Source organism: Stenotrophomonas sp. STEN035 (assembly GCF_056759935.1).
Map to the genome: position 1 here is coordinate 1 of NZ_JBRRDY010000012.1, position 56,541 is coordinate 56,541.

At 63.2% G+C, this 56,541-nt stretch carries 52 protein-coding genes (1 of these 52 only partly in view); 24 read left to right on the forward strand and 28 right to left on the reverse strand.

From position 1 onward, the window contains the following. Window positions 1–270: 270 nt before the first annotated feature. From ACVOLL_RS08140 to ACVOLL_RS08155, 4 genes are all read right to left on the reverse strand, one after another. Window positions 271–600, reverse strand: a complete 330-nt coding sequence (locus tag ACVOLL_RS08140) for a DUF3325 domain-containing protein (RefSeq protein ID WP_481512441.1) — start codon at window positions 598–600, stop codon at window positions 271–273. Further along, window positions 597–2,219, reverse strand: a complete 1,623-nt coding sequence (locus tag ACVOLL_RS08145; protein WP_481512442.1) for a PepSY-associated TM helix domain-containing protein — start codon at window positions 2,217–2,219, stop codon at window positions 597–599. Before ACVOLL_RS08145 ends, ACVOLL_RS08140 begins: the two co-directional genes overlap by 4 nt. After that, on the reverse strand, window positions 2,216–2,542 hold the full coding sequence (locus ACVOLL_RS08150; protein WP_481512443.1) for a DUF3649 domain-containing protein: 327 nt from the start codon (window positions 2,540–2,542) through the stop codon (window positions 2,216–2,218). The genes ACVOLL_RS08145 and ACVOLL_RS08150 overlap by 4 nt, the downstream gene beginning before the upstream one ends. A gap of 109 nt (window positions 2,543–2,651) precedes the next feature. Then, entirely contained in the window at window positions 2,652–4,874 is a 2,223-nt protein-coding gene (locus ACVOLL_RS08155) for a TonB-dependent siderophore receptor (RefSeq protein ID WP_481512444.1), read from the reverse strand. Window positions 4,875–5,399: 525 nt separating this feature from the next. On the opposite strand from ACVOLL_RS08155, the gene ACVOLL_RS08160 reads away from it, so the two are divergent. Further along, window positions 5,400–7,787, forward strand: a complete 2,388-nt coding sequence (locus ACVOLL_RS08160) for a TonB-dependent receptor plug domain-containing protein (RefSeq protein ID WP_481512445.1) — start codon at window positions 5,400–5,402, stop codon at window positions 7,785–7,787. Further along, the gene (locus ACVOLL_RS08165; protein WP_481512446.1) at window positions 7,787–9,088 is read left to right on the forward strand and encodes an aminotransferase class V-fold PLP-dependent enzyme; all 1,302 of its coding nucleotides are present in this window, start codon (window positions 7,787–7,789) and stop codon (window positions 9,086–9,088) included. Before ACVOLL_RS08160 ends, ACVOLL_RS08165 begins: the two co-directional genes overlap by 1 nt. 312 nt (window positions 9,089–9,400) lie before the next feature. On the opposite strand, the gene ACVOLL_RS08170 is transcribed toward ACVOLL_RS08165, so the two are convergent. Genes ACVOLL_RS08170 through ACVOLL_RS08185 form a run of 4 tightly spaced genes read right to left on the reverse strand, consistent with a single transcriptional unit; the run spans window position 9,401 to window position 12,693 of the window. Beyond that, complete coding sequence (locus ACVOLL_RS08170; RefSeq protein ID WP_481512447.1) at window positions 9,401–10,687, reverse strand: DUF445 domain-containing protein; 1,287 nt, start codon at window positions 10,685–10,687, stop codon at window positions 9,401–9,403. Between the two features lie 3 nt (window positions 10,688–10,690). Continuing rightward, a complete protein-coding gene (locus ACVOLL_RS08175; protein WP_481512448.1) occupies window positions 10,691–11,119 on the reverse strand; it encodes a hypothetical protein in 429 nt (142 codons plus the stop codon). After that, on the reverse strand, window positions 11,116–11,760 hold the full coding sequence (locus tag ACVOLL_RS08180) for a DUF5671 domain-containing protein (protein ID WP_481512449.1): 645 nt from the start codon (window positions 11,758–11,760) through the stop codon (window positions 11,116–11,118). Before ACVOLL_RS08180 ends, ACVOLL_RS08175 begins: the two co-directional genes overlap by 4 nt. A 51-nt stretch (window positions 11,761–11,811) precedes the next feature. Further along, complete coding sequence (locus tag ACVOLL_RS08185) at window positions 11,812–12,693, reverse strand: ParB N-terminal domain-containing protein (protein WP_481512450.1); 882 nt, start codon at window positions 12,691–12,693, stop codon at window positions 11,812–11,814. 155 nt (window positions 12,694–12,848) lie between these two features. Here ACVOLL_RS08185 and ACVOLL_RS08190 point away from each other — a divergent pair, with 155 nt between their 5' ends. Continuing rightward, on the forward strand, window positions 12,849–14,351 hold the full coding sequence (locus ACVOLL_RS08190) for an aldehyde dehydrogenase (RefSeq protein WP_481512451.1): 1,503 nt from the start codon (window positions 12,849–12,851) through the stop codon (window positions 14,349–14,351). Window positions 14,352–14,552: 201 nt separating this feature from the next. Here ACVOLL_RS08190 and ACVOLL_RS08195 read toward each other — a convergent pair whose 3' ends face one another. The 3 genes from ACVOLL_RS08195 to ACVOLL_RS08205 all read right to left on the reverse strand — a co-directional run bounded on the left by ACVOLL_RS08195 (window position 14,553) and on the right by ACVOLL_RS08205 (window position 18,154). Then, window positions 14,553–14,987: a PepSY domain-containing protein gene (locus ACVOLL_RS08195; protein WP_481512452.1), complete on the reverse strand. Its 435-nt coding sequence runs from the start codon at window positions 14,985–14,987 to the stop codon at window positions 14,553–14,555. Window positions 14,988–15,417: 430 nt separating this feature from the next. After that, complete coding sequence (locus ACVOLL_RS08200) at window positions 15,418–17,385, reverse strand: oleate hydratase (protein ID WP_481512453.1); 1,968 nt, start codon at window positions 17,383–17,385, stop codon at window positions 15,418–15,420. A gap of 133 nt (window positions 17,386–17,518) precedes the next feature. Then, on the reverse strand, window positions 17,519–18,154 hold the full coding sequence (locus ACVOLL_RS08205) for a hypothetical protein (protein WP_481512454.1): 636 nt from the start codon (window positions 18,152–18,154) through the stop codon (window positions 17,519–17,521). A 172-nt stretch (window positions 18,155–18,326) separates the two neighbouring features. Here ACVOLL_RS08205 and ACVOLL_RS08210 point away from each other — a divergent pair, with 172 nt between their 5' ends. Then, the gene (locus ACVOLL_RS08210) at window positions 18,327–19,625 is read left to right on the forward strand and encodes an MFS transporter (protein ID WP_481512455.1); all 1,299 of its coding nucleotides are present in this window, start codon (window positions 18,327–18,329) and stop codon (window positions 19,623–19,625) included. Window positions 19,626–19,762: 137 nt separating this feature from the next. On the opposite strand, the gene ACVOLL_RS08215 is transcribed toward ACVOLL_RS08210, so the two are convergent. From ACVOLL_RS08215 to ACVOLL_RS08225, 3 genes are all read right to left on the reverse strand, one after another. After that, window positions 19,763–20,224 (reverse strand): bacteriohemerythrin, encoded by a 462-nt coding sequence (locus ACVOLL_RS08215; protein ID WP_313169472.1) that lies wholly within the window; start codon window positions 20,222–20,224, stop codon window positions 19,763–19,765. A 120-nt stretch (window positions 20,225–20,344) separates the two neighbouring features. Continuing rightward, window positions 20,345–21,673 carry a GGDEF domain-containing response regulator gene (locus ACVOLL_RS08220; RefSeq protein ID WP_481512456.1) on the reverse strand — a complete coding sequence of 443 codons (1,329 nt, stop codon included), beginning with the start codon at window positions 21,671–21,673 and terminating at the stop codon, window positions 20,345–20,347. A 148-nt stretch (window positions 21,674–21,821) separates the two neighbouring features. Continuing rightward, on the reverse strand, window positions 21,822–23,114 hold the full coding sequence (locus ACVOLL_RS08225; protein WP_481512457.1) for an NAD(P)/FAD-dependent oxidoreductase: 1,293 nt from the start codon (window positions 23,112–23,114) through the stop codon (window positions 21,822–21,824). A 168-nt stretch (window positions 23,115–23,282) separates the two neighbouring features. On the opposite strand from ACVOLL_RS08225, the gene ACVOLL_RS08230 reads away from it, so the two are divergent. The 7 genes from ACVOLL_RS08230 to ACVOLL_RS08260 all read left to right on the forward strand — a co-directional run bounded on the left by ACVOLL_RS08230 (window position 23,283) and on the right by ACVOLL_RS08260 (window position 31,871). Continuing rightward, entirely contained in the window at window positions 23,283–24,047 is a 765-nt protein-coding gene (locus tag ACVOLL_RS08230) for a gamma-glutamyl-gamma-aminobutyrate hydrolase family protein (RefSeq protein WP_481512458.1), read from the forward strand. Then, a complete protein-coding gene (locus ACVOLL_RS08235) occupies window positions 24,044–25,438 on the forward strand; it encodes a glutamine synthetase family protein (protein WP_481512459.1) in 1,395 nt (464 codons plus the stop codon). The genes ACVOLL_RS08230 and ACVOLL_RS08235 overlap by 4 nt, the downstream gene beginning before the upstream one ends. Window positions 25,439–25,708: 270 nt before the next feature. After that, complete coding sequence (locus tag ACVOLL_RS08240; protein WP_481512460.1) at window positions 25,709–26,833, forward strand: polyamine ABC transporter substrate-binding protein; 1,125 nt, start codon at window positions 25,709–25,711, stop codon at window positions 26,831–26,833. A 480-nt stretch (window positions 26,834–27,313) separates the two neighbouring features. Then, the gene (locus ACVOLL_RS08245) at window positions 27,314–28,444 is read left to right on the forward strand and encodes an ABC transporter ATP-binding protein (RefSeq protein WP_282272468.1); all 1,131 of its coding nucleotides are present in this window, start codon (window positions 27,314–27,316) and stop codon (window positions 28,442–28,444) included. Continuing rightward, window positions 28,441–29,367, forward strand: coding sequence for an ABC transporter permease subunit (locus tag ACVOLL_RS08250; protein ID WP_481512461.1), 927 nt, complete (start codon window positions 28,441–28,443; stop codon window positions 29,365–29,367). Before ACVOLL_RS08245 ends, ACVOLL_RS08250 begins: the two co-directional genes overlap by 4 nt. Beyond that, window positions 29,364–30,209, forward strand: coding sequence for an ABC transporter permease subunit (locus ACVOLL_RS08255; protein WP_296253173.1), 846 nt, complete (start codon window positions 29,364–29,366; stop codon window positions 30,207–30,209). The genes ACVOLL_RS08250 and ACVOLL_RS08255 overlap by 4 nt, the downstream gene beginning before the upstream one ends. A gap of 294 nt (window positions 30,210–30,503) precedes the next feature. Then, on the forward strand, window positions 30,504–31,871 hold the full coding sequence (locus ACVOLL_RS08260) for an NAD-dependent succinate-semialdehyde dehydrogenase (protein WP_481512462.1): 1,368 nt from the start codon (window positions 30,504–30,506) through the stop codon (window positions 31,869–31,871). Between the two features lie 308 nt (window positions 31,872–32,179). Here ACVOLL_RS08260 and ACVOLL_RS08265 read toward each other — a convergent pair whose 3' ends face one another. The 9 genes from ACVOLL_RS08265 to miaB all read right to left on the reverse strand — a co-directional run bounded on the left by ACVOLL_RS08265 (window position 32,180) and on the right by miaB (window position 42,069). After that, on the reverse strand, window positions 32,180–33,472 hold the full coding sequence (locus tag ACVOLL_RS08265) for a M24 family metallopeptidase (protein WP_481512463.1): 1,293 nt from the start codon (window positions 33,470–33,472) through the stop codon (window positions 32,180–32,182). Between the two features lie 30 nt (window positions 33,473–33,502). Further along, window positions 33,503–34,516, reverse strand: a complete 1,014-nt coding sequence (locus ACVOLL_RS08270) for a magnesium and cobalt transport protein CorA (protein ID WP_481512464.1) — start codon at window positions 34,514–34,516, stop codon at window positions 33,503–33,505. Between the two features lie 14 nt (window positions 34,517–34,530). After that, window positions 34,531–35,760 carry a lipoprotein N-acyltransferase Lnb domain-containing protein gene (locus tag ACVOLL_RS08275; RefSeq protein ID WP_481512560.1) on the reverse strand — a complete coding sequence of 410 codons (1,230 nt, stop codon included), beginning with the start codon at window positions 35,758–35,760 and terminating at the stop codon, window positions 34,531–34,533. Window positions 35,761–35,765: 5 nt separating this feature from the next. After that, complete coding sequence (locus ACVOLL_RS08280) at window positions 35,766–36,644, reverse strand: HlyC/CorC family transporter (RefSeq protein WP_282272562.1); 879 nt, start codon at window positions 36,642–36,644, stop codon at window positions 35,766–35,768. A gap of 71 nt (window positions 36,645–36,715) precedes the next feature. Beyond that, window positions 36,716–37,336, reverse strand: coding sequence for a hypothetical protein (locus ACVOLL_RS08285; protein WP_481512465.1), 621 nt, complete (start codon window positions 37,334–37,336; stop codon window positions 36,716–36,718). A gap of 248 nt (window positions 37,337–37,584) precedes the next feature. Beyond that, window positions 37,585–38,070, reverse strand: coding sequence for an rRNA maturation RNase YbeY (ybeY, locus tag ACVOLL_RS08290; RefSeq protein WP_313493664.1), 486 nt, complete (start codon window positions 38,068–38,070; stop codon window positions 37,585–37,587). Between the two features lie 55 nt (window positions 38,071–38,125). After that, the gene (locus ACVOLL_RS08295) at window positions 38,126–38,986 is read right to left on the reverse strand and encodes a hypothetical protein (RefSeq protein ID WP_481512466.1); all 861 of its coding nucleotides are present in this window, start codon (window positions 38,984–38,986) and stop codon (window positions 38,126–38,128) included. Window positions 38,987–39,024: 38 nt separating this feature from the next. Beyond that, window positions 39,025–40,008 carry a PhoH family protein gene (locus ACVOLL_RS08300; RefSeq protein ID WP_481512561.1) on the reverse strand — a complete coding sequence of 328 codons (984 nt, stop codon included), beginning with the start codon at window positions 40,006–40,008 and terminating at the stop codon, window positions 39,025–39,027. A gap of 609 nt (window positions 40,009–40,617) precedes the next feature. Continuing rightward, complete coding sequence (miaB, locus tag ACVOLL_RS08305) at window positions 40,618–42,069, reverse strand: tRNA (N6-isopentenyl adenosine(37)-C2)-methylthiotransferase MiaB (RefSeq protein WP_481512467.1); 1,452 nt, start codon at window positions 42,067–42,069, stop codon at window positions 40,618–40,620. Between the two features lie 145 nt (window positions 42,070–42,214). Between miaB and ACVOLL_RS08310 the strand changes: the two genes are divergently transcribed. The 6 genes from ACVOLL_RS08310 (at window position 42,215) to ACVOLL_RS08335 (ending at window position 47,229) form a co-directional block, all read left to right on the forward strand. Next, a complete protein-coding gene (locus tag ACVOLL_RS08310; protein WP_481512468.1) occupies window positions 42,215–43,135 on the forward strand; it encodes a lytic transglycosylase domain-containing protein in 921 nt (306 codons plus the stop codon). Between the two features lie 178 nt (window positions 43,136–43,313). Beyond that, a complete protein-coding gene (gene petA / locus ACVOLL_RS08315; protein ID WP_481512469.1) occupies window positions 43,314–43,934 on the forward strand; it encodes a ubiquinol-cytochrome c reductase iron-sulfur subunit in 621 nt (206 codons plus the stop codon). Window positions 43,935–43,936: 2 nt separating this feature from the next. Next, window positions 43,937–45,199 carry a cytochrome b gene (locus tag ACVOLL_RS08320; RefSeq protein ID WP_481512470.1) on the forward strand — a complete coding sequence of 421 codons (1,263 nt, stop codon included), beginning with the start codon at window positions 43,937–43,939 and terminating at the stop codon, window positions 45,197–45,199. Next, complete coding sequence (locus tag ACVOLL_RS08325) at window positions 45,192–45,935, forward strand: cytochrome c1 (RefSeq protein WP_481512471.1); 744 nt, start codon at window positions 45,192–45,194, stop codon at window positions 45,933–45,935. The genes ACVOLL_RS08320 and ACVOLL_RS08325 overlap by 8 nt, the downstream gene beginning before the upstream one ends. Before the next feature lie 143 nt (window positions 45,936–46,078). Continuing rightward, the gene (locus ACVOLL_RS08330) at window positions 46,079–46,714 is read left to right on the forward strand and encodes a glutathione S-transferase N-terminal domain-containing protein (RefSeq protein ID WP_296253894.1); all 636 of its coding nucleotides are present in this window, start codon (window positions 46,079–46,081) and stop codon (window positions 46,712–46,714) included. A gap of 80 nt (window positions 46,715–46,794) precedes the next feature. Next, complete coding sequence (locus ACVOLL_RS08335; RefSeq protein WP_481512472.1) at window positions 46,795–47,229, forward strand: ClpXP protease specificity-enhancing factor; 435 nt, start codon at window positions 46,795–46,797, stop codon at window positions 47,227–47,229. A 360-nt stretch (window positions 47,230–47,589) separates the two neighbouring features. Here the strand turns inward: ACVOLL_RS08335 and ACVOLL_RS08340 are convergent, their stop codons facing one another. From ACVOLL_RS08340 to ACVOLL_RS08355, 4 genes are all read right to left on the reverse strand, one after another. Continuing rightward, window positions 47,590–47,940 carry a DUF3301 domain-containing protein gene (locus ACVOLL_RS08340; RefSeq protein ID WP_062166374.1) on the reverse strand — a complete coding sequence of 117 codons (351 nt, stop codon included), beginning with the start codon at window positions 47,938–47,940 and terminating at the stop codon, window positions 47,590–47,592. 74 nt (window positions 47,941–48,014) lie between these two features. After that, window positions 48,015–48,932 carry a DUF2272 domain-containing protein gene (locus ACVOLL_RS08345; RefSeq protein WP_481512562.1) on the reverse strand — a complete coding sequence of 306 codons (918 nt, stop codon included), beginning with the start codon at window positions 48,930–48,932 and terminating at the stop codon, window positions 48,015–48,017. A 118-nt stretch (window positions 48,933–49,050) separates the two neighbouring features. Further along, window positions 49,051–49,908, reverse strand: coding sequence for a carboxylating nicotinate-nucleotide diphosphorylase (gene nadC / locus ACVOLL_RS08350; RefSeq protein WP_481512473.1), 858 nt, complete (start codon window positions 49,906–49,908; stop codon window positions 49,051–49,053). Continuing rightward, on the reverse strand, window positions 49,908–50,177 hold the full coding sequence (locus tag ACVOLL_RS08355) for a Trm112 family protein (RefSeq protein WP_481512474.1): 270 nt from the start codon (window positions 50,175–50,177) through the stop codon (window positions 49,908–49,910). Before ACVOLL_RS08355 ends, nadC begins: the two co-directional genes overlap by 1 nt. A 59-nt stretch (window positions 50,178–50,236) precedes the next feature. On the opposite strand from ACVOLL_RS08355, the gene purE reads away from it, so the two are divergent. From purE to ACVOLL_RS08370, 3 genes are read left to right on the forward strand one after another with little or no spacing between them, the layout of a single operon-like run. After that, window positions 50,237–50,740, forward strand: a complete 504-nt coding sequence (purE, locus tag ACVOLL_RS08360; protein ID WP_282267797.1) for a 5-(carboxyamino)imidazole ribonucleotide mutase — start codon at window positions 50,237–50,239, stop codon at window positions 50,738–50,740. Next, on the forward strand, window positions 50,737–51,897 hold the full coding sequence (locus ACVOLL_RS08365; protein ID WP_481512475.1) for a 5-(carboxyamino)imidazole ribonucleotide synthase: 1,161 nt from the start codon (window positions 50,737–50,739) through the stop codon (window positions 51,895–51,897). The genes purE and ACVOLL_RS08365 overlap by 4 nt, the downstream gene beginning before the upstream one ends. Before the next feature lie 45 nt (window positions 51,898–51,942). Beyond that, a complete protein-coding gene (locus ACVOLL_RS08370; RefSeq protein ID WP_481512476.1) occupies window positions 51,943–52,278 on the forward strand; it encodes a carboxymuconolactone decarboxylase family protein in 336 nt (111 codons plus the stop codon). Window positions 52,279–52,448: 170 nt separating this feature from the next. On the opposite strand, the gene ACVOLL_RS08375 is transcribed toward ACVOLL_RS08370, so the two are convergent. Beyond that, entirely contained in the window at window positions 52,449–53,027 is a 579-nt protein-coding gene (locus ACVOLL_RS08375; protein ID WP_481512477.1) for a superoxide dismutase, read from the reverse strand. A gap of 117 nt (window positions 53,028–53,144) precedes the next feature. Here ACVOLL_RS08375 and grxD point away from each other — a divergent pair, with 117 nt between their 5' ends. The 4 genes from grxD to ACVOLL_RS08395 all read left to right on the forward strand — a co-directional run. Continuing rightward, window positions 53,145–53,465, forward strand: a complete 321-nt coding sequence (grxD, locus tag ACVOLL_RS08380) for a Grx4 family monothiol glutaredoxin (protein WP_481512478.1) — start codon at window positions 53,145–53,147, stop codon at window positions 53,463–53,465. After that, window positions 53,462–54,205, forward strand: a complete 744-nt coding sequence (locus tag ACVOLL_RS08385; protein ID WP_481512479.1) for an SDR family NAD(P)-dependent oxidoreductase — start codon at window positions 53,462–53,464, stop codon at window positions 54,203–54,205. Before grxD ends, ACVOLL_RS08385 begins: the two co-directional genes overlap by 4 nt. After that, on the forward strand, window positions 54,202–54,795 hold the full coding sequence (locus tag ACVOLL_RS08390) for a YhgN family NAAT transporter (protein WP_481512480.1): 594 nt from the start codon (window positions 54,202–54,204) through the stop codon (window positions 54,793–54,795). The genes ACVOLL_RS08385 and ACVOLL_RS08390 overlap by 4 nt, the downstream gene beginning before the upstream one ends. Before the next feature lie 240 nt (window positions 54,796–55,035). Beyond that, on the forward strand, window positions 55,036–56,541 hold the 5' end (the start) of the coding sequence (locus ACVOLL_RS08395; protein ID WP_481512563.1) for a TonB-dependent receptor. It continues 1,725 nt past the right edge of the window; only the first 1,506 of its 3,231 coding nucleotides appear in the window; it begins with the start codon at window positions 55,036–55,038; its stop codon lies off the right edge, out of view.

The following is a 56,541-nucleotide window of genomic DNA, read 5'->3' on the forward strand; positions in this document are numbered from 1 at the left end:
CGCCCCACCCGCCTGCCGCCGCCCCCCCCGCGGCCGCCCCCCCGCGCCCGCACCCCGCGCCCCCCCCCGCGCACCCACCCCGCCCCCCCCCCCCCCGCCGCCCCCCCGCCCCCCCCCCCCCCCCCCCCCCCCCCCCACTACAGGTAACGCCCCAGCCGAGCATGGCTCGGCTCTACCTGCGCCCTCCCTTTGGCCGCAGGCCAAGGGGAGGGTTGGGGAGGGGTGTTTTTTGCTTTGGCTGGTAAAGCCCCAGCCGAGCATGGCTCAGCTCTACAGGCTTGCCGCCGCCATTCCTATGACCGGCAACGCCCACGCCAATGGCGCTATCCAGCGCGGGCGATACGGATATAGCCCGAAGGCCAGCAGCAGGCCGGCGACGGTCATCGCGCCCAGCCACCACACCGGCCCCATTGCCCAGCCGTTGCGCCAGACGCACAGCACGAACGCAGCAGTGAGCAGACCCCAGCCCAGCCAGCGCCATAGCCGCATGCGCGCGGCATTGGCACCGGCCTTGCCGTGCAGCTCCAACTGATGCTTCTCCATCGCCAACGACAAGGCCGCAAACGCAGCGAACGACAAACCCAATGCAAGCAGCATCATGCGCTTGCCTCCGCAACCACAGTTGCCTGTTGCCGGCGCTTTTTCTCGGCAGCACTCAACGGCGGCTGCCAGTGCTGCATGCGCCAGCCGCAGTAGGCCAGCATCGCGCCGAAGGCGATCATGCACAGGTCGAAGCTGGCCAATACCCAGTCACCTGCGGCAATGGTCGCGCCAAGATGCGCGGTCGTGGTGAAGGCATTGAGCACGGGAATCAGCGCGAACAAGGCCGCGCCGACATACAGCTGCCAGGCCCACATCATCCGCTTCGGCCAGATGAAGGCCGCCAACAGTGATGCCGCCCATGCGTAGAAGAACACGCTGACCTCGGCATCACTGCGTTCGGCCAGCTGCACAGGCAACAACCTGTTTCCCCAGAAGTAGGCGGCGAAGGCAATCGGCAGGCCGGCAACGGCACCAATGTTCAAGGCATCGACCAGACGCAGGCCGAAGCCGGTCTTGCCGGACTTGGCATGCTTGGGCCGTTCCTTCACCGCCCACAGCACCACGCCACTGGCCACCATCAGACAGCCGATCAGGCCAGACAGGAAGAACAGGGCGCGCAGGCCCCAGTCAGCGAAGCGTGCCAGGTGCAGCCCGTACATCACGCCACGGGTCTGCGTTGCACCACCCGCATTCGGGCTGGCTTCCAGCAGTTCGCCACTGACTGCGTCATAGCGTAGCGACGGTGTATCGACCGACAGACGCTTGCCATCGCGCTGCTGGATGTCCACCACGGCATTGGCGGCGCCGGGCCGGTACACGGTGAAGCCGCCGATTTCGGCACCGTTCCACTGCTTGCGTGCGCTGTCCATCAGTTGCTGGATCGGCACCGGTGCTGCTGTTCCCTGCCCTGGAGATTCGATATCCGCCATGCGCGCGAAGGCTTCACTGAAGAACGCGTCCTCGTCCTTGGGATAGGCCGTACTCACGCCCCACGGTAGGTACATGAACATCAAGGTGACGATGCCGGTGTAGGTGATCATGGCGTGGTACGGCAAGGCCATCACTGCGCTGACGTTGTGGAAGTCCAACCACGAACGCAGGCCTTTCTGTGGGCGGAAGGTGAAGAAGTCCTTGAAGATCTTCTTGTGGGTGATGACGCCGGTAATGATCGCCACCAGCATGAACATCGCGCAGAAACCCACGATGTAGCGCGCCCACACGACCGGGATGTAGTGCAGGTCGAAATGCAGGCGATAGAAAAAGTCACCACCGCGGGTTTCACGTGCGGTGACTTCGTTGCCGGTATTTGGATCGACGGTGGCGTCCCCGAAGCGACCACCACCACGGCGTCGGCGCTTTTCACCTTCGACTGGCGGTTTGACCATCGATTCCGGGTTGCGCCAGAACATGCGCAGCGCGGGATTGCGGGCGTCGGGCAGGGTGACGCTCCAACTCTCGGCCTGTGGTGCCTTGTGCTGCAGGAAGCTGAGCGCGCGGCTGGCGGCATCGTCAGCACTGACCGTGCTGCGTGGCAGCTCCGGGCGCATCCAGCGGCTGATCTCCTCACGGTAGTAGCTGGCGGTGCCGGCCATGAAGATCAGCAACAAAAGCCATCCAACCAGCAGGCCGGTCCAGGTATGCAACCACGCCATTGACTGGCGGAATCCGTTCTTCATGCTGCTGCTCCAAACCACTGTGTGCCCAACCACAACAGCGCGGTCGGAATCAGGATGCCGATCCAGGCACGCAAGGCGCTGCGGGTGGCGAATGCCCACAATGCGGCGCAGGCGCATAGCACGATGGCGACCAGCATGCCGGTCAACACGGCCTGGCTGCGGGCGATGGGCAGGGCCGCGGCGATGAACATCGAGCACGTGGCGGCGAGTGCGTAGCCGCCGACGATGGCGGCAAGCGAGCGCGACAACACGCCCAGCCATGGGCGTGCGAAGAAACTGCCAAGACGGTTGTACCAGGGGCTGGCGAGAGGCGTGCTGTCCACAGGAACCTGCAAAGTCGGATCAATACGGAAGCCACCGGCAAAGCCGGTGGCGGGGAATAAGTCGGCCGTCCCTGGCCGCCACTGCGAAGCAGTGGTTTCCCTGGAGGGATTACAGCTTCCAGCGCAAGTTCAGGCGCACGTTGCGCGGCTCGCCCCAGTTGACGCCGTCATAGAAGCCGACATTGCTGTAGTACTTCTTGTCGAGCAGGTTGTTGATGTTCAACTGCGCCGAGAAGTTGTCGTTGAACTGGTAACCGGCGAACGCGTTGAGCAGTACTACCGCGTCCTGGGTGATCGGCGATTTGTAGCGCTTGCCACTGGTGATGTAGTCCTCAGCGGGGCGATTGCTCATGCGCCAGATCTCGCTCTGCCAGGTGGCACCGCCGCCCAATGACAGCCGGCTCCATGCACCACCCGGGCGCCAGCTGGTGTTGAGGCGGAAGGTGTTTACCGGCGTGGTAGTGCTCTGGCGCACGCCCTGCTGGTTGCGGATGACGGTATGCGCATAGCCGGCCGACAGGTTCCAGTGTTGGCTGATGCTGCCCTGGGCTTCCACTTCCCAACCCTTGACCTTGTTGCCCTTGCCGGTTGAGCGGTAGGCGGTGGAGCCATCCGGCAGCGAAGCCTCCGGTACCGAGTCATCGACCTCGGCGACGTTGTCCTTGACGCCTTTGAACACAGCGGCAGAGGCATTCATGCGACCGTCGAACAGCTCGGCCTTGACGCCGGCTTCCCACATATCACCAACCACCGGTTCCAGGTAGTTGTTGTTCTTGTCGCGGTAGTTCTGTGGCTGGAAGATGTCGGTGTAGCTGGCGTAGGCGCTGAATGATTTGCTGAAGTCATAGATCAGACCGGCATACGGAGTGAGCGAGTCATCCGGCTTGTAACCGCCACGGGTGGTGCCCAGCAGTTTCCCGGAGGTGTCGCGTTCGTATTCCCAGCTGCGGGTTTCCCAGCTGCCGTAGCGTGCGCCGAGCACCGCCATCAACGGATCGGCAAGTTGCAGGCGTGCAGCAACATAGGCAGCGCGCTGCTTGAGCTCATCCTGTGAGGACAGCCAGTTGTAACGATTGACCTGCAACGGCGCTACATCGCCGGTCCAGTTACGCCAATCCGGGACCTTGTCGTAGCCATCGGCGTAGTCGAAGTCCGAACCCGGTACTTCGCCCTTGCGCACCGACTGACCGAGGCCAACCACCAGCTCGTGCTCGCGGCCGAACAACTTGAATGGACCGCCTGCATTGAGATCGAACACCTGCATGTCACCGCGTTCGCCGAAGGCACCGATGTAGGCGACTACGCCTGTGCCGTCCGGGCGCGGGTAGCCTGCTGCTCCGTACCAGACATTGCCTTCGGTTTCGCGCTTGGAGTGCGTGTAGCTGGCCTTGATCGCCCAGTCGTGGCCCAGGCTCTGTTCGAGTCGTGCGAATGCAGTCTTCTCGACGATTGGCCAGCGGCTCCAGCGTGCCGACAGATTGGTCGAACGTGGCAGGTTGGCCGGCTTGCCGTCGACGCCCCAGTACGGCACCACGCCCCAGGTAACGCCTGAGGTTTCCGGCGACTGGTACTCGTAGCCGACTTCCAGCAAGGTGCTATCGCTCAGGTCAGCCTGGACGATGCCGTAGAACACGTCCTTGTCCAGCTTGTAGACGTCACGGAACGAGTCGCTCTGTTGCTTGGCGGCGACGATGCGCGCACGCACGCGGCCATCCAGTGCAATCGGGCCACCGATGTCCGCTTCCAGTCGCTGGTTGCCCCAGCGGCCGAGCACCAGGTTCGCGCTCATCGCGAACTCATCGGTGGGGCGCTTGCGCACGTAATTGACGGTGCCCGAGGGATCACCTGCGCCGGTCGTCAAGCCGGTGGCACCGCGGACTACTTCGATGCGGTCATAGATGACGCTGTCGTTGTTGGTCTTGATGTAGCCGCCGAAGGTATTGAGCATGCCATCAACCTGGAAGTTGTTGATGGTGTAGCCGCGCGAGACGAAATTGATGCGTTCGCTGTCGGTGACCGCCACGTGCACACCGGTGACCTGGCCCATCACGTCGGACATTGCATATAGCCCCATATCGTCAAGGCGCTGGCGGGTCAGCACGGTGACCGACTGCGGGGTGTGCCGCAGCGACAAGTCCAGCTTGGTCGCGGTACGCGCCTGCTTGACCGTGTACGACGTGGGGATGTCGGCGTCGGCGACGACTTTCACCGTATCCAGATTGGTGGCGGGCGCCGCTTCCTCCGCCCACGCCGAGGCGGCGGCGCTGCAGAGGGCGACAGTAAGTGCGGCGGCGAGTAGCGCGCGCTGCGGCAGGATTGGGCGGGAGGACATGGTGGATTCCTGTTGGGCAAAAGGATTGCCAACCACAGGAATCGCCCACGGTGCAGTCCACGCCATGCGTGGATGCTCCGGGTGTTGTCGCTCCCGCCAGCTGGCCTGCATGCACGGCGCAGCCGGCTACGGCGCGCGTGGCATCAGTTCGGATATCGGGGGTACACGGGGCGTGGCGGGATGGAGTGAAACATCCATGTCGCACGAGGCTGGGCGTACTGCCTAGGTGGTAACGATAATTGTTCGCATTTAATTAAGCAAGCGGATGTGTCCTTGTTTCTGTGGTGGTTGCGTTCGCCTCGTCATGCCGCTGAAGCGTGCGCGATTTCTCTCGAGGCGCTTCTCTGGAGGTGCGGGTGCGTGCACATTGATGACGTTTGCGAGCAGCAAGAGCGAATGTCTGCTTGCTTCACTCAACAGCGCGCTGCGTTGTACGTGTCATCGCCGGGCAACACGTTGTTACGAGAATAGGACGCTCCCAGCAGGCACTTGCCTGCAGCCGTCTTTCGAATTCCGGAGCAGCCAGTGAAGCGTTGTGCGTTGTCGATTGCAGTTGGATTGGTGGTATTTGGTGGCGTGGCAAGCGGGGTGCATGCGCAACAGGTGGAGGCAGCGCCAGCAGCAAAGGCGACCAACCTCGACGCGATGATCGTCACCGGTACGCGCGGTTCCAACCGCACCCAGTTCGATACGCTCGCACCGGTGGATGTGTTCTCGCAGGAAGAAATCCAGGGCATCGAATCGTCTGATCTTGCCGACGTGCTGGCGCAGCTGGTGCCCTCGTTCGTGGTGCAGCGCATGCCGATGAATGATGGGCAGGTATTTGTGCGGCCAGCCACGCTGCGTGGCCTGTCGCCGGATCAGACCCTGGTGCTGGTCAATGGTCGCCGTTTCCATCGCTCTGCGCTGCTTGGCGCGCGTGGTGCGCAGGGGCCGGATCTGGCGCAGATCCCGAAAAGTGCGATCCAGCGCATCGAAGTGCTGCGCGACGGTGCCTCGGCGCAGTACGGTTCCGATGCGATTGCCGGCGTGATCAACATCATTCTCGATGACAGTGTTGGCACCGAAGTGAGCATGGGCCTGTCGCAATACAGTGTAGGTGATGGCACCTCGCGCAACGTCGGTGCGCGCACCGGCATTGCCTTGGGTGATGCCGGCAGCCTGTCCTTGTTCGCCGACTACGACAATTCCGATGCGACCTCGCGCACCCGTCAGCGCGCCGATGCAATCGCTTTCCAGAACAAACACCCTGAATTGAAAGTGCCCAACCCGGTGCAGCGCTGGGGCCAACCGGAGCTTGAGAACAAGCGCGTCGGCTTCAACCTCAAGCACTACCTGGGCGAAACCACCGAGATCTACGGCTACGGCCTGTATGGCAAGGGCGAGGGCCTGAGTGATTTCAACTGGCGCAACCCGGATGGCACCGCTTCGGTCTATAACACCACGCCGGTGTTCCCGGGCTGGGATGTGCGCACGCTGTACCCGACCGGTTTCAGTCCAAAGTACGGCACCGACTATGACGATCTGCAGCTGCTGTTCGGTGTACGCGGTCGTATTGGTGAGAATCTGGATTGGGATGTAAGTGGCAGCTACGGGCGTAACCGCATCGAGTACACGCTGGGGAATTCGATCAATGCCTCGTTGGGCCCGGACAGCCCTACTTCGTTCTACCTCGGTCGTCTGAGCCAGGAAGAGCGCAACCTCAACGCCGACTTCGTTTACAGCCTGCCATTGGCTGCGCTGGCGTCACCGGTGAATGTTGCCTTCGGTGCCGAGTTCCGTGAGGAGACCTATGGTGTGGATGCAGGTGATCCGGCATCGTATGCAATCGGCCCAGGTGCGGTCGCGGGCCTGGCGGGCAACTCCAACGGTGCGCCTGGCTTCAGTCCGGCCAATGCCGGCAGCTGGGATCAGCGCAGCTACGCCGCTTATGTTGATGTGGAAGTGCCGATGACCGCGCGCTGGAGCGTGGGTGCTGCAACGCGCTACGAGCACTTCTCAAGCTTCGGCCAGAGCGTGGACGGCAAGCTGTCCTCACGCTTCGAGTTCACCCCGGACTTCGCCCTACGCGGCTCGGTATCCACCGGCTTCCGCGCGCCGACGCCTGGCCAGCTTTACACCACCAATACCCAGCAGGGCCTGGATACGGTGACGCTGCAGGTGTTCACCTCTGGCCGCTTGTCGCCCAGCGATCCGTTGGCCCGCATGTTGGGCGCAAAGGATCTGAAGCCGGAGCAGTCGCGCACTGCATCGCTGGGCCTGACCTGGCGCAATGACGCTGGCTTCTCGGGCTCGGTGGACCTGTACGACATCAAGGTCACCGATCGCTTCAGCCAGTCGGCCTCGTTCCAGATTCCGGCCGGCGTCGCCAACCCGATGGGCTATACCTCGGTGAGTTACTTCACCAATGACTTCGACACCACCACCCGCGGCATCGATTTAGTTGGCAGCTACGCCACCGAGCTTGGCGCGGGCCGCTTGAACCTGACCGTGGGCTGGAACTACAACAAGACCGAGGTCGACAAGGGCGATACCGGTGTGGCGACCAATGCCAGCCAGCGTGTGGTGTTCGAAGAACGCCTGCCTCGGCAGAAGGGCACGTTCAGTGCCAACTACGACGTCGGTAGCTGGAGCGTGCTGGGTAAGCTGCGCCACTACGGTGCGTGGACCGACTCCTCGGGCAATGCCACCGGCGATATCTTCCAGCGCTTCGGTGCCATGCAGTTCTTCGATCTGGCAGTGAGCTACCGCATCAATGCGATGCACTCGCTGCGGGTCGGTGCCGACAATGTATTCAACCGCTATCCAGATGAAGCGACCTTCCAGGCCAGCCGCGGCCTGATCTATTCGCGCAACGCGCCGTACGACACTGACGGCCGAAATGTCTACGCCGAATACCGGTTGAAGTTCTAATGGATATCAGTCGGCGTCGTGTTCTGCGCTCGGCGGCGATGTTGCCGCTGATGGGTGCTGCTGCCGGGGCGTTGGCTTCGGCCACGCCAACAGCGTCACTGCCAAGCGCACCGGCAGGCAGGCCTGCCGCGCAGCTGGCCACGGATGAGACGTACTGGGCGGCCGTAGCTGCCCAGTACCAGCTCACCGACGAGGTGGTGATGCTGGACAACGGCTATTGGGGGGCAATGGCACAGCCGGTATTGCAGGCCTATCAGCAAGCCACTGCTGAAGTGAATCAAGGCAATGCCTGGTTTGGCCGTGTCGAGTTCCCGAAGCGGGCGCGTTCGGTGCAGCAACGCTTGGCCGCCTTCCTCGGCGTGGGTGAGGACGAGCTGGTGCTTACCCGCGGTGCCACAGAAGCCTTGCAGGCAATGATCGGCGGCTATAACCGGCTGCAACCGGGCGACCAGGTGCTGTATGCCGATATCGACTACGACAGCACAATCACCGCGATGCGCTGGCTGCAGCAGCGCCGTGGCGCTGAGCCGATGGCGATTGCGTTGCCGGAGCCATGCGATGCGGCGACGGTAGTGCAGGTCTATGCCGATGCGCTGGCCAGGCATCCGCGTCTGAAGGTGATGCTGCTGACGCAGGTGAATCACCGCAATGGCATGCTGCTTCCGGTTGCCGAGATTGCGGCGCTTGCCAAAGCGCGCGGTGTGGATGTGATCGTCGATGCCGCGCATGCGGTGGGTCAGGTGGACATGCAGGTTGGCGAGTTGGGGGCTGACTTTGTCGGTATCAATCTGCACAAGTGGATAGGCGCACCGGTAGGCGTTGGTGCGATGTATATGCGGCGCGGACGGGTGGGTGACATTGATCCGTATATGGGTGATCCGGATCGTGGTATTGCCAGTCGCGTGCATACCGGGACCGCCAATTTTGCAGCCTTCCTTGCTTTGCCTGCGGCCCTGGATTTTCATGCCGCCATCGGTGTGCAGGCCAAGCGCGAGCGCCTGTTGCTGCTGCGCAACCGTTGGCGCGATGGGGTACGTGAGGTGCCAGGGGTGCAGTTGCTGGGGAGTGACGAAGTAGCCCTGAGTAGCGCGATTTCCTCGTTCCGGCTGCATGGACGTAGATCGGTTGAGCAGAACGTGGGGATAGCGCGGCGGATGCTGGAGCAGCATGGTGTGTTCACCGTGCATCGTGACGGTCTGGCGCAGGGCGCATGCGTGCGGGTGACGCCGGGGATATTTACCTCGACTGCACAGATTGATCGGTTGGTGGGTGCGGTGCGGGCAGTAGCAGGAAGCTTGTAGGAGCGGCGTAAGCCGCGAAGCTCGTATTTCTTCAACGCCACTGATCAAGTGCACTCGAGAAATGCAGCTGGCTTTTGTGGATTGCAGGAATTGCGCCGGCCTGAAGAACGCCCGGCTTCGCGGCTTACACCGCTCCCACAAGGAACAGCAGATAGCTTGTAGGAGCGGCGTAAGCCAGCGAAGCTGGCGTGCTTTCAGTTCCGCTGATCAGCTGCAATCGCGAGACGTGGCTGGCTTTAGTGGTTTGCAGACATTGCCCCGGCCTGAAGGGATGCCGGCTTCGCGGCTGACGCCGCTCCTACAACGGCGCGGCTAGAACTTCAGCCAGCCGGTCAGTGCATGCAGCAGCAGGCCGATCAGTCCGCCCACCAGGGTGCCGTTGTAACGGATGTACTGCAGGTCACGGCCTACGCTGAGTTCCAGTTGTTCGACCAGTTTCTTTTCATCCCAGGCTTTCACGGTCTGGGCGATATGGCTGGTGACGCCGCTGCGCAGGCGATTGGTAAGCTTCTCCGCGCCAGCCAGCATGTGCTGGTTCAATGCATCGCGCAGGGCGGTGTCGTTGCCGATACTGGTGCCGAGCTTGCCCAAGCTGCGTTCCAGGTGGCCTGCAAGCACCGAATCTTCGCGGGACAGGTCCGCGCGCAGGTAGTCATGCACGCGCTGCCACAGACCCTGCACGTACTCCTGCACCGCCGGGTGATCGATCACCTGCTGTTTCAACGCGTCCACTTTTGCAGCCAAAGCCGGATCTTCGCGCAGGCGGCGAATGTAATCGGCGATCCATGCGGCGTAGTCCTGGCGCAACGGATGCTCGGGCTGCGACAGGATCGCCTGCAGCTCCTCCAGGCCGGCGCGCGCCAGCCTGTCGGCCAGTGAATCGCCGATTTCATCGATGGGTTTGACCCAGTCCACGGTGCTGGCCAGCTTCGGCCATTCCTTGCGGATGTAGCGCACGATCAAAGCCGAGGCTTGTTGCCGCACCTTGTCGTTGTCCAGCCAATGGGCGACGCGGGTGAGTCCCTCATCGAGCACGCGCTGATGGCGGTTGTCGGCAGTCAGCAGGCCAAGCAGTTCACCGGCGGTTCCCGCTGCGTTCCACTGCCGTAGTTGCGCCACCACGAAGCCTTGGATGGAGCGGCGCACGGCCGCTTCATCGAGCAGGTCCAATGCCTGCACCGCCCAGCCGCGTGCCATGCCGGCCAGCATCCTGGCCTGCGCAGGCTGCGCCAGCCATTCGCCCAGGCGTGTGGCCGGGTCGAATACTTTCAGCTTGGCCAGCAGCGCTCCCGGCTCCAGGAAGTGATCGCGCACGAATACTGCCAGGCTGTCGGCGATACGCTCCTTGTTGCGCGGAATGATGGCGGTATGCGGAATCGGCAGGTTCAGCGGGCGCCGGAACAAGGCCACCACGGCAAACCAGTCAGCAAGGGCGCCAACCGTCGCGGCTTCACAGAAGGCACCCACCCACGCCCATATGCCGCGTTCGCCGTTGATGTGGCTGATGATGAAGCCGGCGAGCATCGCCAGCAGCATCGCCACGGCGTACAGCTTGAGCCGTCGCAGTTGCGCGCGGCGCGGATCGTCCTGCGGGCCCACGGCTTACTCGCTGTCCTTTGCGCTCACCGCCCGGCGGAAGCAATGGTTGCCCGCAGGGTGTGCCCATTCGCCGGCATTGCCGCGTTGGGGGCCGTCCGCAGTGCTGGTGTCGAACTGCGCACACAACTCGTAATGGGTGGCGTCCAAGGTCCGGTAGCTGTAATCCGGCCCGCCGGCAGGGTCCTTGTAGGTCAGGATCATGCCGGGTTGCGCCGCGAGGGCGAGGATGTTGGGCGGTAGCGCGTCGTTCTCGCGCCAGTAGTTGGCGGCCGCTGTCTCCAGCGTCCGCAGGTGCGACACGCGTGCATCATCCAGCCGCTTGAGCCGCTGTTGCGATGGCGAATCGATGACCCAGACACCGGCTGCGATTGCGGCTGCAGTGACGATGCCGGTTGCCCAAAGTACGCGTGTGCCCCAAGCAGTGCGGCTCATGACTCGACCTCCTCTTGGCGCAGGTCCCACAGGTAATAACCGAACACGGTGCCAGCGATGACGCCGACCACCAGTACCTTGAGCAGGAAGCGCAGGCTAAGGTCACCGCTGAGCAGGTTGTATACCAATGCGGTGAGGTCGCCGATCAACACGGTGGCCGCCACGAACAGGGTCAGATAGGTCAACCAACGGCGTACCGGCGACAAGCGCTTGATTGGATGCTTGTCCACGTCGCGGCTGACGCGATGGGCGGCGAAAACGAACACCGGGAAGGCGATCACCAGCGCCGAGATCGCCCAGCGGATACCGCCACTCAACCGCATCAGCTGCCAGTCGGGATCGGCCGGGTCGGGCAGGACGTACTGGATCAGCTGGAACAGCAGGCTGCCCAGGTTCCATGCGAAGAAGTACAGCGTGCTGAACAGCACCAGATAAGCGAAGGCTTCTCGTGCCGACAGCGAGGCGCGCGGGCGTGGCACCGGCAGCGGGAAATCCACTTCGGCCCAGCCATCGAGGACGCCGCTGATTTGCTGTTCGCTCCAGCCGGCGGCCAGCAATGCGCTGCTGACCTGTTGGCGGCTATGTCCGCGCACCAAGGCGTCGCGGACAAAGGTTTCAAGTTCGGGAGAGGCCGAGGCCATCACATGCTCCTTGCAGGGATGACCGCAGCCTAGGGTGCCGGCTCAGCGCAATCAAGCGTCGATGGGTTCTTCGACCTGTGCGGCCAGCATGCGCGCGCGCAGTGCATCCAGTTCCATGCGCAGGGCCTGGTTCTCGGCGGTAAGTGAGGTGATGCGCTGGCGCAGGGCCTGTACTTCGGCGCTGTCGCTATTGCCGTCGAGGCCATCGGCTTCGGCCATGCTCAGCGGCTGCGACTCGTCATCGGCCTCGTCACGCGCCGCCTTGGGCTTGCGCTTGGCATCGCGCACGCGCTTGGCGGCCTGCTTCAGCTCGTCCTTGCCGCCACGCGCAGCAGCGCGCTGCTCTTCTTCGGGCAGGCTGGCTACGGTGGCAGCCGCGCTGAGCGAGATCGCGCCTACGCGCATCGCCTCGATCACCTCGGCGGTGGCGTGGTCGTGGATCTTCTCGATCATCGTCACCTGGCTGGGGCTGAGCTTGGCTTCGCGGGCCAGATCGGCCTTGGACAGCTTGGGCGCCGGATCCCACGGTGGGCTGTCGCTGTCGGCGGCAGCGCTGGGCGCAGCCTCACCTTCGCTCTCACGGCGCAGCTGTTCCTGCTCGCTGCGGCGGCGGGTTTCCAGGATGTCGCGTTTGCGCAGGGCGAGTACGCCGCGCTGGTAATCGGACACGCTGCGGCGGCCCAGGTGCTGCTCGATCATCCACAGATGCACGTCGTCCATCGACTTGAAACGGGTGTTCTGCACCGTGTTGAAGGCGATGCCGTGCTTGGAGCAGATGCCGTAGCGGTTGTGGCCGTCGATCAGCACGTCGCCCCACAGCACCAGTGCGTCGCGGCAACCCTCGGCCAGCAGACTGCGCTCCAGCGCGTCATGCTCGTCCTGCGTGAGCGGATCGATATAGGCCTTGAGTTCTTCGTTGACGATGATGTCCATGAGCGCTGCCAGAAACGTGGAGCGGCATTGTGAAGCCAGCAAGGGCAACGGCCAACCCTTGTATTTGCGGAAAATAACAGGTCCGTGCCGGTGCGCTACGGTGGCCGGCGTACCATGAAGGCCTGTTACAAGGCATTACCCACAGGAAACCATCCATGAACAGTCCCCATATCCGTGAACAATGGCAGGTGCTGGCCGAAGGCCTGTCGCTACGCACCCGCGCGTTCATAAATGGCCAGTACGTGGATGCCGTATCGGGCGCCAGCTTCGACTGCATCAGCCCGATTGACGGGCGCGTGCTGGGGCGGATCGCCGACGGTGGCCAGCTCGACATCGACCATGCGGTCGCGGCGGCGCGGCGCAGCTTCAATGCCGGTCATTGGGCAGGCTTGAAGCCGGTCAAGCGCAAGCAGGTATTGCTGAAGCTGGCAGCCTTGGTAGAGGCGCATGCCGATGAGCTCGCCCTGCTGGAAACGCTGGATATGGGCAAGCCGGTGGCGCAGGCGCGGCAGGTGGATATCGGAGGGGTGATCCGCTGTATCCAGTGGACGGCCGAAGCAGTGGACAAGCTCTACGGCGAAGTGGCCCCGACCGGTGCCAACGAGCTGGGCTTGATCACCCGCGAACCGTTGGGCGTGATTGGCGCGATCGTGCCGTGGAATTTCCCGCTGCTGATGGCGGCATGGAAGATCGCGCCGGCACTGGCCGCTGGCAATTCCGTGGTGCTCAAGCCTTCGGAGAAGTCGCCATTGAGCGCGCTGCGTTTTGCCGAGCTGGTGAGCGAAGCGGGCGTTCCTGATGGTGTGTTCAACGTGGTGCCCGGCAGTGGCAAGGGTGCCGGCGAGCCACTGGCGTTGCATATGGATGTGGATGGTCTGGTGTTCACCGGCTCCACTGCGGTGGGCAAGCGGCTGCTGCAATGTGCGGGCTTGTCGAACATGAAGCGCGCGTACATGGAATGCGGTGGCAAGAGTCCGAACATCGTGTTTGCCGACGCGCATGATCTGGACAGGGCGGCTGAGGCAGCGGCCAACGCGATCTTCTACAACCAGGGCGAGGTGTGCACGGCAGGTTCGCGTCTACTGGTGGAGCGCTCGATCAAGGATGCGTTTGTCGCCAAGGTGATCGAACATGGCCGGCACATGCAGCCTGTGCATCCTTTTGAGCCGAAAGCGGCAATGGGCGCGATGGTGGATGAAGCGCAGACCCAGCGCGTGCTTGGCTACGTGGAGAAAGGCACTGCGGAAGGCGCGCGGCTGTTGTTGGGCGGCAAACGTGCGGATGTAGTTGCCGGCGGCTGTTACATCGAACCAACGGTATTTGATGAAGTCAGCCCGCTACAGAGCATCGCCCGCGAAGAAATATTTGGACCGGTGTTGTCGGTGATTGCATTTGATGGCGAGCAACACGCCTTGCAACTGGCCAATGACACCGAGTACGGCTTGGCGGCCGGCGTGTGGACGCGCGATGTTTCGCGCGCGCATCGCGTTGCGCGTGGTCTGCGTGCGGGCAGCGTGTGGGTGAATTACTGGGATGGTGGTGATATGACCGCGCCGTTTGGTGGTTACAAGCAATCTGGCAATGGCCGCGACAAATCGTTGCATGCCTTTGATAAGTACACCGAGATGAAGGCGACCTGGATAAACCTCGAAGGCTGATTGTCTCCCTCCCTTTGGCGTAGCCAAGGGGAGGGCTGGGGAGGGGTTGGCTGTTGAGCTTCGGCGCTGGGGTTTGAAGCCGTACAAGCAACATCAAAAGCCAACCCCCTCCCAACCTCCCCCTTGGCTGCGCCAAAGGGGAGGGCGATGCATGCAGCTTTGCTCTCTCCCCTTGGCTTTGCCAAAGGGGAGGGACAGCTGTCAGTCCTTCTCCTGCGCAACCACCGCGCCAGTAGCCGGATCCAGACGCACCTCGACCTTCTCGCCGCTGGCAGTCTTTCCCTTGGCCTTCCACATGCCATCATCCAGCTTCATATCGCTGACGCCGGTATAGCCTGCGCTGGAAAGCTGCGCGCGGATATCCGCCTCGCTCAACTGCGATACGGCCTTGTCCGGATAGACGGTGCCATTGCGTGGATCAAGTTTTACATCGACCTGCTTGCCATCAGCGCTGGTCGCATCGGCTTCCCACATCCCATCTTCGAACTTGACGTCCTTGACGTTGGTGTAGCCCTGGGCTTCCAGCTGTGCGCGTACCTGCGGCGCGGTCAATGCATCATGGGCCTGGGCGATGCCGCTGCCAGCCAATGTCAGTGCGGCTGCAATCAAGGCGGTACGTAGCGGTCGGTTGTTCATTGGTCTGCTCCTTGGGGTTCATCGCGCTTTTGGCGCGGGATCAACCCTAACGGCGTAAACCTGTATCGATCCGTGAATTGTCGCGGATTCAACGCGCGTCAATCGGATGCGGTTAATCGATGTGCATGGGAACGCAAGAAAGTGTTTTCAGAACGTTCATTCCTTGCGCAGCGGATGTTCACGCCAATGCGTACCAACAAACAGCTGTAGTGCCGAGCCATGCTCGGCAAGGGGCCTCGCCCATGGGTGGCTGGCCGTATGCAGGTTTGTGGGAACGACGTCAGTCGCGAGGCCAATACATCATCTGATCGCGGCGATGCTTGCTTCTGATGCGATGCATGCTTCGCGGCTTACACCGCTCCTACAAGGCTTCGTCTGGGTTCGCAGCCGCTGCCGGACACCCAGGTGCCCGGCAACGTTCCATCAGCTTTTAGTCATCGCCACGCTTGCGCAGCTGGCCGGCAAAACGGTCCAGCCACTGCGCGAATCCCTGCAGTACCGCGCCGCCCTTGTCCTTTAGTCCTGCCAGCTCGGCCTCCAGGCGTTCGCGGCGGGTGGTTTCGCCCTCATTGCTCGGTAACGGTGGCAGGATGTGGGCGAAGTAGGTGTCGCCCAGGAACTTGTGCAACAAGCGTTCGCCGATGAAGGGCTCGCCGTTGTTGAGTGCGCGCGCACCCTTGAGCAGGTTGCGGATGTCGTACTGGGTGGGGCTGAGATCGGGCACCTGCTTGGGCAGGTCGAGCAGGCTGTAGACTGCGATGCGCGCGGTGCGTACCGAGCTTTCCATGGTGAACACCACGTCGTTGGCGGTCTCCACGAACTGGCCAACCAGCGCCAGATTGGTGCTGCCAGCCGGGACCACGTGCGGGCGATCACCCGCCGCGCGCGGCATGAACTGGGCGGTGATGTACGGCATCAGCGCCAGTCGTACCTTGGTGTGCGGGACGATGGCGTCGAGCTGATCGGCAATGCCAAGGTGGTGGCATAGCTCGGCCACGATCTCGCGCCCATTGCACTCGGGCATGGTTTTCTTGACGAAGTTGCCGGGCTGGTCCATCAGCAGCGCGTACACCCACATCACCACCGTGTCCTTGGGCTGGCCGGGGAAATGCGGCTGGCGATTGATGGTGACGCTCAACACCCAGTTCGAATCAGTGAAGGTGATGATGCCGCCGGTGGCGGTGCGGCCCGAGGTCGGGTCGTTGACCGAGAGCTCGCGCAGCTTGTCCACCAGCGGCGATGGTTTGCAGGTGAGGGTGGCCGACTCCCACATGGAGCGGTCGATGTCACCACAGAACTTGTCAGGTTTGCCGAATGCCGGCGAGTGCTTGGCAAGGTTGCGCCACAGGCCCCAACTGCTGCCTTCGGCCGGACCGCCATGACGCTTCTTCAGCACCGGCACGGTGTCCAGATCACCGTATGCCGTGTCCTCGGTCATCGAGCCGGTCAGCGCGATCACCAGATCACGCGGGGCGACGGTGAGGCGGCCTTCGCCTTCATTGCTGCGTGTATGCAGGGCGGTGACCGTGCGCTGCTCGCCCTGTACCGCGAAGTCCATGTCCAGCACCTGGGTGCCGAGCTTCACCTGCACGCCCTTCTCGCGCAGCAGCTTGATCAGCGGCGTGACGAAGGTGTCGTACTGGTTGAACTTGGGGAACACCAAGGTCGACATGTCGCCGAAGCCATCGATGGCATCGAGGAAGCGGTGCATGTAGAGCTTCATTTCCAGCAGGCTGTGCCAGTTCTCGAAGGCGAACATCGAGCGGAACAGGAACCAGAAGTTGCTGGCAAGGAAGCCTTCACTGAAATGATCCTCGATGGTCAGGTCATCGAGCTGGTCCTTGCGCTTGAGCAACAGGCTTGCCACTTCCCATTGCTGCTTGCGATTCAGCCCGAAGCGGGTGAAGTCGGGCAGCACCTGGCCCTGCTTGTGCATCAGCCGTGACTTTGACCAGTTCGGGTCGGCGTCGTTGGCCAGCCGGTATTCGTCCAGCACGCTGAAGCCTTCCGGCAGCTCCAGCGCAGGCACATCCTGGAACATATCCCAGAGGTTGTCGTAGTTCCAGTTCATCTCGCGGCCGCCGCGCACGATGTAACCGTCCTCGGGGTTGCCGGCACCATCCAGCGAGCCACCTTCGATGCCGGCGCCTTCGATGATGGTGATGTTCTCGCCTGGCATATGGCCGTCGCGGATCAGGTAGAACGCCGCTGCCATGCCGGCGATGCCACCACCGACGATCCACGCCTTGCGCGTCTGGATGCCCTCGGTGGGCAGTGGCTTGAAGCGCTGGTAGTTGCCGACCATGTCCGGCGGCGGCAGCGTGTTGAGAGGGGTGTTGTGCCAGTAGCGGGCGGTGGCGTCTGGTTCGTGCTCGAAACGTTGCTTGGATTCAGTCATGAGGTTCTCCGGTATTGGGGGGGAGGTGCACAACGAACCATCCCAGCCTATACAGCGATGGGGCTGGACGGGTTACATATCCGTGAATCGCGGAATTGCGGGGTGTGATCGTTCGTGAGGCACGGTTGCGGGCTCAGCGCCGGCAACGCACGCTTTCCTGCAGCAGTGCCGTGCGCAGTGCGTCGCGGTCGCGTTCGCTCACTGCGTTCTGGAAGTAGTTGACCTCGCGCCGGCTCAGCTTGCAGGGGTCGATTTCGTAGCCTGGCGGCCAAAAACCAAGGTAGTTCGCCACGCCCTGGATCATTTGCCTTGGGCTCATCTGTGGCTTCAGGCGGAAGTAGCGTGGCGCATGTCGAAACGCCGGGTCTTGGTCGAGGCGCCGGAACGGTTGCTGGGCGAAGCTGTCGGCGCTCAGTGGGTTGCCACCAATGGCGCCTTCGGCAAGGGTCAGGTTCAGCGGGGCCGGGGCTGCAATTGCTGCCTGCGGCGAGTCCGTGAGCGGTTGCTGATCGGTCGCTGGCCGGGAACGGGGTCTTGCTGAACTCCCCGTTCTGGTGATTTGCGCAGCTGGGCGCAGGGTTTGCGGGGCGGGTGCTGCGCTCGGAGGGCGCGGCAACCAGCGCAGGCTGATGCGCGGCCCGGTGTCGGGCGAGCTCGGCTGGCGCGCCTGCAGCAGCCATAGCGCAAGGGCTGTATGGACTGCGACGACGGTGATTATCGCGCTCAGGTGGGCGAGCGGGTGTCGGAAACGTCCGGAAGTGGTCGCCATCGGTAATGCATCCATGCGGGGGCCGATGCTGTGACCGCCATACGTGGCAATAGTTTCCCGCTTTCGTGGTGAAAGCGGCAGCGTCGTCAAGCAACGGTGTCGGCTGCAACCAAATGGCGGCTGCCGCAGCGCTGCGTGGCAGACTGCGGCCATTATTTCCTCTGTTACGACCATGTCGACCGCCGCCAGCTCCGCCCCCCTGAACTCCACGCGCCGCGTACTGGCTGCCAGCCTGATCGGCACCACCATCGAATTTTTCGATTTCTACATCTACGCTACCGCTGCGGTACTGGTGTTCCCCAAACTGTTCTTCCCAGACAGCAGCAATGACGCTGCGCTGCTGCAGTCGCTGGCGACCTTCGCGGTGGCCTTCATCGCGCGGCCGGTGGGCTCGGCGGTGTTCGGGCATTACGGTGACCGCATCGGGCGCAAGGCCACCTTGGTCGCTGCCTTGCTGACGATGGGCTTGTCGACGGTGGCGATCGGCCTGCTGCCGACCTACCACGACATCGGTGTGATCGCGCCACTGTTGCTGGCCTTGTGTCGTTTCGGGCAGGGGCTTGGGCTGGGCGGGGAATGGGGCGGCGCGGTGTTGCTGGCGACCGAGAATGCGCCGCCGGGCAAGCGCGCCTGGTACGGCATGTTCCCGCAGCTGGGTGCGCCGCTGGGCTTCCTGCTGTCGGCGGGCACCTTCCTGCTGCTGGGGCGGATTCTGGATGACGCCAGTTTCCTGTCCTGGGGCTGGCGCGTGCCGTTTGTCGCCAGTGCGCTGCTGGTGATCGTCGGGTTGTGGGTGCGTTTGAACATCCGCGAGACGCCGGATTTCCAGAAGGCACTGGAGCAGGGCCAGCGCGTGCGCCTGCCTATGCGTGAGGTGCTCATTGCCCACGGTTTTGCTGTGGTCGCCGGCACCTTGGCGGCGTTCGCCACCTTTGTGCTGTTCTACCTGATGACGGTATTTACGCTGGGCCATGGCACTTCGGTGCTGCGCTATGCACGCGAGGACTTCCTGCTGCTGCAGATGGTCGGCATCCTGTTCTTCGCTGCCGGCATTCCATTGGCCGCGCTGTACGGCGATCGTCATGGCACGGTCAAGGCGATGTTGTGGGCGACCCTGGGCATCTTCGTGTTCGGCCTGCTGTTCCAGCCCTTGTTCCAGGCCGGGCATCCGTTGCAGGTGTTGCTTTTCCTGTCGCTGGGCCTGTTCCTGATGGGCCTGACCTACGGCCCCTGCGGCACCATGTTGGCCAGTCTGTATCCGGTGCAGGTGCGCTATACCGGCGCCTCGCTGTCGTTCAATCTGGCTGGCATCCTGGGTGCTGCGCCCGCACCTTATGCGGCAACCTGGTTGGCCGGAAAATTCGGCATTGCCGCGGTTGGCGGCTACCTGTGCATCACTGCCTTGGCAACGGCATTGGCCCTGCTGGCCATCAGCCGTTGGCAGCGCAAGGGTGCCGCAGGGACGCCGTAAGTCGCGACTATTGCCGGTCCCACACAAGACCGGCGACGTGTGCGCCTTGCGGCGTTCCTGCAGCGATAAAACGCAGGAACGGCGGGGAGGGGATATCTGGGGGGATGTCTGCAGCCACGCCGTTCCTGCAAAGCGGTTCAGCGGAACAAGCGCTTCAGCGTACGTCCCAGCCAGCTGCCTTCCTGATGCTCCTTGGCGAACTGGTTGAGATGGCGCTTGACGTGCTCGGCATAGGCCTTGTCATCACCGCGGATATGGTTGAACAACCAGCGTGACAACATGTTGCGCAGCTCGTCGGTGACGTCTTCGCCGGACTGGAAGCGCATGCGGTACTCGGAGACGCGCTTGCCGAACACTTCATGCACGCGCTTGTGCGCGGCGCAGAAGGGGTAGCCGGCTTCTTCCATCAGCTCTTCTTCGAAGGCGAAGTGCGACATGGTGTAGTCCACCAGTTCGTCGATGACTTCAGCCACGGCGACCCGCTCCAGACTTTTCTGGGCGACGTGAAGGTGGTTGAGCATCTCCACGATGCGCATGTGCTGATGGTCGATGACCTCCACACCCGTATTGAGATCGTCCTGCCAAACCAGTAGTGCCACCGCTGCTTCTCCCCTTGTGCTTTGAGCCGCACTGTAGGGAGTGGGTTTGGCAGGCGCGTTGATCTGGATCAATGCCGGTAGCGGAGCGCCGGTTTCATTCAGATATCAAATTGGTGGATTTCAGTGTGTGTCTGCGCTGCAGACGCGGTTGCGTCCGCCAGCCTTGGCCAGGTACAGCTGGCGGTCGGCTTCGGTGATCAGTTGATGCAGGTTGCCGCTGCGCAGCGGCATGCGGCAGACGCCGATGCTGATCGTCATGCTCAGGGTGTTGTCGCCGAACGGCAGCCGCAGCGCAGCCACTGCTTGCCTCACCTTCTCGAAGTGAGCGGCACTGGCGGCAGCGTCCATGCCGCTGACCATCAGGCAGAACTCCTCGCCGCCAAAGCGCGAGCTGATGTCCTGGCTGCGGGTATTGGCCTGCAACACCGAGGCGACAGCACGGATGGCCTGGTCGCCGGCTTCGTGGCCGAGGCTGTCGTTGATGTGTTTGAAGTGGTCAATATCGACCATGGCCACGGCGACCATGCCGCCGTTGTTGACTGCGCTGAGTTGACGCTGGCTCTGCTCGAGGAAACTGCGGCGGTTGGGCAGGCCGGTCAGGAAGTCGCGTGTGGCCAGATCCTGGAGGGTGCCGATCAGTTCCAGCTGGTCGACATTCTGCGAGACGCGGCAGAAGAACTCCTCGCGCGAGAAAGGTTTGCGCAGGAAGTCATTGGCGCCGTTCTTGAGGAAGCGCGGAATCAGTGACGGGTCTGAATTGCCGGAGATGCCGATCACCGCCACCTTGTCGCGTGCACGCAGCGCACGCAGCCGACGGGTCAGCTCCACGCCTTGCATGCCAGGCATCTCCTCGTCGACGATGACCAGGCGGATCGCTGGGTCGGACTCGATCGCGCGTAGCGCTGAGAGGCCGTCGTCGGCTTCGATGACGTGGTAGCCGTACATGGTCAGCAGGGCGGAGGCGTAGGCGCGGGCCGACGGTGAGTCGTCCACCACCAAGGCTGCGATGCGGCGGTTGCGCTCCATGCGTTGCACCAGCCAGACCAGATAGTCGATGCTGCCTGGGGTGTTCTTCAACACGTAATCGATGATCTGCTGCTGCAGCACGCGTTTGCGCAGGTCCTCGTCATACACGCTGCTGACCACGATGGTCGGCAGGCCGCGATTGACGAAATACTGCACAACCTGGTCGCGGTCGCCGTCGGCCAATACCAGTCCGGTCAGCACCAGGAACCAGCCATCCTCGCGATCCAGAAGCTCACCGGCCTCGGCCAGGCTGGAGGCGACACTGACGGGCAGCTCCAGCCGCTGTTCGATGGCCTCGCGCAGCATCGTGGTGAAGGTGCGCGAGTTCTCCACCAGCAGGATGCGCTGGGGCAGGGGAGCGATCGACGGACTGTCAAAGGCGGCCTGTGGCGTGCTGGCAGTAGTGGCGAGAGTAGGGAGCATCGGAAGGTATAGCGGCCGCTGGCGTAAGAGCTTGAGGCTGTCTGTGTAGCTGGGGGCGGGATGCAGGATTGGGGATTGGCAAGCGCCAGCTCTGCACTCGCGGTGATCCGCGCTCTTCATCCCGAGTCCCGCATCCCCAATCCCCGCCTCACCACAACAGATCGCGCAGCTTGTACCAGGACATCGCCGCCACCAGCATCGGCATGCGCAAGGCCTTGCCGCCGGGGAATACACCGTGCGGAATGCGCTCGAACACGTCCAGCCGCTGTGCCTGGCCGGCAATCGCGGCGGCGATCACTTCACCGGCCAGACCGGTGCTGGCGACACCGTGGCCGGAAAAACCCTGCGCGAAGTACACGTTCGGGGTGACTCGGCCCCAATGTGGGGCGCGGTTGCGGGTGATGTCGATATAGCCGCCCCACACGTATTCCATCTCCACATCGGCCAACTGCGGGAATACCCGCCGCATGCGCCGGGTCATGCTGGCACGCAGGCCGGGGGGAGGAAGTGCCGAATAGTTGGCCTGGCCGCCGAACAGCAGGCGGTGGTCGCGGCTGAGCCGGAAGTAGTCCAGCGCCCAGTTCACATCGGCCACGGCCATGTCATTGCGTATCAGCGCCTTGGCGCGTTCGGCGCCGAGCGGCTGGGTGGCGCCGATATAGGTGCCGACCGGCATCATCCGGGTTTCCAGCTCGGGGGCGATGTCCTGCAGCCAGGCGTTGCCGGCCAATACGACGAAGTCCGCATCGACCCGGCCATCGGCGGTGATCAGCGCTGGTTGCGTGCCGCGTTCCAGCCGGGTGACCGCGGATTGCTCATGGATGGTGACACCGGCGGCTTCGGCGGCCTGGGCCAGGCCCTGCGCATAGGCCAGCGGATGCAGGTGGCCGCTGGCGGCGTCATACACCGCGCCCAGGTAGCGCTCGCTGGCCAGTTCCTGCTGCAGGCGCGGGCGGTCCCACCATTCCAGCGGGTAGTCGTAACGTTGCGCCATGCGCTCGATATCGCTGCGCAGGGCGCGCTCCTGGCGCGGCTGGATCGGTACGCTGGCATGGCCGTCGCGCCAGTCGCAGTCGATGCCATGTTTGGCGATGCGCTGCTTGAGCATGTGCATGCCGTCGCGCGAAAAATCGAACAGCAGCCGGGCATCGGCGTCGCCAACCAGCGCTTCCAGCGTGTCCTGCTCGCAGCCGTAACCAACGATGGCCTGGCCGCCGTTGCGGCCGGAGGCACCCCAGCCGACACGTTCGGCTTCCAGTACGGTGACCTTGTAGCCTTTTTCGGCCAAGGCCAGCGCGGCGGTCAGGCCGGTATAGCCGGCACCGAGCACGGCTACGTCGGCACGCGCCTGCCCTTGCAGGGGCGCACGTAGCGGAAGTTCGGGTTGGCTGGCGGCATACCAGCTCGGGGGATATACGGATGCAGCGGCGTCCACGGACATCAGGCCGAATCAGGGGCGGGAAGTGTAACGACCCCGGCGTATGCGGCGTGCGCAGGCCGGTGAAGAACCTGTGTAGTGTGCCCTGCGTTACTTGAATGCTGGATGGCGCTTGGTTGCCTAAACAGCGGGGCAGGGGTAGCGTGCTGACACGTCTCATGAGCTTTACCCATGGCCAGCCTGCCGCTGGTCGGCTTGCCTACCGACAGCAAACCGATCGGGTCCCATCCGTTTCTTGTTGTTGGCGAAAAGTACGTGCGCGCTGTTGTCGACGGCGCGCAGGCCACGCCGCTGCTGCTGCCCTTGCTGCAGCCGCCGCTGCCGGCCGAGGTTTGGTTGGCGATGCTGGATGGCCTGCTGCTGACCGGTGCAACCAGCAATATCGAACCGCACCACTACGATGGCGGCGACAGCTGGCCGGGCAATCCGCATGATCCGGCACGCGATGCAAACGTGTTCGGCTTGATCCCGCAGGCACTGGCGCTGGGCATGCCGATACTGGCGATCTGCCGTGGTTTCCAGGAGGTCAATGTCGCCTTTGGCGGCAGCCTGCATCCCAAGGTGCATGAAGTGCCCGGGCTGGCTGATCATCGTGAAAACCCAGCGTCATCGTTGGAAGTGCAATATGGACCGGCGCATGCGCTGCAGCTGAGCCCGGGAGGTTTGCTGGCGGACATCGCTGGCGGCAACGAGGTGATGGTCAATTCGGTGCACGGGCAAGGTGTTGCCAGGCTGGGCGAAGGGCTACAGGTTGAGGCTCGCGCGCCGGATGGGCTGATCGAAGCGTTTCGTGGCACAGGCCCGTCGTTTCTGCTCGGCCTGCAGTTCCACCCGGAGTGGCGGGTTACCGAAAACCCGTTCTATCTGGGCATTTTCCAAGCCTTCGGCGAGGCCTGTCGCCGCTATCGGTCAAACAAACAAGTTGGTTCCCCATGACGTCGCGCCCCCGCACCCGCAGCCGCAAAACCGCCATCGCCGTCCAGGAAGAAAGCCTGTTGCTGCGCTGGCTGAAGGAGCGGCACATCACCGAGGTTGAATGCCTGGTGCCGGATATCACCGGCAACGCGCGTGGCAAGATCATCCCGGCCGACAAGTTCTCGCACGACTATGGAACGCGTCTGCCCGAGGGCATTTTCGCCACCACCGTGACCGGCGATTATCCGGATGACTACTACGAGCTGACCTCACCGGCCGACGCGGACATGATCCTGCGCCCGGACCCGGACACCGTGCGGATGGTGCCGTGGGCCACCGATCCGACCGCGCAGATCATCCATGACTGTTACACCAAGAGCGGCCAGCCGCATGAGCTGGCACCGCGTAATGTATTGCGGCGGGTACTGGCTGCCTACGAGGAGCTTGGGCTGAAGCCGGTGGTGGCGCCGGAAGTGGAGTTCTTCCTGGTGCAGAAGAACACCGACCCGGATTTTCCGCTGCTGCCGCCTGCTGGCCGCTCGGGTCGCCCGGAGACGGCACGTCAGTCGTATTCGATCGATGCGGTCAATGAATTCGATCCCATCCTCGACCTGATGTACGACTATTGCGATGCGATGAAGCTGGACGTGGATACCTTGATCCACGAATCCGGTGCCGCACAGCTCGAGGTCAATTTCACCCACGACGGCGCGATGTCGCTGGCCGACCAGGTGTTCCTGTTCAAGCGCACCATGCGCGAGGCAGCGCTGCGCCATGGCATCTATGCCACCTTCCTGGCCAAACCGATGGAGACCGAGCCAGGCAGCGCCATGCACATCCACCAGAGCCTGGTGCGTATTGCCGATGGTCGCAATGTGTTCGCCGGTCACGCCGAGGGCGAGTACAGCGAAACCTTCGACAATTACCTGGCCGGCCTGCAGAAGTACGTGCCGGCGGCGATGGGCTTCTTCGCCCCGAACGTAAACTCCTATCGTCGGCTGGTATTTGGCGAGGTGTCGCCGAGCAACGTGGAGTGGGGCTTCGACAACCGCACCTGCGGCCTGCGTGTGCCGATGGATACGCTGGAGAACAATCGCGTCGAAAGCCGTTTTGCCGGCTCCGACGCCAATCCCTATCTGGCGATGGCGGCGACGTTGGCCTGTGGCCTGCTGGGCATCCGCGAAAAGCTGACGCCGACCACCCCGATCAGCGGCAACGCCAAGGAGCTGGGCTACGAACTGCCGCGCTCGCTGGGCGAGTCGCTGGATGCGCTGGAGGGCTGCGAAGCCCTGCAGGAGTTGCTGGGGCGACGTTTCTGCCGTGCCTATGTTTCGGTCAAGCGCAAGGAATACGAGACCTTCTTCCGCGTGATCAGTTCCTGGGAGCGCGAGTTCCTGCTGCTGAATGTTTGATCGCGAGGCTTGTCTCCCTCCCTTTTGCGCAGCAAAGGGGAGGGGCGGTGCATGCAGCTTTGCTCCCTCCCTTTGGCGCAAGCCGAGGGGAGGGCTGGGGAGGGGTAGCTCTGCTGTGGCGTTTCAAGCGTTGCCAGCTTCGCGGCTCACGCCGCTCCCACAAGCCCTACACCCATCTTCTACACACAAAACCGCCGCAGATGGGACAATATGCCCACTTCCCGGCTTGGCCGGTCCCCCATACCGCTCCCGGATCACACTGGAGAACCCATGAATCTGCGCATTCTGACCGTTGGTGTCGCCATTTCCCTGCTTGCTGCCTGTGGCGGCAAGGAAACTGGCGGCAAGCCCGCTGAAGGCGGCGAGGCCAAGGTCCTCAATGTCTATAACTATTCGGATTACATCGCCGAAGACACCATCCCGAACTTCGAGAAGTCGACCGGCATCAAGGTCACCTACGACGTGTTCGACAGCGATGAGATGGTCGAGACCAAGTTGCTGACCGGTGACAGCGGTTACGACATCGTGGTGCCGACGCTGAACTTCTTCGGCCGCCAGATCCAGGCCGGGGTGTTCCTGCCGCTGGACAAGAGCAAGATCCCGAACCTGGCCAACCTCGACCCGGCGGTGATGCAGCGCATCGCCGGCCAGGACCCGGGCAACCAGTACGGCGTGCCGTACATGATGGGCAGCACCGGCATTGGCTATAACGTGGCCAAGCTGAAAGAGCGTTTCGGCGGCAGCGCCGAGATCGCCAACAGCTGGGACCTGGTGTTCAAGCCGGAAAACATCGCCAAGATGAAGGATTGCGGCGTGACCCTGCTGGACACTCCGGCCGACATGATCCCGGTGGCCCTGCATTACCTGGGTGAAGACCCGCACAGCGCCGACCCGGCCGTGCTGCAGAAGGCCGCTGACCTGCTCAAGTCGATCCGCCCATACGTGCAGAACTTCCACTCCTCGCAATACGTGGGTTCTCTGGCCAATGGCAGCACCTGCCTGGTGGTGGGCTGGTCGGGCGACATCATCCAGGCCCGTGACCGTGCCGAAGAGGCCAAGAACGGCGTGGAAGTGGCGTACTCCATCCCGAAGGAAGGCGCACCGCAGTGGTTCGACATGCTGGCCATTCCGAAGGATGCCAAGCACCCGCAGAACGCCTATGCCTTCATCAACTACCTGCTGGAGCCGGAGGTAGCGGCCAAGAACACCAACGTTACCCACTACGCCAACCCGGTGAAGTCGGCGACCTCGCTGGTCGATCCGGCCATCCGCGACGACAAGACCATCTACCCGGCCGAAGACGTGGCCGCCAAGATGTTCACCTATGCGATCAACAGCCCGGAGACGGACAAGCTGTACACCCGTCTGTGGACCGAGGTTAAGACCGGTCGTTGATTCGAGGCTGGCTTAGCGTCTGAATCTTTGCAACGCCTCCCTCTCGCAGGGAGGCGTTGTTGTTTGTGGCGTTCGCGGCTTACCAGTTGCCAGTGGAGATGGCGAAGCCGGCGCTTGGCCCCCTCCCTTTGGCGCAGCCAAGGGGAGGGCTGGGGAGGGGTAAGCTCTTAGCGCGTTCCCGCAATATCAGCTTCGCGGCTGATGCCGCTTCCACAGCGGCCCTGCCGAGCATGGCTCGGCACTACATGGGTGTTTGCAGGCTGCGGGGCTTGTCTCCCTCCCGTTGGCGCAGCCAAGGGGAGGGTTGGGGAGGGGTAAGCCCTTGGCGCCTTCACGCACTGTGAGCTTCGCGGCTCACGCCGCTCCTACAGGTCGCGCAGCTTCAATTGGCCCCCAACCGCCACAGCCAGCGGTGTCGCCCGCAAAATCAGGGGGCTACACTACGCGCGTTTGTTCATCTGCCCGCTTCCGGAGCCCTACATGCCCGTTGACGCCAAGCCAGAGGCCATCGCTTTGAACAGCGAGCCCGGCTACCTGTCCATCCGCGATCTGCGCAAGGAATTCGATGGTTTCGTCGCCGTCGATGACGTCAACCTTGATGTGCGCAAGGGCGAGATCTTTGCATTGCTGGGCGGTTCGGGCAGCGGCAAGTCCACCTTGCTGCGCTGCCTGGCCGGCTTTGAAACCCCGACCAAGGGCACGATCCTGCTCGACGGTCAGCCGATCACCGCGCTGCCGCCGTATGAGCGGCCGATCAACATGATGTTCCAGTCCTATGCGCTGTTCCCGCATATGACGGTGGAGCAGAACATCGCCTTCGGCCTCAAGCAGGACGGCATGGCCAAGGATGCCATCGCCCGCCGGGTTGGCGAGATGCTGGAGCTGGTGCAGCTGCAGAAGCTGGGCAAGCGCAAGCCGCACCAGCTGTCCGGCGGCCAGCAGCAGCGTGTCGCGCTGGCCCGCTCGCTGGCCAAGAGCCCCAAGCTGCTGTTGCTGGATGAGCCCATGGGCGCGCTGGACAAGAAGCTGCGCTCGAAGATGCAGCTGGAGCTCGTCAACATCATCGAGCAGCTCGGCGTGACCTGCGTGATGGTCACCCACGACCAGGAAGAAGCCATGACCATGGCCACCCGCATCGCGGTGATGGACCAGGGCTGGATCCAGCAGATCGGCAAGCCGGATGATATCTACGAGCAGCCGGCCAACCGCTTCGTCGCCGGCTTCATCGGCTCGGTGAATTCCTTCGAAGGCGTGATCGACGAGGACCTGCCCGAATACGTCACCGTGCGCACCGCCGACTTCCCGGCGCCGATCTACGTCGGCCACGGCATCACCGGCTACGAAGGCCAGCCGGTAGCCTTCGCGCTGCGGCCGGAGAAGGTGCATATCGCCAAGGAAGAACCCGAAGGCGATACCAACAAGGCCTTCGGCGTGGTCGAAGACATTGCTTACTTCGGCAGCCACTCGGTCTATCACGTGCGCCTGCCCAGCGGTGCCAAGATCCTGTCCAACTTCGCCAACATGAAGCGTTGGGACAGTGACGGCATCACCTGGAACGACGAAGTCTGGGTGTCCTGGGACGACAACGACGGCGTGGTGCTGACCTCATGAGCGCGATCAATCCACTCACCAGCGGTTGGCGGCGTTGGCTGCCGGGTGCACGCGCGGGTGTGATCGGCGTGCCTTATCTGTGGTTGCTGCTGTTCTTCGCGATCCCGTTCCTGATCGTGTTGAAGATATCCTTCGCCAAGATGGCGGTGGCGATGCCGCCATATACCTCCATCGTGGAATACGTGGACAGCGCGTTCACGGTCAATCTCAACTTGGGCAACTACACCGCGCTGTTCACCGACAGCCAGTACATAGTGGCCTACCTGAGCTCGATCAAGATCGCGGTGATCTCCACGCTGCTGACCTTGTTGATCGGCTACCCGATGGCCTACGTGATCTCGAGGATGTCGCCGTCGGCGCGCAACATCGCGATGATGCTGGTGGTGCTGCCGTCGTGGACCTCGTTCCTGATCCGCGTCTATGCCTGGATCGGCATCCTCGACAGCAATGGCCTGATCAATCGGACCTTGATGAGCATCGGAGTGATCGACGAGCCGATACGCATGCTCTACACCCCGTTCGCGGCCTACGTTGGCATCGTCTACTGCTATCTGCCGTTCATGGTGCTGCCGCTGTATGCCAACCTGGTCAAGCTCGACAACCGCTTGTTGGAAGCAGCCTATGACCTCGGTGCCAAGCCATGGCAGGCCTTCCTGCGCATCACCTTGCCGCTGTCGCGCAGCGGCATCATCGCAGGCTGCATGCTGGTGATGATCCCGGCGGTGGGTGAATTCGTGATCCCGGAAATGCTTGGTGGCCCGGATACCTTGATGATCGGCCGCGTGTTGTGGGGCGAGTTCTTCAACAACCGCGACTGGCCGCTGGCCTCGGCGGTGGCGATCGTGATGCTGATCCTGCTGCTGATCCCCATCATCATCTTCAACCGTTCGCAGCAGCGTGAGCTGGAAGGGAAGCTGGCATGAGCATGACCCGGCGTAGTTCCTGGTTGGGTTGGAGCATCCTGCTGCTCGGCTTTGCGTTCCTGTACCTGCCGATCCTGTTGTTGATGGTGTACTCGTTCAACTCCTCGCGGCTGGCGACGGTATGGGCGGGCTTCTCGACGCAGTGGTACGGCGAGTTGTTCCGTGACCGACAGCTGCTGCAGGCGGCCTGGATCAGCATCAAGATCGCGTTCTGGACGGCGAGTGCATCGATGGTGATCGGCACCATGGCTGCGATGGCGATGACCCGCTTCAAGCGCTTCCCCAGCAAGACCATCTTTGGTGCATTGGTGACCGCGCCACTGGTGATGCCGGAGGTGATCATCGGCCTGTCGATCCTGCTGATGCTGGTGTCGATGGGTGGCTTGTTCGGCCTGCCGTCCAAGGGCGTAGTGGCAATCTGGATCGCGCATGTGACCTTCACCATCTCCTTCGTGACGGTGGTGGTGTCTTCGCGCCTGCAGGAGCTGGACCGTTCGCTGGAAGAAGCGGCGATGGACCTGGGTGCGAACCGGCTCAAGGTGTTTTTCCTGATCACCTTGCCGATCATCGCCCCGGCATTGCTGTCCGGCTGGCTGCTCGCCTTCACCTTGTCGTTGGATGACGTGGTGATCGCCAGCTTCGTCGCCGGCCCCAGCTCGACCACGCTGCCGATGAAGATCTTCGCCTCGGTGCGCATGGGCGTGAGCCCGAAGATCAACGCCCTGGCCACGCTGATGGTGCTGGCGGTATCGACGGTAGCGGTGCTGGGTTGGTGGATTTCGGCCCGCGCCGACAAGCGACGCCAGCGCGACATGCAGCTGGCGCTGCAGGAGAACGGCTGAGAAGCCCTGTAGTGCCGAGCCATGCTCGGCAGGGCTTTAGCGGCAAACCATCACCAATTGTGGGAGCGGCGTCAGCCGCGAAGCTGGCGATCCATCAAATCGCCACGATTTGGGTGATTTCAACATTGCCAGCTTCGCGGCTGACGCCGCGCCCACAACGATGGATGCAGGATTGATAGGTCGCCGGTAACGCCCCTGCCGAGCATGGCTCGGCACTACGGGCCGCTTGGGATTTACCTGCGCGCAACATTCGCGGCGCTACCATCCCAGCATTCGTTGAATGCAGGTGAGTCCATGGCGTCGTATCAGACTATCAATCCCTTCAATGGCGAGATCGTGCGCACGGTCGAGCTGCTGACAACTGCCGCCATCGAGCAGCGACTGGCCGCAGCTGAATCGGCGTTCCCACAATGGTCAGCATTGTCGCTGGAGCAGCGTGGTGACCATCTGCGCAAGGTTGCTGCAGGCCTGCGCGAGCGCCGCGACGAGATCCAGCGCACGATGACCGCCGAGATGGGCAAGCTGCGCCGCGAGGCCTTGACCGAGATCGAGAAGAGCGCCGCCGGTTGTGAGTACTACGCCGACCGCGCGGCCGATTATCTGAAGCCGCAGCCGATCCCCACCGAAGCCCAGCGCAGCTACGTCATCTACCAGCCGATCGGCTGTGTGATGGCGGTGATGCCCTGGAATTTCCCGATTTGGCAGGTGATTCGTTTTCTTGCGCCGGGTTTGATGGCCGGCAATGTCGCCCTGCTCAAGCACGCCAGCAATGTGTCGGGTTGTGCGGACCTGCTGCGCGAGGTGGTTGCCGCCGCCGGCATCCCGGATGGCGTATTCGATGTACTGCATATCGACAACGATCAGGCCGCCGAGGTGCTGCGTGATCGTCGTATCAAGGCAGTGACGCTGACTGGCAGCGAGCGTGCAGGGCGGTCGATTGCGGCCAACGCCGGCGACCAGCTGAAGAAGTGTGTGATGGAGCTCGGCGGCAGCGATGCCTTCGTGGTGCTGGATGACGCCGATCTGGATCTGACAGTGGCTGCCGCGGTGCGTTCGAGGTTCGACAATGCTGGCCAGACCTGCATTGCTGCCAAGCGCTTCATCCTGGTCGAGTCGATTGCCGATGCCTTCGTGCAGCGCTACATCGAAGGCGCGCAGGCGCGCGTGTACGGCGATCCGCAGAGCGAGGAAAGCACCCTCGCGCCGATGGCGCGCGCTGACTTGCGCGACGAGCTGCACAAGCAGGTGCGCGCCAGCATCGACAAGGGCGCGAAGGTATTGCTGGGCGGGTCGCCGGTAGCCGGTAGCAATGCGGGCTACGAGGCGACGATCCTCGACAACGTCGGGCCCGGCATGCCTGCCTACGAAGAAGAGCTGTTCGGGCCGGTTGCGGCGATCATCCGGGTCAAGGACGAGGCTGAGGCGGTGCGTGTGGCCAATGACACCAGCTTCGGGCTGGGCGGCAGTGTCTGGACCCGCGATGTACTGCGCGGCGAGAACGTCGCGGTGCAACTGCAATGCGGCGCGGCCTTCGTCAATTCAGTGGTGAAGAGTGATGCGCGGCTGCCGTTTGGCGGGACCAAGCGCTCGGGCTTTGGGCGTGAGCTGGCGGGACCTGGTATTCATGAGTTCATGAATATCAAAACGGTCTATGTGGCCTGATGCCGAGCTTGTAGGAGCGGCGTGAGCCGCGAAGCTGGCAGCTCATGAGCGCCTACGAAAATATGCAACTGCAGTGCGCTGGATTGCAGGCTGGGTAATGTTTGGACCAGCGGTGACTTCGCAGCGTTCGCCGCTCTGACATGGCCTGCTGGTAAAGCCCCTGCCGAGCATGGCTCGGCACTACGGATGCAGCTCCCTCCCTTTGGCCGAAGGCCAAGGGGAGGGTTGGGGAGGGGTAGAGCTCTGCGGCTTCCTATGTTGCAGTGGCTTCGCGGCTTACGCCGCTCCTACAAAAGACGCCGCTCTCATCAACCGAATGGCTGGTCGATGGACCTGCTCTGCGGGGTCATCAGCGCGGCACCATCTTCGGTGACGTAGAGGATGTCTTCCAGGCGCACGCCGAAGCGGTCGGGGATGTAGATGCCCGGCTCGTCGCTGAAGGTCATGCCCGGTTCCAGCAGGTGGGTGTTGCCGCGCACCAGGTAATCCCATTCGTGCATGTCCAGGCCGATGCCGTGGCCAAGACGGTGGCTGAAATAGCGGTAGTCCGGGCCGTAGCCGGAATCGCTGATCACCTTGCGTGCAGCTGCATCCACATCGCCCATCGCCACGCCCGGGCGTGCGGTATTTAATGCCGCCGTCTGTGCCTTCAATACGATGTCGAATACCTTGCGGATCTCGTCGTTGGGCTGGCCCAGCACCACGGTGCGGGTGATGTCGCTGGTATAGCCACCGGCGCGGCAGCCACCGTCGAAGATGATCGGCGTGCCTTCGACCAGGTGCTGCGGTTTGTCCGAGCCATGCGGTGAGGCGGTGTACTTGCCGACGTTGACGCTGGCATCGCCATTCAGCCCGGTACGTGCGTAGGCCATGGCCAGCAGGCCGCTGATGTCCTGCTCGGTCATGCCCGGCTTCAAGGCCTTCCAGACTGCTTCATATACCGCTAGCGTGGCTTCATTGGCCAGCTTCATCAATGCCAGCTCGGCCGCACTTTTGACCCGGCGGCAGCCGGCTACCACCGGCCATGCAGGTACCACCTTGGCCTGTGGCAGGGCGTCGGCAATGCCTTTGGCGCGGAAGTAGGGTACGGCTTCTTCCATGCCCAAGGTGCCGGTGGCATGGCCCATGTCACGCAGCACCTTGGCGACCAGGGCGTAGGGGTCCTCGTCTTCCTGCCAGCCGCGCACATCGTTGCCGAGCTTGATCTGCTCCAGCGTGCGCACGCGTTCGAATTCCGGTGTCACATAAACTGGCTCACCCTTGCGCGGCAGGATCACGCCGGTCAGGCGCTCGCTGTCCCACCAATGCATGCCGGTGAAATAGGTCAGGGAGCTGCCAGCGCCGATGAACACGGCATCGATGCCGTGCTGGGCCATCAGACGCTGAGCCTTGGCCACGCGCGCAATGCGCTCCTCGTTGCCGATCGGTACCACCTGCGCGGCGACCGATTTCAGGCCGCGCATGGATTCGGGCAGGGAGTTGTCGGAGTCGGTTGCAGTCTGTGCAGATGCGATCTGCGACAGGGGGAGTGCGGCGGCACTGGCGATCAGCGTATTGCGCAGGAAATTGCGGCGTGCGGGATTGGAGTGGTCGTGCTGCATGGTTGCTCTCTCGAAAGACTGGGTAGCTGGTCAAAGCCAGCCGGAACGTTTGAACAGGCGGTACAGCACCACGCAGATCACGCCGACACCGAGCATCAACAGCGGATAGGCGAAGCGCCCGGCCAACTCCGGCATATGCGCGAAGTTCATGCCATACCAGCTGGTGACCAGGGTTGGTGCAGCCAGCAGTGCTGCCCAGGCACCGAGCTGCTTGACTGTCTCGCCCTGCGCCAGCGTCACTAGCGAGAGGTTGACGTTCAGCGCGGTGCCCAGCATTTCGCGCAAGGTGTCGATGGCTTCGTTGACCCGGGCTGCGTGGTCCTGCACGTCGCGCAGGTAGAGCCGAACTTCTTCGTTGATCAACTGCGCCTGATTGCGTTGCAGCTGCGCAAGCGCGTCCTGCAAGGGGGCTACCGCCAGCCGCATCTTGTTGAGCTCGCGCTTGAGCTCGTACAGACGGATCACCGTGCGCCGCTCATAGGTGTCGGCGAAGATGTTCTTCTCCAACAGGTCCAGGGTGTCGCGGAAGCTGTCGGTGATCGGCAGGTAGTGATCGACCACGGCATCGAGCACCGAGTACAGGCAGAACGAGGGGCCCATCGCCAGCAGCTCGGGCTCCTGTTCCAGTCGCGCACGCACGGGGGCATACGACAGCGAGGCGCCGTGACGCACCGTCACCAGGAAGCGCGGGCCGAGGAAGGCATGGGTTTCGCCGTAGCGGATACGCTCATCCACGACCTGGGCGGTGTGCACCACCACGAACAAGGAATTGCCGTAGGTTTCGATCTTGGGCCGCTGGTGCGCCTTGCGGGTGTCTTCGATCGCCAGTGGGTGCAGGTCGAATTCTTCCTGCACCTTGTCCAGGATCGCGTCGCTGGGTTCGTACAGGCCGACCCAGACGAAGCCCTTGGCATCATCGGCGAGCACGTCGCTGATGCTGTCCAGGTCGAGCGGGCGCTGTGTGCCGTCGGCACCGTACCAGGTGCAATTGATCACGCAGGCCGGGTTGGCCTGGGCTGGAGTTGGAGTGATGCCGGTAGTCATCCCGGCATCGTGCCTCAGCTGGCCGGTAACGCCAAGCTGCGGCGCCCCAGGATCAGTGCCAGTGCGACGTGGATGGGCAGCAGCAGCACGATCCACTGCATGTTGAACTGCGCCTGCAGCGACAGCCAATGCAGCGGCAACGCCAGCAGCGCAATGCCGGTCATCAGCCACAGGACGACCCGGAACCAGGCGCGCGGTTGGCGCCCGCGCAGCAGGCTCCATGCGCCGGGAATCAACAACAGCGCCAACGGACTGAGCAACAACAGGTTGCGGTTGGCCCACGCAGCCTGATGCTCACTGAAGCCCCACAGGAAGGTCAGCAGGCCACCGGCGACGCCACAGAACAGCCAGAACGGCAGTGCGAATCCGCCGATCAGGCGCGGCTTGCGGCGTGCGGTGTACAACGCAGCGGCAACGACAAGGCCGACCAGCAGCCATGGCCACCAGGAGCGCTGCTTCTCCTTCGGCTCGGGTGGCAGGCGTTGCGGCAGCAGTTCCTGTTCGGCCTGTACCAGTGGCCGGCCTTCGCTGTTGCGTACCTCGCGCAGACTGTCGGCCAGGCGCATGGGCACGAAGGCTTCCTGCCAGCGCGACAGTGGCTGATCGGCATTCGGGCCCAGACCGATGTCGAAGCCAAGCCACATCCACGGCGAAGGCGAGGCCAGTCGCACCGACTCGCTGCGGTAGCTATTGCCACGTGAACGGCCAGCCAGCTGCGATTGCAGGGCGCCACCCATGGCCTGGTCCAGGCTGTCGCGCACCATGGTGGCGCAGTTGGCGGTGAAGTAGTCGTAGCGATAGCGCGCGTTCTCGGGCTTGGCCCGTTCGGCCAGGGCATCAGCCAGCGCCTGTGCCTGCGCCGGCGGCAGGTCCAGCCACTGGATGTTCGCGCCGCGGCCGACGCTCTCGTACTGCGCCAGGTCCTGCTCCAGCGGCAGGGCGACCAGGTAATACATCATCTTGCCGCGCACGAAGTTGCCGATGAAATCCGGTTCGGACGGGTCGAAGAAGCCAAAGTTGTACGACGTTGCCTGCCCGCTTGCCGGGTCCAACACCACCAGTGCGTCATGGCCGAAGCGCTCGAAGAACACTTCGCCGGGCAGCATGGTCACCACGCCGATGCGCGGTGCCGGGTGTGTGTTGGCTTCGCTGGCTTGGTTGGCGACCGGTTGTGCGCTGCTGGCCATCGCGGCCAGCAGCAGGAACAACGACGCGAACGCGGACAGCAGCCGCGGCAGGCGCAGGGTGATCAAGCTTCGTCCTGGTCTTCGGGTGGCAGGATGGTGACGTGGAAGGCCTGCACGCGGCGTGCATCGGCCTTGGCCACCCGGAACACGAAGCGCTCCAGGGTCAGCTCATCGCCGATTTCCGGCAGATGGCCGACGGCCTCGGTGACCAGCCCGCCGATGGTGTCGTAATCGTCATCGGAGAACTCGGCGCCGAAGCGCTCGTTGAAATCGCCGATGGTGGTCAGCGCATCCACCACATAGCGGCCATCGGCGAGGATGGCGATCTGCGAGGTGTGGTCTTCGGTCTCGTCGTGCTCGTCGTCGATCTGGCCGACGATCTGCTCCAGCACGTCCTCGATGGTGACCAGGCCGGCGACGCCGCCGTACTCGTCCACCACGATCGCCATGTGGTTGCGCGAGAGCCGGAACTCCTTGAGCAGCACATTGAGCTTCTTCGATTCGGGGATCAGCACCGCCGGACGCAGCAGCTCGCGCACGCTGGCGTGGCTGTTGTCGGCGACCACGCCGCGCAGCAGGTCCTTGGCCAGCAGGATGCCGAGGATGTCGTCCTTGTTCTCACCGTGCACCGGGAAGCGCGAGTGGCCGGAATCGACCACCTGCTTCATCAGCTCGATGAAAGGCCGGTCCACCGGCAAGGACACCATGTGCGAGCGCGGGATCATCACGTCGCCGACGGTCAGCTCGGCCACCGAAATGGCGCCTTCCATCATCCGCAGGGTGTCTGCGGCGATCAGGCCGTCCTGCTGTGCCGTCTGCAGGATGCCAACCAGCTCGTCGCGTGTATGAGGTTCACTGGAGAACGCCGAACCCAGGCGCTCCAGCCAGCTACGTTTCTTCTCGCCGTTTTCGGGCGAGGTACTACTGTCGTCTTCAGACATCTCTTGGTTTGACTGCACCCGGCAGGCCGGGCGGTGCCGACAAGTCTAGCAGGATGTTTGCCGCTGCCTGTTCAAGCCGGCGGCGGGTTGGGGGTCTGCACGCTGGGGGCTACCTGCGGCACATCGGCCGGGGTTTCGGCCGGCTTGGCGGGGGCGGGCGGGGCTTCTCCCTCGGCGGGCAGGTCCAGGCTGTAGGTGCAGCCGGCCAGGGTTTTGCCTGGGTGGGATTTGACCGTGGACACGCCCAGGATCACAGACTCGATCAGCGCTTCGCCGGTCTTGGCGTCGTTGACGTCGCGGCTGACCAGCTCGCGGCCGGCCATGAACTTGTCCGGTGCGTCGTAGCCGGTTTCCAGCTCCAGCTGCTTGGCCAGCGGGCGCGGGTCGGGCATGTCGAGGATGGCGATGATGGTGCCGCCGGCCATGGCGATATGGTCGGCGCTGTGGCCGAACACCGTGATTGGGGTATTCAACATGTACTCGGCCATGAACAGGTTGCCCTGCGGCAACGGCCGCCAGCCCAGGGTTACTGCCTTCAGCGGGTCGTTGGCGATAGGTGCCAGTGCGGCGAACTCGCTGACGCTCTGCCGGCATTCGATCAGGGCGGGCAGGTCGATGGTGGGCTGGGCGCGAGCCGAACCGGCAGCGAGGAGTAGTAGCGGTAGCAGGCAGCTTGAGCGCACGGCATTCATTCGGGGAAGTGCAGGAGCCGATGATAGCGGCATCGGGGTGTGGCGCAGTCTTGTAGGAGCGGCGTGAGCCGCGAAGCTCGCAGTGCATCAGGGCCGGGAATGGCTGCAATCAGAAGATGTATCTGTTTCGCAGCTGACGCAGCTCCTACAACCTTGCGGCCTATCAATCTATCGGGAAGGCCTCTGCCGAGCATGGCTCGGCACTACATGGGGCTGCAGGGAAAGCCTCTGCCGAGTATGGCTCGCCACTACTGCTCGTTGGCGTAGGGATCTGCGATGCCCAGATCGGCCAGGATCTCGCGTTCCAGCTGCTCCATGGCTTCGGCTTCCTTGTCGTCTTCGTGGTCCCAGCCCAGCAGGTGCAGCACGCCGTGCACGGTGAGGTGGGCGTAGTGGGCGTTGAGCGCCTTGTCCTGCTCCTCGGCCTCGCGGGCAACCACCGGCGCGCAGATCACCAGATCGCCCAGCAAGGGGAACTTCACTCCCTTGGGCAGGCCTTCGGGCAGCTCGGCTGGGAAGCTGAGTACGTTGGTGGCGTAGTCCTTGCCCCGGTAATGGCGGTTCAGTGACTGGCCTTCCTTGGCGTCGACCACGCGGATGGCCAGATCAGCCTCGCGGATGCGGCCCTTCAAGGCGGCAGCCACCCAGCGACGGAAGCTCACCGCTGCAGGCAGGCCGGCGCGGGGCAGGGCGTAGCTGACGGCTACATCAAGGCGGACAGGGCCCTTGGTCATGGCAGGTTCCAGCAATCAGGCAATACAGACGGCACAGTATCGCGCGGCTGGCGTGTCACTGCGACTTCCATTCGTCGGTCCTGTAGCCGATCTCGACGATTTCGCTGTCGGAACCAGGGGGCAGGCCGGCTTTTTCCAGCGAGGAGTGGCAGTTATAGCCCGCATGCAGTGTGGCCTGCTGCACCAATGCTATTGCGCCGGCCTCTGGCGCCGCATCCGGAGACAAGTAGATCGTTGCGTTGGCGCAGTCGCCGATGTTGGCAACCTGCAATGCGGGGATAAGGGCCCGCGCTGCGCGATCAGCAAGGGTGTCAAAGTTCGCCTGGGTGGTGCGCTCCTGAGCCGCGCTTGCGCGCAGTTTGAAGTAATAGAGTTGCTTGTAGAACAGGTAGCCGCTGGAATACATCGGCCAATCCCGCGGTTGCAGATTCATGCTCAGCTGCAGTTTGCGGCCGATGACCTGTTCGGCCTCAGCCTTGGCCTTGATCACCGCAGCATCAATGTCATTGGCTGGGTCCGAGGCGGTAGTAGCCGCCTGCAACGGAAAGCTGCTGTCCTGCAGCTCTTGCAACTTGGTATAGCTACCTTGGTTGACGGCCTGCTTCAGGTCATCACGAAAGGCCTTCATACCGAGTTCGACGGCTGTGGCCTGTTGCATCCGGCCGGCCGGATAGACATAGACGTCAAAGCGGATTTCTTGATGATCCTTCAGTGCATAGCGGAAGCCAGCGCCGGAATATTTCTGATCGGGGTCGTAGGACGCCCCTTCGAGTTCGAAGTCGCCAACCTGGCGCGGTGCTATCAGATAGCTGGTTTCGACATAGGGGCGCGCGGTCGGCTGTTTCTTTGCAGCAAGGACCGGCAGGCTGGCTGCCAGCAACAGGGCGCAGGTAAAGAATGGATATGGCCGGGGCATGGCACCTCCTGTGCATCGCGGGAGGCGCCAGTCTAAGCCTACTCGGTGCCGGGTTTTACCTGCTGCAGATCGCGGCGGTCATAGGCGCTGACGATGCGGGCCACCAGCGGATGGCGCACCACGTCGCGCGATTCAAAGAAGGTGAAGCTGACCCCGTCCACGCCGCGCAGCACCTCGATGGCGTCGCGCAGGCCGGACTTGACGTGCTTGGGCAGGTCGGTCTGGGTCAGGTCGCCGGTGACCACGGCGGTCGAGCCGAAGCCGAGGCGGGTCAGGAACATCTTCATCTGTTCGATGGTGGTGTTCTGCGCTTCGTCCAGGATCACGAAGGCGTCATTGAGGGTACGTCCGCGCATATACGCCAGCGGTGCGATCTCGATGACGTTGCGCTCCAGCAGCTTGGCAACCTTTTCCACGCCCAGCATTTCGTACAGGGCGTCGTACAGCGGGCGCAGGTAAGGGTCGACCTTCTGGGTCAGGTCGCCGGGCAGAAAGCCCAGCTTCTCGCCGGCTTCCACCGCCGGGCGCACCAGGATCAGGCGTTGTACGCGCGACTCATTCAGGGCGTCCACAGCCATCGCCACCGCCAGGAAGGTCTTGCCGGTACCGGCCGGACCAATGCCGAAGCTGATGTCGTGGGTGGCGATCTGGTGCAGGTAGCTGGCCTGATTGAGGCCGCGGCCACGCACGGTGCCGCGCTTGACCTTGATGGCTACTTCCTGCGCTTCGTAGGCCTGCTCGGTAACGTGATCGACGTTGGCACGGTTCAGGCGCAGGTGGATGGCGTGGCTGTCGAAGACGGCTTCGGCGGCTTCCACATAAAGGGCCTTGAGCAGCTTTTCCGCTTCCAGCGCGGTCTTGCCGGGGCCGCTGACGCGGAACACATTGCCGCGGTTGGCAATCTCAACGCCCAGCTTGAGTTCGACCTGGCGCAGATGCTCGTCGAACGGTCCGGCCAGATTGGCGAGCCGTTCGTTATCAATCGGGTCGAGAGTGAAGTCGCGATGCGTAGTAGTGGTCATTTTCACTGACAGTTGCTGGCCGGCGAAGCCGTGCCTTGGACCGGAGAAGGGTACCCCCGTGGCTGGCCTACCACCAGCGGAGGAAGTCGTCGTCCGGGTTCTCCACAGCCGATGTGGATGTGGCGTGGGCCAAGCTGTGGATATCCCTGTCCAGCCCTTGCGGCATAAGCCTCTTGGTGGGTTGGTTAAAAAACCGCCACATTTGACGGTTTGCAGGTAACAAGTTGTCCACAATTTGTGTGGATCGATTCGGGATGAACATGTGGATAACCGCGCGCAGCCCAGCAACGGCGGGCTTTGGGTCGGTGTGGCGAATAAATGACCGCAGTGCTGGGGCAAAGGTGAGCGGCAAGAAGCGAGAACGAGCAGTGCCGGCTTTTCAAAGCTGAAATCAACAACGACGGCTTTCCCCTCTCCCGCCAGCAGGAGAGGGGCAGCTTGCGAACCAGAGGTTTGCTACCCGAACGCGTGTGCACCAGCGCAAGGGCCGGTGCGCGGAGCGAGGGCAGGGCGAGGGCGCTCCTGCTTCGGACCAGTGCACCCTGTGTCTCCAACCCGCGCAGCCCACCTTCCGTAAGAAAGCGCAGCAAGAGCAGTCGCGGCCCGCCCTTAGTCCTGCGTAACCACCTGCCCACGCAGCGAATTGCTGAAGGCCTCGGTGATCAATACATCCACAAACTGCCCGATCAGGCGCGAACTGGCCGGGAAGTTCACCGAACGCATGTTCTCGGTCTTGCCGGTCAACTCGTTCGGGTCCTTGCGCGAGGGGCCCTCGACCAGCACGTTCTGCACGGTGCCGACCATGCGCGCGGAGATGCCGGCGGCATGCTCATTGATCTGCGCCTGCAGCCGCGACAGCCGGGCGTGCTTGTCGGCATCGCTGGTGGTGTCTTCCAGGTCGGCGGCCGGGGTGCCAGGGCGGCGCGAATAGATGAAGGAGAAGCTCTGGTCGAAGCCCACGTCCTCGATCAGCTTCATGGTCTTCTCGAAATCGGCATCGGTTTCGCCTGGGAAACCAACGATGAAGTCCGAGCTGATCGAGATGTCCGGCCGCACCGCGCGCAGCTTACGGATCTTGGATTTGAACTCCAGTGCGGTGTAGCCACGCTTCATCGCGCTGAGCACACGGTCGCTGCCGGCCTGTACCGGCAGGTGCAGGTAGTTGGCCAGTTTCGGCACGTCGCGGTAAGCGTCCACCAGCGAATCGCTGAATTCCAGCGGGTGCGAGGTGGTGAAGCGGATGCGGCCGATGCCGTCGATTTCGGCAAGGGTACGGATCAGCAGGCCGAGGTCGGCAATCTCACCGTCGCCATACGGACCACGGTAGGCGTTGACGTTCTGGCCGAGCAGGTTGATCTCGCGCACACCTTGCTCAGCGAGCTGGGCGCATTCGACAAGTACGTCCTCGAACGGGCGGCTGACCTCGGTGCCACGGGTATACGGCACCACGCAGAACGAGCAGTACTTGGAGCAGCCTTCCATGATCGAGACGAAGGCCGAGGGGCCCTCGGCACGCGGCTCGGGCATTCGGTCGAACTTCTCGATCTCGGGGAAGCTGATGTCCACCTGCGGCTTGTTCTGCTCGCGGCGGGCGCGGATCAGCTCCGGCAGGCGGTGCAGGGTCTGCGGGCCGAACACCAGGTCCACGTAGGGCGCGCGCTTGACGATGGCCTCGCCTTCCTGCGAGGCCACACAACCGCCCACACCGATGATGACGTCACGGCCATTGGCCTTGAGTGCCTTCCAGCGGCCGAGCTGGCTGAACACCTTCTCCTGTGCCTTCTCGCGGATGGAGCAGGTGTTGACCAGTACCACGTCGGCTTCTTCGGGGTTGTCGGTGAGCTCCAGTCCCTCGGCAGCGGCGAGTACGTCGGCCATCTTGGTCGAGTCGTACTCGTTCATCTGGCAACCGTGGGTCTTGATGTAGAGCTTGCCGCGCGCGCCGCCGGCAACCGTCGGCCGCTGGCCGGGCAGGGGAATCAATTCAGGTGTGGTCATTTCAACAGTAGGCGCGGCAGAGCCGGCCGTGATCGGCAAGGGGGTAGCTGGCGTCCCGGGCATGGCGCTTATTCCAGACGGGTGGGCGGGCACGCAGCCGCTGGGGCTGCATTCGTAGCCGCCTATTGTATCGGTCCGCGGGCCAGAGCACGAAAGCCGCTGCGTCAAATACTTGGCAAGCCCCGGCGAAGCTGGGAGACTCGCGCCCATGAAGGGGATTTTGGGGATCACCGGCATTCTCGCAGCAGCATTGGTCGCCTTGCCGGCCAGTGCCGGCACGCTGTACAAGTGTGTTGGCAGCGACGGGGTGCCCAATTACGTCAGCAAACGCGTCAGTGGCGCGAGCTGCAGCGTGGTCAGCAGTTATCGGCCGACGCGCGATGTGCCGCGTTATGTGCCGCCGACCCCGGTGCCCGTCGCCACCCCGGTAGCTGCTGCGGCTCCCGCGAGCCAAACCAATGACAGTTCGACGGCGGTGGCTGCACAGGCCGCCCCCACCGCAGTGCCGCCCACGCCAGCGCCGGCAACGGCAGGACGGGCGCAACGGGTGGTCAGTGGGCAGGTTTACTCATATATGAAGGATGGGGTGCGCCACTACACCAGCAGCCGGCCGGCCCAGGTGGCCAACATCGGCGCGGTGCGCACCATTCAATACAGTTATATCGAGCGTTGTTTTGCCTGCGGCGTGAACTCCCGGGTCAACTTCGGCTCGGTGCGACTGAACACCCAGGCCTACAGCACCGAGATCGCCTCGGCCGCACGCGAGTTCGGTGTCGAGGAAGCGGTGGTGCGGGCCATCATCCATGCCGAGTCGGCGTTCAACCCGACCGCGCTCAGTCGTGCCGGGGCACAGGGTCTTATGCAGTTGATGCCACCTACGGCGCGTCGTTTCGGGGTGTCCGATTCCTACGACGCCGGCCAGAACATCCGCGGCGGCGTGCAATACCTGTCGTGGTTGCTGCGTCGTTTCAACGGCAACCTGACACTGGCCGCGGCGGGCTACAACGCCGGCGAAGGTGCGGTGGACCGCCATGGCGGTGTGCCCCCGTACAAGGAAACCCAGTACTACGTGCAGCGTGTCGCGCAGTTGGCCGACCGCTACCGTGGCGAGCTGGCCACGCGCCAGTAGACTGTCCCCGAATGATTCTGTTGCAGCAGGCCGTGACAAATTTCGCGGACTGGTGTTTGATCGCGTTGTGTCAGCGTTAAGCGTTCCGCTACACTCCGGAACGATTCGATTCAGAGCGGGATGGCCCCCACCAGACCGCTGGCAGCCTATAGCTACCTAATCATTATCGGAGTGCCGGATGGCAAACGATGGGGTAAACGATCCAGTCAACACCGGACGTCGGCGGTTTTTGACAGCGACCACAGCTGTGGTCGGGGCAGTCGGTGTTGGTTTCGCCGCAGTTCCTTTCATCAAGTCGTGGAATCCCAGCGCCCGTGCCAAGTTGGCCGGTGCCCCGGTGACTGCCGATATCAGCGCGTTGCAGGAAGGCCAACGGCTGATCCTGGAATGGCGCGGCCAGCCGATCTGGATCGTCAAACGCTCCAAGGCCATCCTGCAGGCATTGCCTACCCTGGATGCACGGCTCAAGGATCCGGAGTCTGGCAACAAGGACCAGCAGCCGGAGTACGTGCTCAAGGGCAATCCCGAATTCCGCTCGATCAAGCCGGATATATCCGTGCTGGTAGGTCTGTGTACCCATCTTGGCTGTTCGCCGGAGATGGTTGCCGAGATCCGCCCCGAGCCCTACGACGCACAGTGGAAGGGCGGTTATTTCTGCCCCTGCCACAAGTCGCGTTTCGACATGTCCGGGCGCGTGTTCCAGGACGTGCCGGCGCCGATCAACCTGCTGGTGCCACCGCACCACTATGTGGATGACAACACCCTTGTCATTGGCGTTGATCCGCAGGGGGCAGCCTGATCATGGCCGACAATATTCTTACCCGCACCGTCAGCGGCGTGGCCGATTGGGTCAACGAGCGTGCGCCCGGCCTGGTGCCGGTGTACCGCAAGCATGTGAGCGAGTACTACGCGCCGAAGAACTTCAACTTCTGGTACTACTTCGGCTCGCTGGCGATGGTGATCCTGGTCAACCAGATCGTCACCGGCATCTTCCTGACGATGCACTTCAAGCCCAGCGCGGCCGAGGCGTTTGCCTCGGTCGAGTACATCATGCGCGACGTGGAGTGGGGCTGGCTGATCCGCTACATGCACAGCACCGGTGCCTCGCTGTTCTTCATCGTGGTCTACCTGCACATGTTCCGCGGGCTGATGTACGGCAGTTACAAGAAGCCGCGCGAGCTGGTGTGGATCCTGGGCATGCTGATCTACCTGGTGCTGATGGCCGAAGCCTTCATGGGCTACGTGCTGCCCTGGGGCCAGATGTCGTTCTGGGGCGCCAAGGTGATCATCTCGCTGTTCGGCGCCATCCCGGTGATCGGCAATGGCCTGACCGAATGGATCATGGGTGACTACCTGCCCGGCGACGCCACGCTCAACCGCTTCTTCGCCCTGCACGTGATCGCGATGCCGCTGGTGCTGCTGCTGCTGGTGGTGCTGCATCTGGGCGCGCTGCACGAAGTGGGTTCCAACAATCCTGATGGCGTTGAGATCAAGAAGGGGCCGAAGGGCAACCGCTGGTCAGCGACCGCGCCGGCCGATGGCATCCCGTTCCATCCGTACTACACGGTCAAGGATCTGGTCGGTGTCGGCTTTCTGCTCACGCTGGCTGCTTTCATCATTTTCTTCGCGCCGGTGTTCGGTGGCCTATTCCTGGAGCATGACAACTTCACCGAGGCCAACAGGCTGGTGACGCCAGAGCACATCAAGCCGGTCTGGTACTACACGCCGTACTACGCGATGTTGCGGGTGGTGCCCAATAAGCTCGGTGGTGTGATGGTGATGTTCTCGGCCATCGCCATCCTGTTCCTGGTGCCGTGGCTGGACAAGGCCAAGGTCAAGTCGGTCCGTTACCGTGGCCCGATCTCCAAGGTGATGCTGGGCATCCTGGTGGTGTGCTTCGTGTGGTTGGGTGTGATTGGTTCCGGCCCGGGCACGGCGATCTGGGAAACCTGGGTGGGCCGCGTGCTGACCTTCCTGTACTTTGGTTTCTTCATCACCATGCCGCTGTGGACGAAGATCGACAGCACCAAGCAGGTACCGGACCGGGTGACGACGCATGACTGACAAGTGGATTGTGCGGTTGGCGATGGCTGCCGCGATGATGTTCTGTGTCCCGGCGTTTGCCTCCGGTGGTGGCAAGCTGATGCAGGCCGGCAATGATCTGGGCGATCGTGCATCGCTACAGCGCGGCGCGCAGGCTTACATGAGCTACTGCTCGGGCTGTCACTCGCTGAAGTACCTGCGTTACTCGCGCATGGGCGAGGATCTCGGCCTGACCGAGCAACAGGTGATGGACAACCTCAACTTCACCGGTGCGGCCTATGGCGAGCAGATCCAGGTGGCGATGCCGCATGACGAAGCGACCAAATGGTTCGGCAAGATGCCGCCGGACCTGAGCCTGATCTCACGGGTGCGTGGTAGCGATTGGATCTACAGCTATCTGAAATCGTTCTATGTGGACGAGTCGCGGCCGCTGGGCTGGAACAACAGCGTGTTCCCGAACGCCTCGATGCCGAACCCGCTGTGGGAGCTGCAGGGCATGCAGCATGCCATTCACGGCAAAGCAGAGCAGGAGGGCATCGACCCGCCTGTGGTGGGCTTCAAGCTTGCTTCGCCGGGCAAGGTCGATCCGCGTGGCTATGACCAGACGGTCCGCGACATCACCAACTTCCTGGAATATGCCGGCGAGCCGGCCGCGCTCAAGCGGCAGAGTCTGGGCGTCTGGGTCGTGCTGTTCCTGGCCTTGCTCACCTTCCTGGCCTATCTGGTCAAGACCGAATACTGGAAAGACGTGCATTGAGCTGGGTGCAAGCCGGGGACTGTGCGCAAGGGGCCTTGGCAACTGCGCCTGTGGCTTGGCACACTCGGGTAACCGTGGTCACCGTCGGCAATGTGCTGGCGGGGCCGTAAGGTTGGCGGAATCCGACCGATGGAGAGCCTTTGATGGCGGCGAGTGTGCGTATGCGTAATACCTTGACCTTGTTCTCTGCAAACGACGATGCCCTGTGCCACCGGGTGCGGCTGGTGTTGGCGGCCAAGGGCGTGACTTACGATCTGGTGCCGGTCGACGCGCAGAATCCGCCGGAAGATCTGATCGATTTGAATCCTTATCACTCCGTGCCGACTCTGGTTGAGCGCGAGCTGGTGCTGTACGCGGCGTCGGTGGTGAGTGAGTACCTGGATGAACGCTATCCGCACCCGCCGTTGATGCCGGTCGACCCCTTGTCGCGGGCGCGGCTGCGGCTGGCGATGCTGCGTATCGAACATGACTGGGTGCCGCAGGTGCAGGCCATTCAGATGGGCAACAAGACCCAGGCTGAGGCGGGCCGCAAGCGCTTGAAGGAACTGGTCGCGCAGTCGGTGCCGCTGTTCAAGGCTTCCAAATTCTTCCTCAATCCGGAAATGAGCCTGGCTGACTGCGCGATTGCGCCGATCATCTGGCGGCTGGAGTCGCTTGGTGTGGCGTTGCCCAAGGACGGCAAGGCGATCGAGGATTATGGCAACCGTTTCTTCCGCCATCCGGCCTTCGTCCGCAGCCTGACTGATCAGGAAAAGAAGCTGCGCGAACTGCCGGGCTGAGCAGTCGCCGGCTGTATACGAACTTATCGATCACCGCCAATAGGCGGTGATCGCGCTTCAATGCCGCGTACACTTGTGCAATGACTGAAGAAACTTTCCGGATGAGCAGCCATCGCCCGTATCTGTTGCGGGCATTGGTCGAGTGGATCAACGACAACGGCATGACGCCGCACGTGATGGTCGATGCCGGGGTTCCCGGCGTGCAGGTGCCGAGCAGTGCGATCAAGGAAGAGCGGGTTGTGCTCAATATCGCCGAGCGCGCCGTTGTTGGCCTGCATATCGACAATGACGCGGTGAGCTTCACTGCGCGCTTCTCCGGAACCAGTTTCCCGGTATACGTGCCGATCTCGGCCATCCTGGCTGTCTATGCGCGTGAGACCGGGCAGGGCATGGCGTTGCCGGATGACATTCCGGGCACCGAGACCACCCCGGATGACGACGATACGCCGCCGACCGATCCGCCGGAGCGTCCGCAGCCTACGGCAAAGCGCCCGTTCCTGCGGGTAGTCAAATAATCCCGCCGCCGCCGCAAGGCGGCGGTTTTGTTTGGGGGCTTTGTGTAGTGCCGAGCCATGCTCGGCTGGGGCTTCCCACGCAGTGCCTGCAGGAGGTTGTGGGAGCGGCGTCAGCCGCGAAGCCACGGTCCTGTCAGGTCGCTGGCATGTTTGCAGCTTCCAGTGCATCAGCTTCGCGGCTTACGCCGCTCCCACAAAATGCGTGCCGCGTTATGGGTTTGTCGGCAAGGCCTCTGCCGAGCATGGCTCGGCACTACAGGGTCGGGTGTGTTGGTGATGCCCCTGCCGAGCATGGCTCGGCACTACCGGTCGGGTGTGCTGGTAAGGCCTCTGCCGAGCATGGCTCGGCACTACCGTGGATCAGATGTCTTCTGCTTCTTCGGTGCTTTTGCGCAGGCGGCCGATCTGGGCGGCGGCCGGGCCGCTGAACGAGATCAGTTCGCGGCCGCGCAATACCATGCGGCCGGTGTGGCGATCCTGGCCGTCGTAGGAATAGTCGAAGCGGAAGCTGCGCTCGAAGCCCAACCAGCCGTTGGGCAGGCGGCACAGGCGCAGGCCGGTGCTGTGCACGCTCTGGTCCAGCCATTGCACATCGGCGGCGCGGCAGGCATTGCGGCCCAGTTCGGTGGCGCGGTCGGCAGCGGCGCGGGAGCGGTCCCAGAACGCAAAACCAATCGCGCCGACAATCATCAGGATAAGAAGGGTAGGCATGCGAGCACTTTAGGCGATCTGCTCATCCATGCGCAGCCCTCTGTTTGCTGTTGATGCCCGCGCGTCAGCAAGCCTCAGTGGGTGACCGGCGCTGGAATCGGCTCGTCCGGAGGTGGCGGCAAGGGCGCGGTCGAATTGAATGCGGGTATCGGGTTGGTCGCGGTCAACTTCAACAGTGCAGCCCAGTCTTGTCGATTGAGGTTGCACTCTTCCTCGTGGCCCGGTGAGCAGCTCTGTTCAACCGGCGAGCTTGGCGCCTGTGCAGCGCCGGTTTTTGGAAGCTCAAGCATGCCTGTGCGGTCAAGCATGAGTTTGCGCATCACCACCGAGTTGGCAACGTTGCCGCCGACCAGATAAAGCGTGCGGTCGCCGCCCATGTTTGCGCTGACCACGATTTCGCAATGTGACTTCCAGTTGCCAGCGCGGCCGCTGCCCAGGGCCTGGATCAGCCCTGCGTAGTTCAAGGTGCTGCTGCGGTCGCGCAGGAAGCACAGCATGTCGCCGGGCGCCGGTTTCTCGTTGGCCGGGTCGGCCAGGCGATACGGCATGCCGTTGCTGCCGCCCTGGTAGGCGGCGCGGATGTAGTCGATATGGCGCGGCGAACGGGTGAAGCCGGGTACTGCAGCGCGTGTCATCACCCAGGAGATGAAGGCGGCTGACCACGGGTTGTCGATCAGGAACGCGCGGCAGTCGTTGTCAGTAAAACGATTGCCGGCCGGCTGCGCGCAGCTGCTGGCGCCAGCAATGGCGCCCATTGGGCCAAGCGTGCCGCTGTCGCGCCAATAGCTGACCACTCGCTGCCAGGCGATCAGTCCGTTGTCGGCCAGATGCTCATTCTCGGCCTCGGTAACGCCGAGGCTGGCGATGCGGCCATCGCGGTCGATGAAGGGCCGATACCACAGGCGGTGTTCGCCACAGGCCGCCGCAACGACGGCCTTGGCGGTTTCACTCAGGCCAAAGCGCGGCGGTACGTCGCAGGCTTCGGCTGCCATCGCGGGCAGGGCAGGTAGCAGCAGGGTCAGACTGCACAACAGAAATCGATATGCCACAGCAGGCTCCGCGAGGGATATTGGGGGAGTGTCGCAGCCGGGGCCGTGTGCGTGCCGTGAGTCAGCGCGGCGGCGGGCCCAGTTTCAGCGACAGATCGATGGCCTGCACGTGCTTGGTCAGGCCGCCAATGGAAATGCAATCCACACCGTCTTCGGCGATGGCACGCAGCGTGGTCATGTCGACGCTGCCGGAGACTTCCAGCGGAATCCGCCCTGCGGTGATGCGCACGGCATCGCGACGCATTGCCGCGCTGAAATCGTCGATCAGGATGCGCTCGCAACCGGCGGCCAATGCCTCCTGCAGCTGCTGCAGGTCTTCCACTTCCACTACCAGGGGCAGTTTGGGTTGTTGTGCGCGTGCAGCGTGCACGGCGGCAGTCAACGAGCCGGCGGCGCGGATGTGGTTCTCTTTCAGCATCACCGTATCGAACAGGCCGATGCGGTGGTTGTCGCCGCCACCGCAGCGCACCGCGTACTTCTGCGCCAGGCGCAGGCCGGGCAGGGTTTTGCGGGTGTCGAGGATGCGCGCCTTGGTGCCTGCCACCGCCGAGACGTAGCGCGCGGTGATGGTGGCGGTGCCGGACAGGGTCTGCAGGAAGTTGAGCGAGGTGCGCTCGGCGCTGACCAGGCTGCGGCTACGCCCGCGCAGGGTTGCCAGCACCGTGCCGGCGCCGACGTGGTCGCCTTCCAGCACCCGCCAATCGATCCGGACCTGCGGGTCCAGTGCACGATGGGTGGCGTCGAACCAGGGCCTGCCGGCGACCACCGCATCCTGCTTGCATAGCAGGTAGGCGACGTCGGCGGCATCGGGCAACAGCGCGGCGGTGACGTCGCCGCTGCCGATGTCCTCGGCCAGGGCGCGGGCGACATCGGCGTCAATCTGTTCCTGCGGCGGGGCCAGCGGCGGGTGCGGCAGCATTATTTGGCCGGGAAGTCGGTGATCTGGGCGGTGGCGATGGCTTCATCGGCCAGCAGCACCGGAATGCCGTCATCGACGCGGAAGACCTGCTTGCGGTCGCCGCTGATCAGGGCTTCGCGCAGGGGCTGGGTCTGCGGGCTGCCGTCGGCGCGGGTCACGTTGCCCGTGCTAATGGCGCGGTTGAGGGCTTCCAGGCCGGCGCTTTCCAGCAGGAACAGCGGCTGGCGGGTGTCGGGGGAGACGAGCAGGTCGAGCAGTTTGCGGTCCATCAGGTCGTGGTCTTGCGGGGAAGACGGCTAGAATACGTCTTTGCAGCAGGTGACGGCCAATGACCCCCAACCACCCCGCGCCGCTAGTCGGCATCGTGATGGGTTCCCGCTCAGACTGGGAAACCATGCAGCACGCCGCCCAGAAGCTAGATGCTTTGGGCGTTCCGTATGAAGTGAAGGTAGTTTCCGCGCACCGGACCCCGGATGTGCTGTTCAGCTATGCCGAGCAGGCGGGCCCGCGTGGCCTGCGTGCGATCATCGGTGGCGCTGGTGGTGCGGCGCACCTGCCGGGCATGCTGGCTGCCAAGACCGCCGTGCCGGTGCTGGGCGTGCCAGTGCAGTCCAAGGCGCTCAATGGCATGGATTCATTGCTGTCGATCGTGCAGATGCCGGCAGGTATCCCGGTGGCGACCTTTGCCATTGGCAATGCAGGTGCATCCAATGCGGCTCTGTTCGCCGCGGCCATGCTGGCCGCCGAGCAGCCGCAGATTGGTGCCGCGCTGGACGCCTTCCGCGCACGCCAGACTGAAGATGTGATGGCTGCGGACGATCCGCGCCAATGATCACGGTTGGCATTCTGGGCGGCGGGCAGCTGGCCCGCATGATGGCGCTGGCGGGTGCTCCGCTGGGCCTGCGTTTCGTGGTCTTCGATCCAGCGGCTGATGCCTGCGCAGGGCAGGTGGCGCCGTTGCAGGTAGGCGACTTCGATGACACCGAGGCGCTGGCTGCGTTCGCGGCCAAGGTCGATGTGATCACCTTCGATTTCGAAAACGTGCCCGCCGCCAGCGCGCATTGGCTGGCCGAGCGCAAGCCGGTGTTCCCGAATCCGGCCGCTCTGGCGGTGGCGCAGGATCGGCTCAGTGAAAAGACCTTGTTCCAGGAACTGGGCATCGCGCTGCCGGCATTTGCCGATATCCGCAGTCGTGACGAGTTGGCCGCCAAGGTCGCTGAGTTCGGGATGCCCTGCATTCTCAAGACGCGGCGGCTGGGCTACGACGGCAAGGGCCAGTTCCGTATTCGTGACGCGGCGGACATCGATGCGGCCTGGCAGACGTTGGGTGCGCAGGTCGACAAGACCGGGCTGATCCTTGAAGGCTTTGTGGCGTTCGAGCGGGAAGTCAGCGTGGTGGCCGTGCGCGGCCGCGACGGTGAGTTCCGCGCCTGGCCGCTGACCGCCAACTGGCATGTGGATGGGGTACTGTCGGCCAGTCTGGCGCCGGCGGCGCTTTCCGCCGAGCAGCAGGCGACCGCGATTGCCTATGCGCGCCGTGTTGCCGAGCGCTTGGACTACGTTGGTGTATTCGCGCTGGAGCTGTTCTGTCGCGGCGATGCGTTGCTGGCCAACGAAATGGCGCCGCGCGTGCACAATTCGGGTCATTGGACCAGTGACGGTGCGGAAACCTCGCAGTTCGAGAACCATATCCGCGCCGTGCTTGGCCTGCCTTTGGGTGATACCCGCATGCTCGGCAACGCCTGCATGCTGAACTGGCTGGGGCAGATGCCCGACGCCAAGCCTGTACTGGCTGAAGCTGCCGGTCACTGGCACGACTATGGCAAGCAGGCCCGCGAAGGTCGCAAGGTTGGCCATGCCAACCTGCGTGATGACGCTCCGGCCGCTCTGGCTGACGCGCTGCAGCGCGTTGGCGAGGCCTTGGGTCGGCAGGAGCAGGTCGCACCAGTGGTTGAAGTCCTGCGCCGCGGCGGCATGACGGCGAGCTAATCATTGCCGGCGTAAGGTTCTCCAGTCCCAACTGGAGAACCTCCCATGCTCGACTGGAATGATTACCGCCGTGAGTTGAAGGGCCGCATTGGCGAACTCGGCAAGCTCTCGCCGGATACGCTCAAGGGCTATATCACTTTGAGTGGTGCGGGTGCGCAGACCAACCATCTGGACGCCAAGACCCGTGAGTTGATCGCGCTGGCGGTGGCGGTGACCACGCGTTGCGATGGCTGCATCACCACCCATGTGGACGCTGCCTTGAGGCAGGGTGCCAGTCGCGAGGAAATCGCCGAGGCGTTGGGTGTGGCAGTGGCGCTCAATGCCGGCGCGGCGCTGGTGTATTCGGCACGTGTGCTGGACGCGGTGGCTGCGCACGAGTGAGGTGGGTAGTACTTCTGGCTCACTCAGAGAACTTTCAGATTGTCATTCCCGCGCAGGCGGGAATCGCTGCGGGATTGGCCTGAGAGTTTTCGGTCCGTCATTCCCGCCTGCGCGGGAATGACGGCTTAGGAGCAAAGCCTAAAGTACTGCATGCCTGCAGTCGCTGGTTCTCAGCGCAGCTGCGCCTCAACGAAATCCCAGTTCACCAGCTTCCAGAACGCCTGCAGAAAACGTGCCCGGTCATTCTGGTAGTCGAGGTAGTACGCGTGCTCCCACACATCGCAGACCAATAGCGGCGTGCTGTCGCCGGTCAAAGGGGTATTGGCGTTGCGGGTGCTGACAATCGCCAGCTTGCCGTCCGGGTGCTGCACCAGCCAGGTCCAGCCCGAGCCAAACACTGCCAAGGCTGCACGATTGAACTCCTCACGCAGCTTCTGCACGTCGCCGAACTGCCGATTGATGTGCTCGGCCAGCAGCCCGTGCGGGTCGCCGCCGGCACGCGGGTGCAGGCATTGCCAGAAGAAGTCGTGGTTCCAGGCCTGTGCCGCCGCTTGGAACAGGCTGCCCTGACTGTTGCGCACGATCTCCTCCAGCGACAGCTCGTCCAGCTCGGTGCCGGCGATGCGCGCATTGACCGTTCCCACATAGCCACGATGGTGCCTGCCATGATGCAGGTCCAGGGTTTCGGCGGAAATGTGCGGTTGCAGCGCGGTACGGGCGTAGGGCAGTTCAGGCTGTTGGAGGGGCATTGGAGATTCTTTTCGGGGCAGGGCGACGGGAGTTGGCCGGCTCGGCTTACAATGGTCAACCACGGGAAAGTCTATCCGACCAGGACGGGCCGTTCTTTCGCAGTAGGGAGAATTCGAATGCCGGTGATGGAACAAATCCAGGCTGAGGTGGAGCAACATCCCCTTGTCCTGTTCATGAAGGGTACGCCGCAGTACCCGATGTGCGGCTTTTCCAGTCGCGCGGTGCAGGCGCTGACGGCCGCCGGGGCAATCAATCTGCGCACGGTCAATCTGCTTGAGTTCCCGGAGGTGCGGGCAAATCTGCCGCGCTACTCGAACCTGGCGACCTTCCCGCAGTTCTTCATGCACGGCGAGTTGATTGGCGGCTGCGACATCATTCTGGAGCTGCTGGAGTCCGGGGAGCTGAAAAGCATTGTTGCCGAGGCCGGGCAAGCGTGAGTGCCCAACCTCGGGGGAGCGAGGGCGCCGATCTTGCCGGTCGGGTAATTCTGATAGCCGGCGCTGCGGGCGGCTTGGGCGCAGCGGTGACCCGGGCCTGCGCCGAGGCTGGCGCGACGGTGGTGATGCTGGGCCGCAAAGTGGCCAAACTCAATCGCGTCTATGACAGTGCCGCACAGCTTGGCCCCGAGCCAATGCTGTATCCGCTGGATCTGGAAGGCGCCAGTCCCGATGACTACGCGGCCCTGGCTGAACGGCTGGAGTCCGAGCTCGGGCGGCTGGACGGCGTGCTGCATTGCGCGGCAGATTTTGCCGGGCTGACCCCGTTTGCTTCCGGTGATCCGGCAGCCTTTGCCCGGGCGATCCACGTAAATCTGACCGCCCGTGCCTGGTTGACCCAGGCTTGCCTGCCCTTGTTGCGGCAGCGCGAGGATGCCGCAGTGGTGTTCGCGCTGGATGATCCACGGCGGGTCGGGCAAGCCTATTGGGGTGGTTACGGGGTTGCCCAGTACGGGCTGCGCGGGTTGATCGAGAGCCTGCACCATGAGCTGCGCAACGGGCCGGTTCGGGTCTGCGGCATGCAGCCGGGGCCGATGCGGACCGGGCTGCGGGCGCGTGCATTCACCCATGAGGAAGATGCGGCACCGGTGGATCCGGCCAATTACGCCGCCGCCAGTGTGCAACTGCTTGCTGCCAGCGGGGCGCAGTGGCGTGGAAAGGTGCTGGACCTGGCTCCGTGACCATCCTTTCAGCGGCGCTGCTGCTGTTTCTGATCCTGGACCCGCTGGGCAACATCCCGGTGTTCCTCAGCCTGCTCAAGCCGTTGACGCCCAGGCGTCAACGGGTGGTGCTGGTGCGTGAACTGCTGATCGCGTTGGCCGTGCTGATGGCTTTTCTATGGGGCGGCAAGTACGCGCTGGAGCTGATGCACCTGCGCCAGGAGTCGGTGGCCATTGCTGGCGGCATCGTGCTGTTCCTGATCGGCATCCGCATGATTTTCCCGCGGCCGGAAGGTCTGATGGGGGCGGTGCCGGACGGCGAGCCCTTCATTGTGCCAATGGCGATCCCGCTGGTCGCCGGGCCTTCGGGCATGGCGGCGGTAATGCTGATGGGCAGCAATGAGCCGGAGCGGCTGGGTGATTGGAGCCTGGCCTTGCTGTTGGCTTGGGGCGGAACGGCGGCGATCCTGATGTCGGCAACCTTGCTGTACAAGCTGCTGGGCGCCCGCGCACTGACCGCGCTGGAACGCCTGATGGGCATGCTATTGGTCGCAATCTCGGTACAGATGCTGCTGGATGGTCTGGGGACCTATCTGGCGTCAATCCGCTAACTGATTGATCTGCCGTGAGGAAAACTGCTGCAGCGCAATATCGCTGTCTTCTTGCAGTCATAAATTGTCATTACCGTGTTAACCTTATCTTAACCGTTGCGGCTGAAACCGCCTCGGAAGGGACCCCCAAGATTCAAGACGATCAGGCGCTCGGTTGACCCCGGGGCTGATGGATCGCGTTTTTTCTCAATCGCCAACTCGTTTCGAGGCTACCCACCTATGAATCACCCGCGTATCAAGATGTCCAAGCTTGCACTTGGTCTTGTCGTCGCACTTGCGGCTGCACCGGCTTTCGCACAGAGCACCTCTGCCGGCGTCGGCGGTCAGGTCATGAACAACGGCGGCCAGCCGGTTGCTGGTGCTGAAGTCACCATCACTCACGTCGAGTCGGGCACGGTCAGCCGTGCGACCACCGATGCGGCTGGTCGTTACAACGCCCGCGGTCTGCGCGTGGGTGGTCCGTACACCATCACCATCACCAAGCCCGGTGAAGGCACCAAGACCGAAGATGGCGTCTATCTGGGCGTGAACCAGACCGGCACCATCAATGCCCAGCTGACCGGTGACCTGGCAGCTACCAACCTGGAAGCGATCCAGGTCATGGCTGTCGGCGGTGGCTCGGAAGTTTTCAGCTCCACCAAGATGGGTTCGGGTACCAACCTGAGCCAGGTGCAGATGGAAGCGCTGCCGTCGATCGGCGGCAACATCCAGGACTACATGCGCCTCGACCCGCGCGTGGCCTTCGTTGACCGCGCTTCGGGTGCCATCTCGGCCGGTGGCCTGAACCCGCGTTACAACTCGATCAACATCGACGGCGTGTCGGCCAGCGATACCTTTGGTCTGGAAGGCAACAACATGACCACCCGGCGTCAGCCGGTGTCGATGGAAGCCATCGAAGCGCTGGACATCAACCTGTCCAACTACGACGTGTCCATCGCCAGCGCTGCCGGTGCAACCGTCAACGCCGTGACCAAGTCCGGTACCAACGAATTCCACGGTTCGGTGTACGGCACCTACCGTGATGGCGACTGGTTCGGCAACAACCCGGACGGCAAGAAGTTCAACGGTTTCACTGAAGAAAAGACCTACGGCGCCACCTTCGGCGGCCCGATCCTCAAGGATCGCCTGTTCTTCTTCGCCAACTACGAGAAGTTCAAGCAGGCCGCTCCGGGTGCCGACATCGGCAGCAGCGTGCTGGGCAAGGCGAGCGCCAAGTACGGCATGGCTGAAGTTGCCAAGGCGCAGCAGATTGCCAAGGATGTCTACGGTATCGATGCCGGCGGCCTGTCCAGCAATGGTGATACCGAGCTGGAAGAGTACGCGCTGAAGATCGACTGGAACATCAACGACGATCACCGCGCCAGCGTTCGCTACAGCAAGCTGGATCAGAGCAAGCTGCGTATCAACGGCATGGGCAGCAGCAGTCAGGCTTCGCTGAGCTCGTACTGGTACCAGCAGAACAAGACGGTCGAGAGCTATGTCGGCCAGTTGTTCAGCGACTGGAGCGACAACTTCTCCACCGAGTTCAAGGTCTCGTACCGCGATTTCGCCTCCGAGCGCGTCGTGCCGACCAATGCACCGAGCATCGCCATCTACTTCGATGGCACCCAGTCGCGCCCGACCGGCGACGTGCTGTTCATGGGTACCGAAACCAACTCGCAGGGCAACATCCTGCAGACCAAGACCTGGAACTACTCCGGTTCGGGTAGCTACATCCTCGGCGACCACACCCTGAAGTTCGGTGTC

Coding starts and splice junctions, on each gene's coding strand:
- ACVOLL_RS08140 (WP_481512441.1), bottom strand. CDS start 600: ATGATGCTGCTTGCATTGGGTTTGTCGTTCGCTGCGTTTGCGGCCTTG.
- ACVOLL_RS08145 (WP_481512442.1), bottom strand. CDS start 2,219: ATGAAGAACGGATTCCGCCAGTCAATGGCGTGGTTGCATACCTGGACC.
- ACVOLL_RS08155 (WP_481512444.1), bottom strand. CDS start 4,874: ATGTCCTCCCGCCCAATCCTGCCGCAGCGCGCGCTACTCGCCGCCGCA.
- ACVOLL_RS08165 (WP_481512446.1), top strand. CDS start 7,787: ATGGATATCAGTCGGCGTCGTGTTCTGCGCTCGGCGGCGATGTTGCCG.
- ACVOLL_RS08175 (WP_481512448.1), bottom strand. CDS start 11,119: ATGAGCCGCACTGCTTGGGGCACACGCGTACTTTGGGCAACCGGCATC.
- ACVOLL_RS08180 (WP_481512449.1), bottom strand. CDS start 11,760: ATGGCCTCGGCCTCTCCCGAACTTGAAACCTTTGTCCGCGACGCCTTG.
- ACVOLL_RS08185 (WP_481512450.1), bottom strand. CDS start 12,693: ATGGACATCATCGTCAACGAAGAACTCAAGGCCTATATCGATCCGCTC.
- ACVOLL_RS08190 (WP_481512451.1), top strand. CDS start 12,849: ATGAACAGTCCCCATATCCGTGAACAATGGCAGGTGCTGGCCGAAGGC.
- ACVOLL_RS08195 (WP_481512452.1), bottom strand. CDS start 14,987: ATGAACAACCGACCGCTACGTACCGCCTTGATTGCAGCCGCACTGACA.
- ACVOLL_RS08200 (WP_481512453.1), bottom strand. CDS start 17,385: ATGACTGAATCCAAGCAACGTTTCGAGCACGAACCAGACGCCACCGCC.
- ACVOLL_RS08205 (WP_481512454.1), bottom strand. CDS start 18,154: ATGGCGACCACTTCCGGACGTTTCCGACACCCGCTCGCCCACCTGAGC.
- ACVOLL_RS08210 (WP_481512455.1), top strand. CDS start 18,327: ATGTCGACCGCCGCCAGCTCCGCCCCCCTGAACTCCACGCGCCGCGTA.
- ACVOLL_RS08220 (WP_481512456.1), bottom strand. CDS start 21,673: ATGCTCCCTACTCTCGCCACTACTGCCAGCACGCCACAGGCCGCCTTT.
- ACVOLL_RS08225 (WP_481512457.1), bottom strand. CDS start 23,114: ATGTCCGTGGACGCCGCTGCATCCGTATATCCCCCGAGCTGGTATGCC.
- ACVOLL_RS08230 (WP_481512458.1), top strand. CDS start 23,283: ATGGCCAGCCTGCCGCTGGTCGGCTTGCCTACCGACAGCAAACCGATC.
- ACVOLL_RS08235 (WP_481512459.1), top strand. CDS start 24,044: ATGACGTCGCGCCCCCGCACCCGCAGCCGCAAAACCGCCATCGCCGTC.
- ACVOLL_RS08240 (WP_481512460.1), top strand. CDS start 25,709: ATGAATCTGCGCATTCTGACCGTTGGTGTCGCCATTTCCCTGCTTGCT.
- ACVOLL_RS08245 (WP_282272468.1), top strand. CDS start 27,314: ATGCCCGTTGACGCCAAGCCAGAGGCCATCGCTTTGAACAGCGAGCCC.
- ACVOLL_RS08250 (WP_481512461.1), top strand. CDS start 28,441: ATGAGCGCGATCAATCCACTCACCAGCGGTTGGCGGCGTTGGCTGCCG.
- ACVOLL_RS08255 (WP_296253173.1), top strand. CDS start 29,364: ATGAGCATGACCCGGCGTAGTTCCTGGTTGGGTTGGAGCATCCTGCTG.
- ACVOLL_RS08260 (WP_481512462.1), top strand. CDS start 30,504: ATGGCGTCGTATCAGACTATCAATCCCTTCAATGGCGAGATCGTGCGC.
- ACVOLL_RS08265 (WP_481512463.1), bottom strand. CDS start 33,472: ATGCAGCACGACCACTCCAATCCCGCACGCCGCAATTTCCTGCGCAAT.
- ACVOLL_RS08270 (WP_481512464.1), bottom strand. CDS start 34,516: ATGACTACCGGCATCACTCCAACTCCAGCCCAGGCCAACCCGGCCTGC.
- ACVOLL_RS08280 (WP_282272562.1), bottom strand. CDS start 36,644: ATGTCTGAAGACGACAGTAGTACCTCGCCCGAAAACGGCGAGAAGAAA.
- ACVOLL_RS08285 (WP_481512465.1), bottom strand. CDS start 37,336: ATGAATGCCGTGCGCTCAAGCTGCCTGCTACCGCTACTACTCCTCGCT.
- ybeY (WP_313493664.1), bottom strand. CDS start 38,070: ATGACCAAGGGCCCTGTCCGCCTTGATGTAGCCGTCAGCTACGCCCTG.
- ACVOLL_RS08295 (WP_481512466.1), bottom strand. CDS start 38,986: ATGCCCCGGCCATATCCATTCTTTACCTGCGCCCTGTTGCTGGCAGCC.
- ACVOLL_RS08300 (WP_481512561.1), bottom strand. CDS start 40,008: ATGACCACTACTACGCATCGCGACTTCACTCTCGACCCGATTGATAAC.
- miaB (WP_481512467.1), bottom strand. CDS start 42,069: ATGCCCGGGACGCCAGCTACCCCCTTGCCGATCACGGCCGGCTCTGCC.
- ACVOLL_RS08310 (WP_481512468.1), top strand. CDS start 42,215: ATGAAGGGGATTTTGGGGATCACCGGCATTCTCGCAGCAGCATTGGTC.
- petA (WP_481512469.1), top strand. CDS start 43,314: ATGGCAAACGATGGGGTAAACGATCCAGTCAACACCGGACGTCGGCGG.
- ACVOLL_RS08320 (WP_481512470.1), top strand. CDS start 43,937: ATGGCCGACAATATTCTTACCCGCACCGTCAGCGGCGTGGCCGATTGG.
- ACVOLL_RS08325 (WP_481512471.1), top strand. CDS start 45,192: ATGACTGACAAGTGGATTGTGCGGTTGGCGATGGCTGCCGCGATGATG.
- ACVOLL_RS08330 (WP_296253894.1), top strand. CDS start 46,079: ATGGCGGCGAGTGTGCGTATGCGTAATACCTTGACCTTGTTCTCTGCA.
- ACVOLL_RS08335 (WP_481512472.1), top strand. CDS start 46,795: ATGACTGAAGAAACTTTCCGGATGAGCAGCCATCGCCCGTATCTGTTG.
- ACVOLL_RS08340 (WP_062166374.1), bottom strand. CDS start 47,940: ATGCCTACCCTTCTTATCCTGATGATTGTCGGCGCGATTGGTTTTGCG.
- ACVOLL_RS08345 (WP_481512562.1), bottom strand. CDS start 48,932: ATGGCAGCCGAAGCCTGCGACGTACCGCCGCGCTTTGGCCTGAGTGAA.
- nadC (WP_481512473.1), bottom strand. CDS start 49,908: ATGCTGCCGCACCCGCCGCTGGCCCCGCCGCAGGAACAGATTGACGCC.
- ACVOLL_RS08355 (WP_481512474.1), bottom strand. CDS start 50,177: ATGGACCGCAAACTGCTCGACCTGCTCGTCTCCCCCGACACCCGCCAG.
- purE (WP_282267797.1), top strand. CDS start 50,237: ATGACCCCCAACCACCCCGCGCCGCTAGTCGGCATCGTGATGGGTTCC.
- ACVOLL_RS08365 (WP_481512475.1), top strand. CDS start 50,737: ATGATCACGGTTGGCATTCTGGGCGGCGGGCAGCTGGCCCGCATGATG.
- ACVOLL_RS08370 (WP_481512476.1), top strand. CDS start 51,943: ATGCTCGACTGGAATGATTACCGCCGTGAGTTGAAGGGCCGCATTGGC.
- ACVOLL_RS08375 (WP_481512477.1), bottom strand. CDS start 53,027: ATGCCCCTCCAACAGCCTGAACTGCCCTACGCCCGTACCGCGCTGCAA.
- grxD (WP_481512478.1), top strand. CDS start 53,145: ATGCCGGTGATGGAACAAATCCAGGCTGAGGTGGAGCAACATCCCCTT.